This window comes from Amycolatopsis sp. cmx-4-61, from assembly GCF_046548775.1.
In the GTDB taxonomy this organism is placed as follows: domain Bacteria; phylum Actinomycetota; class Actinomycetes; order Mycobacteriales; family Pseudonocardiaceae; genus Amycolatopsis.
In genome coordinates this window covers 220242-275682 of record NZ_JAEBEI010000012.1, presented here as the reverse complement: position 1 = coordinate 275682, position 55441 = coordinate 220242, and the positions used below count along the sequence as shown (strand labels likewise).

General features: G+C 71.9%; 56 protein-coding genes and 1 tRNA gene (2 of these 57 only partly in view). 29 read left to right on the top strand and 28 right to left on the bottom strand.

The window, feature by feature from the left end:
• On the bottom strand, positions 1 to 483 hold the 5' portion of the coding sequence (locus ACLJOU_RS30185; protein ID WP_410571999.1) for an acyl-CoA dehydrogenase family protein. It extends 654 nt beyond the left edge of the window; the window shows 483 of its 1137 coding nt (coding positions 1-483); its start codon is at positions 481 to 483; the stop codon falls past the left edge of the window.
• Between the two features lie 66 nt (positions 484 to 549).
• Between ACLJOU_RS30185 and ACLJOU_RS30180 the strand changes: the two genes are divergently transcribed.
• The gene (locus tag ACLJOU_RS30180; protein ID WP_410571997.1) at positions 550 to 966 is read left to right on the top strand and encodes a cupin domain-containing protein; all 417 of its coding nucleotides are present in this window, start codon (positions 550 to 552) and stop codon (positions 964 to 966) included.
• A gap of 135 nt (positions 967 to 1101) precedes the next feature.
• Here ACLJOU_RS30180 and ACLJOU_RS30175 read toward each other — a convergent pair whose 3' ends face one another.
• Complete coding sequence (locus ACLJOU_RS30175) at positions 1102 to 1566, bottom strand: MarR family winged helix-turn-helix transcriptional regulator (protein ID WP_410571995.1); 465 nt, start codon at positions 1564 to 1566, stop codon at positions 1102 to 1104.
• Positions 1567 to 1700: 134 nt separating this feature from the next.
• Between ACLJOU_RS30175 and ACLJOU_RS30170 the strand changes: the two genes are divergently transcribed.
• The gene (locus ACLJOU_RS30170) at positions 1701 to 2195 is read left to right on the top strand and encodes a carboxymuconolactone decarboxylase family protein (protein ID WP_410572042.1); all 495 of its coding nucleotides are present in this window, start codon (positions 1701 to 1703) and stop codon (positions 2193 to 2195) included.
• Between the two features lie 40 nt (positions 2196 to 2235).
• On the opposite strand, the gene ACLJOU_RS30165 is transcribed toward ACLJOU_RS30170, so the two are convergent.
• Both ACLJOU_RS30165 and ACLJOU_RS30160 read right to left on the bottom strand, forming a co-directional pair.
• Positions 2236 to 3105: a hypothetical protein gene (locus tag ACLJOU_RS30165; RefSeq protein WP_410571993.1), complete on the bottom strand. Its 870-nt coding sequence runs from the start codon at positions 3103 to 3105 to the stop codon at positions 2236 to 2238.
• A 156-nt stretch (positions 3106 to 3261) separates the two neighbouring features.
• Complete coding sequence (locus ACLJOU_RS30160) at positions 3262 to 3843, bottom strand: short chain dehydrogenase (RefSeq protein WP_410571991.1); 582 nt, start codon at positions 3841 to 3843, stop codon at positions 3262 to 3264.
• 163 nt (positions 3844 to 4006) lie between these two features.
• Here ACLJOU_RS30160 and ACLJOU_RS30155 point away from each other — a divergent pair, with 163 nt between their 5' ends.
• Both ACLJOU_RS30155 and ACLJOU_RS30150 read left to right on the top strand, forming a co-directional pair.
• A complete protein-coding gene (locus ACLJOU_RS30155) occupies positions 4007 to 5452 on the top strand; it encodes an MFS transporter (RefSeq protein WP_410571989.1) in 1446 nt (481 codons plus the stop codon).
• Between the two features lie 149 nt (positions 5453 to 5601).
• Entirely contained in the window at positions 5602 to 7128 is a 1527-nt protein-coding gene (locus tag ACLJOU_RS30150; protein ID WP_410571988.1) for a GMC oxidoreductase, read from the top strand.
• 61 nt (positions 7129 to 7189) lie between these two features.
• On the opposite strand, the gene ACLJOU_RS30145 is transcribed toward ACLJOU_RS30150, so the two are convergent.
• The 3 genes from ACLJOU_RS30145 to ACLJOU_RS30135 form a co-directional block, all read right to left on the bottom strand.
• Positions 7190 to 7264, bottom strand: a tRNA-Val gene (locus ACLJOU_RS30145).
• A 37-nt stretch (positions 7265 to 7301) separates the two neighbouring features.
• On the bottom strand, positions 7302 to 7766 hold the full coding sequence (locus tag ACLJOU_RS30140) for a peroxiredoxin (protein ID WP_410571986.1): 465 nt from the start codon (positions 7764 to 7766) through the stop codon (positions 7302 to 7304).
• A gap of 72 nt (positions 7767 to 7838) precedes the next feature.
• The gene (locus ACLJOU_RS30135) at positions 7839 to 8270 is read right to left on the bottom strand and encodes a DUF3052 domain-containing protein (protein WP_003084504.1); all 432 of its coding nucleotides are present in this window, start codon (positions 8268 to 8270) and stop codon (positions 7839 to 7841) included.
• 415 nt (positions 8271 to 8685) lie between these two features.
• Between ACLJOU_RS30135 and aceE the strand changes: the two genes are divergently transcribed.
• Together aceE and ACLJOU_RS30125 are read left to right on the top strand one after the other, a co-directional pair.
• Positions 8686 to 11481: a pyruvate dehydrogenase (acetyl-transferring), homodimeric type gene (gene aceE, locus ACLJOU_RS30130; RefSeq protein WP_410571984.1), complete on the top strand. Its 2796-nt coding sequence runs from the start codon at positions 8686 to 8688 to the stop codon at positions 11479 to 11481.
• Between the two features lie 75 nt (positions 11482 to 11556).
• Entirely contained in the window at positions 11557 to 12768 is a 1212-nt protein-coding gene (locus tag ACLJOU_RS30125) for an alpha-hydroxy-acid oxidizing protein (RefSeq protein WP_410571982.1), read from the top strand.
• On the opposite strand, the gene ACLJOU_RS30120 is transcribed toward ACLJOU_RS30125, so the two are convergent.
• Positions 12765 to 13511 (bottom strand): SDR family NAD(P)-dependent oxidoreductase, encoded by a 747-nt coding sequence (locus tag ACLJOU_RS30120; protein ID WP_410572040.1) that lies wholly within the window; start codon positions 13509 to 13511, stop codon positions 12765 to 12767. The two genes, ACLJOU_RS30125 and ACLJOU_RS30120, sit on opposite strands and share 4 nt — an antisense overlap.
• Before the next feature lie 79 nt (positions 13512 to 13590).
• On the opposite strand from ACLJOU_RS30120, the gene ACLJOU_RS30115 reads away from it, so the two are divergent.
• Together ACLJOU_RS30115 and ACLJOU_RS30110 are read left to right on the top strand one after the other, a co-directional pair.
• Positions 13591 to 14181, top strand: coding sequence for a TetR/AcrR family transcriptional regulator (locus ACLJOU_RS30115; protein ID WP_410571980.1), 591 nt, complete (start codon positions 13591 to 13593; stop codon positions 14179 to 14181).
• Between the two features lie 142 nt (positions 14182 to 14323).
• Complete coding sequence (locus tag ACLJOU_RS30110) at positions 14324 to 15934, top strand: L-lactate permease (RefSeq protein ID WP_410571978.1); 1611 nt, start codon at positions 14324 to 14326, stop codon at positions 15932 to 15934.
• Here the strand turns inward: ACLJOU_RS30110 and ACLJOU_RS30105 are convergent.
• The 5 genes from ACLJOU_RS30105 to ACLJOU_RS30085 form a co-directional block, all read right to left on the bottom strand.
• The gene (locus ACLJOU_RS30105) at positions 15915 to 16553 is read right to left on the bottom strand and encodes a nicotinamide riboside transporter PnuC (protein ID WP_410571976.1); all 639 of its coding nucleotides are present in this window, start codon (positions 16551 to 16553) and stop codon (positions 15915 to 15917) included. The two genes, ACLJOU_RS30110 and ACLJOU_RS30105, sit on opposite strands and share 20 nt — an antisense overlap.
• A gap of 54 nt (positions 16554 to 16607) precedes the next feature.
• Complete coding sequence (locus ACLJOU_RS30100) at positions 16608 to 17327, bottom strand: MOSC domain-containing protein (protein WP_410571974.1); 720 nt, start codon at positions 17325 to 17327, stop codon at positions 16608 to 16610.
• A gap of 183 nt (positions 17328 to 17510) precedes the next feature.
• Positions 17511 to 18284, bottom strand: coding sequence for a mechanosensitive ion channel family protein (locus ACLJOU_RS30095; protein WP_410571973.1), 774 nt, complete (start codon positions 18282 to 18284; stop codon positions 17511 to 17513).
• Positions 18285 to 18536: 252 nt separating this feature from the next.
• Positions 18537 to 19757 (bottom strand): ABC transporter permease, encoded by a 1221-nt coding sequence (locus ACLJOU_RS30090; protein ID WP_410571971.1) that lies wholly within the window; start codon positions 19755 to 19757, stop codon positions 18537 to 18539.
• On the bottom strand, positions 19754 to 20659 hold the full coding sequence (locus ACLJOU_RS30085) for an ABC transporter ATP-binding protein (RefSeq protein ID WP_410571969.1): 906 nt from the start codon (positions 20657 to 20659) through the stop codon (positions 19754 to 19756). The genes ACLJOU_RS30090 and ACLJOU_RS30085 overlap by 4 nt, the downstream gene beginning before the upstream one ends.
• A gap of 116 nt (positions 20660 to 20775) precedes the next feature.
• Here ACLJOU_RS30085 and ACLJOU_RS30080 point away from each other — a divergent pair, with 116 nt between their 5' ends.
• The 7 genes from ACLJOU_RS30080 (at position 20776) to ACLJOU_RS30050 (ending at position 26534) form a co-directional block, all read left to right on the top strand.
• Positions 20776 to 21990 (top strand): PucR family transcriptional regulator, encoded by a 1215-nt coding sequence (locus ACLJOU_RS30080; RefSeq protein ID WP_410571967.1) that lies wholly within the window; start codon positions 20776 to 20778, stop codon positions 21988 to 21990.
• A 72-nt stretch (positions 21991 to 22062) separates the two neighbouring features.
• Entirely contained in the window at positions 22063 to 22371 is a 309-nt protein-coding gene (locus ACLJOU_RS30075) for a VOC family protein (protein WP_410571966.1), read from the top strand.
• A gap of 27 nt (positions 22372 to 22398) precedes the next feature.
• On the top strand, positions 22399 to 22854 hold the full coding sequence (locus ACLJOU_RS30070; RefSeq protein ID WP_410571964.1) for a nitroreductase family deazaflavin-dependent oxidoreductase: 456 nt from the start codon (positions 22399 to 22401) through the stop codon (positions 22852 to 22854).
• Positions 22855 to 23031: 177 nt separating this feature from the next.
• A complete protein-coding gene (locus ACLJOU_RS30065; RefSeq protein WP_410571962.1) occupies positions 23032 to 23955 on the top strand; it encodes an ACP S-malonyltransferase in 924 nt (307 codons plus the stop codon).
• Positions 23952 to 24935: a beta-ketoacyl-ACP synthase III gene (locus tag ACLJOU_RS30060; RefSeq protein WP_410571960.1), complete on the top strand. Its 984-nt coding sequence runs from the start codon at positions 23952 to 23954 to the stop codon at positions 24933 to 24935. The genes ACLJOU_RS30065 and ACLJOU_RS30060 overlap by 4 nt, the downstream gene beginning before the upstream one ends.
• A 74-nt stretch (positions 24936 to 25009) precedes the next feature.
• Positions 25010 to 25255 (top strand): acyl carrier protein, encoded by a 246-nt coding sequence (locus ACLJOU_RS30055; protein WP_004559006.1) that lies wholly within the window; start codon positions 25010 to 25012, stop codon positions 25253 to 25255.
• 28 nt (positions 25256 to 25283) lie between these two features.
• Complete coding sequence (locus ACLJOU_RS30050) at positions 25284 to 26534, top strand: beta-ketoacyl-[acyl-carrier-protein] synthase family protein (RefSeq protein WP_410571958.1); 1251 nt, start codon at positions 25284 to 25286, stop codon at positions 26532 to 26534.
• 55 nt (positions 26535 to 26589) lie between these two features.
• On the opposite strand, the gene ACLJOU_RS30045 is transcribed toward ACLJOU_RS30050, so the two are convergent.
• Entirely contained in the window at positions 26590 to 27183 is a 594-nt protein-coding gene (locus tag ACLJOU_RS30045; RefSeq protein ID WP_410571956.1) for a hypothetical protein, read from the bottom strand.
• A 32-nt stretch (positions 27184 to 27215) separates the two neighbouring features.
• Positions 27216 to 27719 (bottom strand): DUF3145 domain-containing protein, encoded by a 504-nt coding sequence (locus tag ACLJOU_RS30040; protein ID WP_360265473.1) that lies wholly within the window; start codon positions 27717 to 27719, stop codon positions 27216 to 27218.
• Positions 27720 to 27990: 271 nt separating this feature from the next.
• Here ACLJOU_RS30040 and ACLJOU_RS30035 point away from each other — a divergent pair, with 271 nt between their 5' ends.
• Positions 27991 to 30342: a hypothetical protein gene (locus ACLJOU_RS30035; protein WP_410571953.1), complete on the top strand. Its 2352-nt coding sequence runs from the start codon at positions 27991 to 27993 to the stop codon at positions 30340 to 30342.
• A 4-nt stretch (positions 30343 to 30346) separates the two neighbouring features.
• Here ACLJOU_RS30035 and ACLJOU_RS30030 read toward each other — a convergent pair whose 3' ends face one another.
• Positions 30347 to 31735: a dihydrolipoyl dehydrogenase family protein gene (locus tag ACLJOU_RS30030; protein ID WP_410571951.1), complete on the bottom strand. Its 1389-nt coding sequence runs from the start codon at positions 31733 to 31735 to the stop codon at positions 30347 to 30349.
• A 142-nt stretch (positions 31736 to 31877) separates the two neighbouring features.
• Between ACLJOU_RS30030 and ACLJOU_RS30025 the strand changes: the two genes are divergently transcribed.
• Entirely contained in the window at positions 31878 to 32390 is a 513-nt protein-coding gene (locus ACLJOU_RS30025) for a histone-like nucleoid-structuring protein Lsr2 (protein WP_410571949.1), read from the top strand.
• A 15-nt stretch (positions 32391 to 32405) separates the two neighbouring features.
• Here ACLJOU_RS30025 and ACLJOU_RS30020 read toward each other — a convergent pair whose 3' ends face one another.
• The 5 genes from ACLJOU_RS30020 to ACLJOU_RS30000 all read right to left on the bottom strand — a co-directional run bounded on the left by ACLJOU_RS30020 (position 32406) and on the right by ACLJOU_RS30000 (position 36724).
• On the bottom strand, positions 32406 to 33137 hold the full coding sequence (locus ACLJOU_RS30020) for a lipoate--protein ligase family protein (RefSeq protein WP_410571947.1): 732 nt from the start codon (positions 33135 to 33137) through the stop codon (positions 32406 to 32408).
• On the bottom strand, positions 33134 to 34522 hold the full coding sequence (locus ACLJOU_RS30015) for an NAD(P)(+) transhydrogenase (Re/Si-specific) subunit beta (protein WP_410571945.1): 1389 nt from the start codon (positions 34520 to 34522) through the stop codon (positions 33134 to 33136). Before ACLJOU_RS30015 ends, ACLJOU_RS30020 begins: the two co-directional genes overlap by 4 nt.
• Positions 34519 to 34824, bottom strand: a complete 306-nt coding sequence (locus tag ACLJOU_RS30010) for an NAD(P) transhydrogenase subunit alpha (protein WP_033261827.1) — start codon at positions 34822 to 34824, stop codon at positions 34519 to 34521. Before ACLJOU_RS30010 ends, ACLJOU_RS30015 begins: the two co-directional genes overlap by 4 nt.
• Before the next feature lie 5 nt (positions 34825 to 34829).
• The gene (locus ACLJOU_RS30005; RefSeq protein ID WP_410571943.1) at positions 34830 to 35942 is read right to left on the bottom strand and encodes a Re/Si-specific NAD(P)(+) transhydrogenase subunit alpha; all 1113 of its coding nucleotides are present in this window, start codon (positions 35940 to 35942) and stop codon (positions 34830 to 34832) included.
• A 122-nt stretch (positions 35943 to 36064) separates the two neighbouring features.
• Entirely contained in the window at positions 36065 to 36724 is a 660-nt protein-coding gene (locus tag ACLJOU_RS30000; protein WP_410571942.1) for a TetR family transcriptional regulator, read from the bottom strand.
• A 94-nt stretch (positions 36725 to 36818) separates the two neighbouring features.
• Here ACLJOU_RS30000 and ACLJOU_RS29995 point away from each other — a divergent pair, with 94 nt between their 5' ends.
• From ACLJOU_RS29995 to ACLJOU_RS29970, 6 genes are all read left to right on the top strand, one after another.
• Positions 36819 to 37886, top strand: coding sequence for a ferredoxin reductase (locus tag ACLJOU_RS29995; RefSeq protein ID WP_410571940.1), 1068 nt, complete (start codon positions 36819 to 36821; stop codon positions 37884 to 37886).
• A gap of 19 nt (positions 37887 to 37905) precedes the next feature.
• Complete coding sequence (locus ACLJOU_RS29990) at positions 37906 to 39012, top strand: fatty acid desaturase family protein (RefSeq protein WP_410571938.1); 1107 nt, start codon at positions 37906 to 37908, stop codon at positions 39010 to 39012.
• A gap of 7 nt (positions 39013 to 39019) precedes the next feature.
• Positions 39020 to 39220 (top strand): hypothetical protein, encoded by a 201-nt coding sequence (locus tag ACLJOU_RS29985; protein WP_410571936.1) that lies wholly within the window; start codon positions 39020 to 39022, stop codon positions 39218 to 39220.
• Positions 39221 to 39405: 185 nt separating this feature from the next.
• Positions 39406 to 40701 carry a sensor histidine kinase gene (locus ACLJOU_RS29980; protein WP_410571934.1) on the top strand — a complete coding sequence of 432 codons (1296 nt, stop codon included), beginning with the start codon at positions 39406 to 39408 and terminating at the stop codon, positions 40699 to 40701.
• Positions 40702 to 40710: 9 nt separating this feature from the next.
• Entirely contained in the window at positions 40711 to 41355 is a 645-nt protein-coding gene (locus tag ACLJOU_RS29975; RefSeq protein WP_410571932.1) for a response regulator transcription factor, read from the top strand.
• Between the two features lie 147 nt (positions 41356 to 41502).
• A complete protein-coding gene (locus ACLJOU_RS29970; RefSeq protein ID WP_410571930.1) occupies positions 41503 to 41913 on the top strand; it encodes a secondary thiamine-phosphate synthase enzyme YjbQ in 411 nt (136 codons plus the stop codon).
• Here ACLJOU_RS29970 and ACLJOU_RS29965 read toward each other — a convergent pair.
• Positions 41851 to 42843 (bottom strand): ABC transporter permease, encoded by a 993-nt coding sequence (locus tag ACLJOU_RS29965; protein ID WP_410571928.1) that lies wholly within the window; start codon positions 42841 to 42843, stop codon positions 41851 to 41853. The genes ACLJOU_RS29970 and ACLJOU_RS29965 overlap by 63 nt on opposite strands.
• 104 nt (positions 42844 to 42947) lie before the next feature.
• Between ACLJOU_RS29965 and ACLJOU_RS29960 the strand changes: the two genes are divergently transcribed.
• Both ACLJOU_RS29960 and ACLJOU_RS29955 read left to right on the top strand, forming a co-directional pair.
• A complete protein-coding gene (locus ACLJOU_RS29960; protein ID WP_410571926.1) occupies positions 42948 to 43643 on the top strand; it encodes an HAD family hydrolase in 696 nt (231 codons plus the stop codon).
• A 110-nt stretch (positions 43644 to 43753) separates the two neighbouring features.
• Positions 43754 to 45880 (top strand): bifunctional lysylphosphatidylglycerol flippase/synthetase MprF, encoded by a 2127-nt coding sequence (locus ACLJOU_RS29955; RefSeq protein ID WP_410571924.1) that lies wholly within the window; start codon positions 43754 to 43756, stop codon positions 45878 to 45880.
• 32 nt (positions 45881 to 45912) lie between these two features.
• On the opposite strand, the gene ACLJOU_RS29950 is transcribed toward ACLJOU_RS29955, so the two are convergent.
• Complete coding sequence (locus ACLJOU_RS29950; protein ID WP_410571923.1) at positions 45913 to 46713, bottom strand: hypothetical protein; 801 nt, start codon at positions 46711 to 46713, stop codon at positions 45913 to 45915.
• Positions 46713 to 48461, bottom strand: coding sequence for a proline--tRNA ligase (locus ACLJOU_RS29945; protein ID WP_410571922.1), 1749 nt, complete (start codon positions 48459 to 48461; stop codon positions 46713 to 46715). Before ACLJOU_RS29945 ends, ACLJOU_RS29950 begins: the two co-directional genes overlap by 1 nt.
• A 122-nt stretch (positions 48462 to 48583) precedes the next feature.
• On the opposite strand from ACLJOU_RS29945, the gene ACLJOU_RS29940 reads away from it, so the two are divergent.
• The 3 genes from ACLJOU_RS29940 (at position 48584) to ACLJOU_RS29930 (ending at position 52049) form a co-directional block, all read left to right on the top strand.
• Complete coding sequence (locus ACLJOU_RS29940) at positions 48584 to 48937, top strand: VOC family protein (RefSeq protein ID WP_410571920.1); 354 nt, start codon at positions 48584 to 48586, stop codon at positions 48935 to 48937.
• Between the two features lie 372 nt (positions 48938 to 49309).
• On the top strand, positions 49310 to 51130 hold the full coding sequence (locus ACLJOU_RS29935) for a S1 family peptidase (protein WP_410571919.1): 1821 nt from the start codon (positions 49310 to 49312) through the stop codon (positions 51128 to 51130).
• A gap of 16 nt (positions 51131 to 51146) precedes the next feature.
• Complete coding sequence (locus ACLJOU_RS29930) at positions 51147 to 52049, top strand: 2-hydroxyacid dehydrogenase (RefSeq protein ID WP_410571918.1); 903 nt, start codon at positions 51147 to 51149, stop codon at positions 52047 to 52049.
• Here the strand turns inward: ACLJOU_RS29930 and ACLJOU_RS29925 are convergent.
• From ACLJOU_RS29925 to ACLJOU_RS29915, 3 genes are read right to left on the bottom strand one after another with little or no spacing between them, the layout of a single operon-like run.
• Positions 52030 to 52194: a DUF397 domain-containing protein gene (locus ACLJOU_RS29925; protein WP_410571916.1), complete on the bottom strand. Its 165-nt coding sequence runs from the start codon at positions 52192 to 52194 to the stop codon at positions 52030 to 52032. The two genes, ACLJOU_RS29930 and ACLJOU_RS29925, sit on opposite strands and share 20 nt — an antisense overlap.
• 16 nt (positions 52195 to 52210) lie before the next feature.
• The gene (locus ACLJOU_RS29920) at positions 52211 to 53044 is read right to left on the bottom strand and encodes a helix-turn-helix domain-containing protein (RefSeq protein WP_410571914.1); all 834 of its coding nucleotides are present in this window, start codon (positions 53042 to 53044) and stop codon (positions 52211 to 52213) included.
• Positions 53045 to 53099: 55 nt separating this feature from the next.
• On the bottom strand, positions 53100 to 54053 hold the full coding sequence (locus ACLJOU_RS29915) for a GNAT family N-acetyltransferase (RefSeq protein ID WP_410571912.1): 954 nt from the start codon (positions 54051 to 54053) through the stop codon (positions 53100 to 53102).
• Between the two features lie 55 nt (positions 54054 to 54108).
• On the opposite strand from ACLJOU_RS29915, the gene yaaA reads away from it, so the two are divergent.
• Positions 54109 to 54855, top strand: a complete 747-nt coding sequence (yaaA, locus tag ACLJOU_RS29910) for a peroxide stress protein YaaA (RefSeq protein WP_410571910.1) — start codon at positions 54109 to 54111, stop codon at positions 54853 to 54855.
• A 101-nt stretch (positions 54856 to 54956) separates the two neighbouring features.
• On the opposite strand, the gene ACLJOU_RS29905 is transcribed toward yaaA, so the two are convergent.
• Positions 54957 to 55441: the 3' end of an NAD(P)/FAD-dependent oxidoreductase gene (locus tag ACLJOU_RS29905; protein WP_410571909.1), read on the bottom strand. It continues 586 nt past the right edge of the window; only the last 485 of its 1071 coding nucleotides appear in the window; the start codon falls outside the window, past its right edge — the gene reads right to left on this strand; its stop codon occupies positions 54957 to 54959.

The window sequence follows — 55441 nt, the reverse complement described above, 5'->3', positions numbered from 1 at the left end:
TTCGGCGAGCGGCGCGTTCGTGATGAACCGCTTGGTGCCCGACAGCCGGTACCGGTCGCCGTCGCGGACCGCGCGGCTGGTCAGCCCGCCCGGGTCCGAGCCCGCTTCGGCTTCGGTGAGCGCGAACGACGCGATCGCCTGGCCCGCGGCCAGCCGCGGCAGCCAGCGGGTGCGCTGGTCCGGCGTCCCGTGGTGCACGATCGCCTGGCCGGCGATGCCGTTGTTGGTGCCGAACAGGGACCGGAAGGCGGGCGTCGTCCAGCCGAGCTCGATCGCCAGCCGGACGTCTTCGGCCATGCCGAGGCCGAGCCCGCCGTACTCCTCCGGCAGCGCCCAGCCGAACAGGCCGAGCTCGGCGGCCTTCTCCCGGATCTCGCCGGGGATCTCGTCGCGTGCGTCGATCTCCGCCTCGCGCGGCACGACCTCCTTGCGCACGAACTCCCGCACCGCGCCGAGGACCTGCCCGAATACGTCCGCGTCCATGGGGCGCACGCTACCCGCCCGGATCACGGCCTCCACGGGCACGACCGGACGCGGTAGCTTGGGCCGATGCGCAAGCCGCTCACCGTCGTCACGGCCGCCCTCGCCGCGGCCCTCGTGCTCCCCTCGACCGCGTCCGCAACGCCCGGCAGCGGCGTCGCCGGCACGATCCTGGCCCAGCACACCATCGGGCACACGGACTACACGCTGCGGGAGATCACCATCCAGCCCGGCGGCTACACGGGCTGGCACTTCCACGACGGCACGCTCTACGCGTACGTGAAGGCCGGCACGCTCACGCACAACCTGGCCGACTGCAGCGTCGACGGCGTCTTCGCGACCGGGCGCGCGTTCACGGAGAAGCCGGACCAGGTGCACATCGGCCGCAACCTCGGGTCGACGCCGCTGGTGCTGGACGTCCTGTACGTGCTCCCGGCGGGCAGCCCGCTGTCGGAGGACGCCCCGGACCCCGGCTGCGGTTTCTAGCGTCGCAGGTTCGACGCTCACCGAGTAAGGCGCGGGTCCCGAGCGCCCCAATGTGGCCTTCGGTGCGTGAGACGCAACCAAGGCGGCCTTGGGCGCTTCGGGCCGCCGCGGTCGACGAACCTCGGACGCGCGGCACTAGCTCGACAGCCAGCCGGCGGCGTCGAGGCGGTAAGCCGCCGGACCGACGATCGCGCGCAGGTCGTTCTCGAGCGCGGTGATCCGCTCGGCGCCGACCGTGCGCGCCCAGTCCGCGCGCAGCTCGTCGAAGATCTCCGCCGACTTCCGGAGTGCGTCGACGCCGTGCGCGGTCAGCCGGACGATCTTGCGGCGGGCATCGGCCGGGTCGTCGGCGCGCTCGGCGTACCCCAGCGCTTCGAGGCGCTCGACCGTCTTGCCCGCCGCCTGCTTGGACACCCCCAGGCGGCGGCCGATTTCCGACGCCGTCGCCCCCCGGACGCCGACGGCCTGCATCGCGAAGCCGTACGACGGCCGGATGCCGGGGTGACCGCGGTGGGCGAGTTCGGCGTGCAGGCGGTCGATGAGCGTGCGGAAGCCGCCGAAGAGCAGGAAGGGCAGCTCGTAACCCGGGGCGTCGGTCATGCGCCCTTGCCAAATTCGACAACCAGGTTTACGGTTTCGACAACCACGTTGTCGATCCTACCGCGCCCACCTTGGGAGACGCCTTGTTCGCCGATCACACCCCGGAGTCTGCACCCTCCGCCGCCCGCCCCGCGATGGCGGCCACCGCCAAGAAGTTCGGCCGCGTGCCGTCCGCCGTCGCCCGGCTGGCGACCTCACCCGAACTGCTGAACGGGTTCCTGAAGCTGAACGCGATCTTCGAGTCCACGACCCTGACGGCACTGGAACGCGAGGTGCTGGTCATGACGGTGGCGGCCCGCAACGAGTGCCACCTCTGCGTCGCGATGCACACGGCCGCGCTGGGGCGCCTGTCCGCCGCGCCGGAACTGGTGGCGGCGCTGCGAGCGGAGTCGCCGCTGCCGGAGCCGCGGCTGGAGGCGCTGCGCGGCTTCGTCCACGCGGTCATGGACACGCGGGGCGAGGCGTCCGCCGAAGCGCTGGAGGCGTTCACCGGCGCCGGCTACACGCCGCGCAACGCCTTGGAAGTGGTGCTGGGGATCGGGACCTACACACTGTCGACGTACGCGAACCGGCTCACCCGGGCTCCGCTCGACGACGTCTTCGCCGAGCACGCCTGGCACGCGGCGTGAAGCCGTGGGGCCGCCTTCGCGGCGGCCCCACGGCGGGAACTCAGCCCTTCACCAGGGTGATGACCGTCGTGTCGTCGACCGAGACGTTGGTGTTGTAGTTCGGGTCGAGCGCGGTCGCCTGGGTGACGACCTCGGCCTTGCCCTTCTGGAACGGCGTGGTGCCCGCGGGCACCACGGTCGCCTTCCACGCCACCGGCGCGCCCGGCGTGCACGCGACCTGCGTCGAGTAGGTGCCGCGGACGATGACGTTGTGCTTGACCTGCGTCGCCGCCCCGCTCAAGGTGACCGTGGCCGGGGCGGTGCACTGCACGGTGCCGTGCAGGTAGGCGTTGCCGTTGAGCGTGCTCGCGGTGCCGTCCGTGGCCACCTTGAGCCCGATCGCGAGCTCCGGCGGGGCCGGCGGGTTGGCGATGTGGACCTCGCCGCGCGCGGCCGACGTGCCGCCTTCGCAGTGCTGCTCGAAGGTGGCGTCGAGCGTCTGGACGTAGCCGTGCGGCCCGAAGACGACGTTCTGGACGGTGAACGTCCCGGTCGAGGTGTTGCAGCCCCGGCCGTTGCCGCCCAGGTCCAGCCCCGGCGCGTTGGCGCCCTGGAACGGGTACCGGGTGGCCCCTTCGTAGGTGCCGGCGGTCAGGCCCGTGCCGCTGGGTGCGGCCAGGTCGAGCGACCACCAGTCGCTGTTGAAGCCGCTGACGCTCACGGCGACGTGGTTGTGGTCCTCGGTCGCGTTGACCGTGAGCCGGTCCTTGGTGTCGGTGGAGTAGGCGTAGGAGCCTCCCCCGCTGATCCAGTCGCCCGGGTCACCGCTGAACGACAGCGAGCCGGAGGCGACCGCCTGCGCCTGCGCCGGCACAGTCCCCACGAGCAAGGCGAGCACGGGCACCGCGACAACGGCGGCGGCTCGCTTCAAAAACCCTGAACCCTTCACAGGTTCCCCCTCGGGTGAGTTGGTCACTTGCCGAACTGCCTGTCGGTCACCGGCGATCACCCGTTACGGGAACGGGATTTTTTGTGCCATCGCGCTAAAAATCGCGGATCCGTGCGCCGATCGCGACAAAGTTACCGATCACCGGGGCACGACGGTCGTGCCGTTCGCGTCGCCCTCGACGAGGGCGCGGTAGGCCTCGGCGACGACGGCCACCGGTGTCCCGCGCGAGCCGTCCTCCCCCATCGCTTCGAGGGTTTCGGCGATCCAGCCGGGGCTGACGACGTTGATCCGCGGCCCGTGCGGCGCTTCGGCGGCGGCCGACCGCACGAACCCCTCGAGACCGGCATTGACGAGCGCGCCGAGCCCGCTGCCCGGGATCGGCTCGGTGAACGTCCCGCCGGTGAGCGTGATCGAGCCCGCGGCGGGCAAATGCCGCACCGCGCGCCGGGCCAGCGCGACCTGCCCGAGCAGCTTGGCGCGCAAGTCGTCGAGCACCTGCCCGTCGGTCAGTTCGGCGAGCGGGCGCAGCGGCACGTTCGCGGCGCAGCACACGACGGCGTCCGCGGTGGTCCCGAACAGCGCGTCCAGCGACGCGGGCTCGTCCAGATCCGCGGCGAGCGGGGACGTCCGCGAGACGGGCACGACGTCGTGACGCGGTTCGAGGGCGGCGGCGACGGCTCGTCCGACGAGCCCGGTGGCGCCCAGCAGGAGGATCTTCACGTCCTCGACGGTAGCGGGGCGGCGTTGTCCCTCTCCCCGGACGGCGGCCCGACGCCGGGCGTCGCCCCGGCCGAAAAATTCCCGGAGAAATCTTCGCCACCCGTGTCCGGTCCCCCGGCGCGGCTCCGACCCCCGGCAAACCGACCACGGAGAAGGAGCGGACATGGAGAAGCCGGCCGGACGGCGGGAGTGGCTGGGACTGGCGGTGCTCGTGCTGCCCACCCTGCTCGTCGCGATGGACATGACCTCGCTGTTCCTCGCGCTGCCGCAGCTGAGCGCGGATCTCGGCGCGAGCAGCACCGAACAGCTGTGGATCACCGACAGCTACGGCTTCGTCGTCGCCGGGTTCGTCATCACCATGGGCACGCTCGGCGACCGGATCGGGCGACGGCGGCTGCTGCTTGCCGGCGGCGGGGCCTTCGGGCTGCTGTCGGTCGTCGCGGCGTTCTCGACCGGGCCGGTGATGCTCATCGTCGTCCGCGCGGCGCTGGGTGTCGCCGGGGCGACGCTGATGCCGTCGACGCTCGCCCTGATCACGAACATGTTCCGCGACGCGCAGCAGCGCGGGAAGGCCATCTCGATCTGGGCCACCTGCCAGTTCGCGGGCGGCGCGGCCGGTCCGGTGTTCGCCGGCTTCCTGCTCCAGCACTTCTCGTGGGGCTCGGTGTTCCTGGTCGCGGTGCCGGCCGTGGCCGTGCTGCTGGTCGCGGGCCCGTTCCTGCTGCCCGAGTTCCGCGCCCCGGCGGCCGGACGGCTCGACCTGCCCGGGGTGGCGCTCTCGCTGGCCGCGGTGCTGCTGATCGTGTTCGGCCTCAAGCAGCTGGCCACCGGCTCGCTGCTCCTGCCGGTGGCGGCGATCGCCGCCGGGACGCTGCTGGGCGCGGTGTTCGCCCGCCGCCAGCTGACGACGGCGTCGCCGCTGCTGGACCTGCGGCTGTTCCGGAACCGCCCGTTCACCGCGGTGCTGGTGGCGCTGGTGTTCGCCGGGGTCGCGATGGCGGGCGTGGGCCTGCTGGTGACGCAGTACCTCCAGAGCGTCCTGGGGTACTCCCCGCTCGTCTCGGCCCTGTTGTTCGCCCCGATGGGCCTCGGCGTGGCGGCGGGCACGATGACGGCGCCGGCACTGACCCGCCGCCTGGCCCCGGCCACGGCGATCGCGGGCGGCCTGGCGGTGTCGGCGGCGGGCAGCCTCCTGCTGGCGTTCACCGACGGCCTGGTGCCCGTCGTGGTGGGCATCACCGTGCTGACGCTGGGCACGGGTCCACTGTTCGCGCTGGGCATCGGCCTGGTGGTGGGTTCGGTCCCGCCGGAGCGCGCGGGCTCGGCGGCCTCGATGGCGGACACGGGCAACTACCTCGGCGGCTCCTTGGGCATGGCCCTGATCGGCCTGACGGCAGCGGCGGTGTACCACGGGGTGTTCCCGGCCGGGACGACCCTCGCGGTCGACGTCACCCGGCCGGCGCTGGCGGAGCACGCGAAGGAGGCGTTCACGGACGCGCTGAACGTGACGGGCGTGATCGCGGCGGTGCTGTTCGCGGGCCTGGCGCTGCTGGTGACGTCGATGCGGCGGACCGAGGCGGCCGCGCCGGAACCGGTCATGGCCGAGTGAAGCGCGAGCCGCCCCGGGCGAACCGGGTCGCCGGCCACTGCTGCGACGGTAACCTGCGGTCGAATTCGAGGGCTTAGGCGGAGACTGCCGGGGCAAAACCCGCCGGGTCGTCCACGCGGCGCAGGCACAGTGAGCGGAGGGCTTCCGAGATGACTGCAACTCCTGACGTCGACGTCCTCATCGTGGGCAGTGGCCCGGCGGGCGCGACCTACGCACGGACGATCGGCGACGCGGTGCCGGGTGCCCGGATCCTGATGGCCGAGGTCGGTCCGCGGCTGCCGGGACGGCGTGGCGAGCACACCCACAACCTGCCGCGCGCCGACCGGCGGGCCGCGGAGCTGCTCACCCAGGGACCGGACGCCGGGATCGAGCGGGCGACGGCGCTGGCCGACATCGCCGAGGGCGCCGACCCGTCGATGGAGTTCCGGCAGGTCGTGCTGCCCGGCCTGTTCTTCGCAGACCCCCGGCCCGTGCTCGCCGACGGCGAGGTGGGGTTGCCGGCGGCCAGCATGGCGAGCGGTGTCGGCGGGATGGGGGTCCACTGGGCCGGGGGGTGCCCGCGCCCGCAGCAGTCCGAGCGCGTCCCCTTCATCGCGGCCGGAGAACTCGACGCCGCGCTCGACCACGCGGAAGCCCTGCTCGGCGTGACGGTTTTCGGAGGCGACCAGGGCGTTGCCGGTGCCCTGCGCAAGACGATGGCCGAGGCGTTCGAGGGGCCGGGCCTGCCGCCGGTGGGCTTCATGCCGATCGCCGCCCGGTGGGACGGCGCCGAGCTGCGCTTCTCGGGCACCGGCGTGATCCTCGGCGACATCGAGGAGACCGCACCCGGCTTCGAGCTGCGCGCGGAGACGCTGGCGCGCCGGGTCGTCGTCGAGGACGGTGTCGCCACCGGGGCCGAGCTCGAGGACCGGCGGACGGGCGAGGTGTCGGTGGTCCGGGCCCGGCACGTCGTCGTCTGCGCCGACGGTCTGCGCACCCCGCAGGTCCTGTTCGCCTCGGGCGTGCGCCCGCCGGCGCTGGGCCGCTACCTCAACGACCACCTGCAGATGGTGTCCTTCGTCCGCCTCGACGACGCTTTCGTGGCCGGCGAGGCGTCCGGCATCGAGGGCGTCGGCTACGTCCTGATCCCCTTCTCGGACCACCGGCCCATCCAGGGTGGCGTGATGTCGATCGCGAACTCGCCGTACGGGTTCGGCCTCGGCGGGCGCATCGACGACCGCCTCGGCGTCGTCAGCTGGTACGGCGCCAAGGACCTGCAGCGCGGCGACGCCGTCGAGTTCAGCGAAACCGAGACCGATCACTACGGCATGCCGCGCATGTCGATCCGCTACTCGCACACCGCCCGCGACCGCGAAACGATCGAGGCCATGCGCCGCCTCTCCCACCGCAGCGCGGAGCTGGTCGGCACCCTCGCCGAAGAGCCCGCCCTGGCGGCCGGCGGCGCGTCACTGCACTACCAGGGTGCGGTCCGCATGGGAGCGACCGACGACGGGCACTCGGTGTGCGACCCCGACCTGCGGGTCTGGGGCGTGCGGAACCTGTACGTCGGCGGCAACGGCGTCATCCCGACCTCGACCGCGTCGAACCCCACGCTCACCACGGTGGCCCTGGCCTGGCGGGCCGCGACGCGCATCGCGGCCGAGCTGGGAGCCAAGACCGGCGCGCTGCGTCGCTGAGCCACCGGGTGAGGCGGACGGGCCAGCGGGCCCTCGATGATCTCGGGGCCCCCGTTTTCGCTGGTGGGCGCAGCAGGGTTCGAACCTGCGACCGCTCGGGTGTAAGCCGAGTGCTCTTCCGCTGAGCTATGCGCCCCGGTGGCGGCGGTCCCGCGGGACCGCCGCCCGGAAACTCAAGCCGTCAGTTCGGCCACGGCCTTCTTCCAGCCCTGCTGGTCGCGGGCCTCGCCCGGGGCGTTGACCTCGGCGAACCGGACCACACCGGAGGTGTCGATCAGGAACGTGCCCCGGACCGCCAGGCCGGCGTCGGAGTTGAACACCCCGTACGCCTGCGCCACCTCGCCGTGGGGCCAGAAGTCGGACAGCAGCGGGAACTGGTAGCCCTCCTTCTCGGCCCACGCCTTGAGCGAGAACGGCGTGTCGACCGAGACGCCCAGGACCTGGACGCCCTTGTTGTCGTAGTCGGCGAACTCGTCGCGGAGCTGGCAGAGCTCGCCCGTGCAGATGCCGCTGAAGGCGAACGGGTAGAACACCAGCAGCACCGGCTTGTCACCGCGGAACGACGACAGCTGGACGGGCTGCTTGTTGTAGTCGTTGAGCGTGAAGTCAGGGGCCTCAGAACCGACCTCGACGGTCATACCGGCGTTTCCTCTCCCGAACGGACACGTGCCTGCGAGGACAACCCTATCGTGTCCGTCCGGCGGGACGGCTCAGCGCTGCTTCGACTTCGACTTCGGCGACACCAGGCGGGTGCCGATCCAGTTCGGGCCGACACTGATGTTGGCGGTCTGGGCCAGGCCGACGGCGGGCACCGCTTCGGCGATTTCGCTCGGCTCGACGTGCCCTGGCTGTCCCGTCTTGGGGGTGAGCACCCAGATCACGCCGGTCTCCTCCAGAGGGCCCCGGGCGTCGATGAGCGCGTCGCCCAGGTCGCCGTCGTCCTCGCGCCACCAGAGCAGCACCACGTCGATGACCTCGTCGGCGTCCTCGTCGAGGATGTCCCCGCCGATCTGCTCCTCGATCGCCGCGCGGACGTCGTCGTCGACGTCCTCGTCCCAGCCGATCTCCTGGACCACCATCTCGGGCTTGATGCCGAGCCTCTCGGCGACGCTGCTCTGATCAGCGTCTCCCGCGGCGACCACTGCTTTCACTCCTCCAACTACGACGGAGTGCGGCATCGGCGCACCCTCTGTCGAGGGTACGGCGGCGCCACACTCGGCGACCCGGTTGCCGATAGCGAACACTGGTGAGGCTCCGCGCGCAACCGTCCACACCGGATCTTTGACAACTCGTGTCGCAGGATACGGCCCGGCGCAGGCCCCCGCGACGGTGTTCCGGGTGCCTGGCGCCCCCGGTCTGCCACCCCGTCGGGGGTCGTCCCCTAGGGTGGAGGAGAAGAAAACGCGCGCGCGATACACCGCGCGCAGGGAGTGGCTCGACCGGGCCGGTCCATGTTACCGCCAAGTAGCGGTGCGGAAGCCGGGACGGAAGACGACGATGGAGAGTCGTACACCCCCGCGTACGAGCACCGGCTACAACTTTTCGCAAGGAGACCCCTTGGCCCCGCAGAACGACGGCGCCTCCGGCAAGGAGACCCCGGCACGCGTACGCGTCATCCGTGACGGACTGGCGGCGCACCTGCCCGACATCGACCCGGAGGAGACCGCCGAGTGGCTGGACTCCTTCGACGAGGCCCTCGCGAGGGGCGGGCAGCAGCGGGCCCGGTACCTGATGCTGCGCATCCTCGAGCGCGCCCGGGAGCGGAACGTCGGCGTCCCCGCCCTGACCTCGACGGACTACGTCAACACCATCCCCACCGAGAACGAGCCGTGGTTCCCCGGTGACGAGGAGATCGAGCGCCGCTACCGCGCGTGGATCCGCTGGAACGCGGCGATCATGGTGCACCGCGCGCAGCGCCCCGGCGTCGGCGTCGGCGGCCACATCTCGACCTACGCCTCCTCGGCCGCGTTGTACGAGGTGGGCTTCAACCACTTCTTCCGCGGCAAGGACCACTCCGGCGGCGGCGACCAGATCTACATCCAGGGTCACGCCTCCCCCGGCATCTACGCCCGTGCGTTCCTCGAGGGCCGGCTGACCGAGTCGCAGCTCGACGGCTTCCGCCAGGAGTACTCGCACGCCGGCGAGGGCGGCGGCCTGCCGTCGTACCCGCACCCGCGGCTGATGCCGGACTTCTGGGAGAACCCGACGGTGTCGATGGGCCTCGGCCCGATGAACGCGATCTACCAGGCCCGGTTCAACCGGTACCTGCGCGACCGCGGCATCAAGAACACCGACGACCAGCACGTCTGGGCGTTCCTCGGCGACGGCGAAATGGACGAGGCCGAGTCCCGCGGCCTGATCCACGTCGCGGCCGGCGAGGGCCTCGACAACCTGACCTTCGTGATCAACTGCAACCTGCAGCGGCTCGACGGCCCGGTGCGCGGCAACGGCAAGATCATCCAGGAGCTGGAGTCGTACTTCCGCGGCGCCGGCTGGAACGTCATCAAGGTGATCTGGGGCCGCGAGTGGGACTCGCTGCTGCACGCCGACCGCGACGGCGCACTGGTCAACCTGATGAACGTCACCCCCGACGGTGACTACCAGACGTACAAGGCCAACGACGGCGCCTTCGTCCGCGAGCACTTCTTCGGCCGCGACCCGCGGACGAAGGACCTGGTCAAGGACCTGTCCGACGCCGACATCTGGAACCTCAAGCGCGGCGGCCACGACTACCGCAAGGTGTACGCGGCGTACAAGTCGGCGCTGGAGCACAACGGCCAGCCGACGGTGATCCTGGCCCACACGATCAAGGGCTACGGCCTGGGCCCGGCGTTCGAGGGCCGCAACGCCACGCACCAGATGAAGAAGCTCACCCTCGACGACCTGAAGCTGTTCCGCGACTCGCAGCGCATCCCGATCAGCGACGAGGAGCTGGAGCGCAACCCGAAGCTGCCGCCGTACTACCACCCGGGCGCGAACTCGCCCGAGATCGAGTACATGATCGGCCGCCGCAAGGCGCTCGGCGGGTTCCTGCCGGAACGCCGCCCGAAGGCCGCCAAGGCGCTGGTGCTGCCCGGCGACAAGGTCTACGAGGGCATCCGGAAGGGCTCCGGCAAGCAGGAGGTCGCCACGACGATGGCGTTCGTCCGGCTGGTCCGCGAGCTGGCGAAGGACTCCGAGATCGGCAAGCGCGTCGTCCCGATCATCCCGGACGAAGCCCGCACCTTCGGCCTCGACTCGATGTTCCCGACGGCGAAGATCTACAACCCGCACGGCCAGACGTACACGTCGGTCGACGCGAGCCTGATGCTGGCCTACAAGGAGTCCGAGAAGGGCCAGCTGCTGCACGAGGGCATCAACGAGGCGGGCTCGACCGCGTCGTTCACCGCCGTCGGCACGTCGTACGCGACGCACGGCGAGCCGATGATCCCGATCTACATCTTCTACTCGATGTTCGGGTTCCAGCGGACCGGTGACGGCCTGTACGCCGCCGCCGACCAGATGGCCCGCGGGTTCGTGCTCGGCGCCACCGCCGGCCGGACCACCCTGACGGGTGAGGGTCTGCAGCACGCGGACGGGCACTCGCTGCTGCTGGCGGCGACCAACCCGGCCGCGGTGGCCTACGACCCGGCGTGGTCGTTCGAGATCGCGCACATCGTGAAGGACGGCCTCCGCCGGATGTACGGCGAAACGGGCCCGGACGGCAACGGCGAGAACGTCTTCTACTACATGACGATCTACAACGAGCCGTACCAGCAGCCCGCCGAGCCGGAGAACCTCGACGTCGACGGCCTGCTCAAGGGTCTGTACAAGTACGCCGACGCCCCCGAGGGCGACGGTCCCGAGGTGCAGATCCTGGTCTCGGGCGTCACGATGCCGGACGCGCTCAAGGCGCAGAAGATGCTGGCCGAGGAGTGGGGCGTGCGGGCCGCGGTGTGGTCGGCGACGTCGTGGACCGAGCTGCGGCGCGAGGCCGTCGAGATCGACCACGACAACCTGCTCTACCCGGGCAGCGAACCGCGCGTGCCGTACGTCACCGAGGCGCTCAAGGGCGCGAACGGGCCGGTCGTGGCGGTGTCGGACTGGATGCGCGCGGTGCCGGACCTGATCCGCCCGTACGTCCCGACCGACATGCTGACGCTGGGCACCGACGGGTTCGGCTTCTCCGACACCCGGCCGGCGGCGCGGCGGAAGTTCCTGGTCGACGCCGAGTCGATCACCACCGGAGCGCTGTCGATCCTGGCCAAGCGCGGCGAGGTCGATCAGGCGAAGGTCCTCGAAGCGGCCACGAAGTACCGGCTCGACGACATCACGGCCGCCGGGCCGCAGACGTCGGAATCCGGGAACGCGTGACCTGCTGCTAGGTTCGGGACCCGGCAGACATCCGATGTCTGCCGGGTCCCGCGTGCGTTAGGGGAGTTGATCAAGGTGACGAAGCGCCGACTGCCGAAGCCGGACGAGCTCAAGCAGATCCTGCGACCCAAGCCGATCGTGCTGAACCCGACGGACCGGCGGCTGGCGAACGCGCACACCGTCGCCGACCTGCGGACGATCGCCCGCAGGCGCACGCCGCGGGCGGCGTTCGACTACACCGACGGGGCGGCCGAGCTCGAGGACAGCCTGCTGCGCGCCCGACAGGCGTACCGCCGCGTCGAGTTCCACCCGAACGTGCTGCGCGGGGTGTCCGATGTGGACACCACTCGCGAGATCCTCGGCAAGACGTCCGCGCTCCCGTTCGCCTTCGCGCCCACCGGTTTCACCCGCATGATGCAGCACGAAGGCGAGCGCGCGGTGGCCCGCGTCGCCGAGCGCAACGGCATCCCGGTCGGTCTTTCGACGATGGCGACGACGTCGATCGAGGACCTCGCCGAGGCCGCGCCGGGCGCGCGCAAGTGGTTCCAGCTCTACGTCTGGCGCGATCACGGCGCCGGCGAAGATCTGATGAATCGGGCGTGGGCCGCGGGGTACGACACGCTCATGCTGACCGTGGACACCCCGGTCGCGGGCGCCCGGCTGCGGGACGTCCGCAACGGCCTGACCATCCCGCCGGCGCTCACCCTCAAGACGTTCCTCGACGGCGCGACGCACCCGGCGTGGTGGTTCAACCTGCTCACCACCGAGCCGCTGACGTTCGCGTCGCTGAACCAGTTCGGCGGCACGGTGGCCGAGCTGCTGAACAAGCTGTTCGACCCGACGCTGAACTACGACGACCTCGACTGGGTGCGCCGCACCTGGCCGGGCAAGCTGGTGGTCAAGGGCGTCCAGAACGTCGACGACGCCCGCGACGTCGTGAAGCACGGCGCCGACGCGGTGCTGCTGTCCAACCACGGCGGCCGCCAGCTCGACCGCGCGCCCACCCCGCTCGAACTGCTCCCCGCGGTCCTGGACGAGCTCCAGGGCGGCGCGGAGGTCTGGATCGACACGGGCATCCTGTCCGGCGGCGACATCGTGGCGGCGATCGCCCGCGGCGCGGACGCGGTGCTGATCGGCCGCGCGTTCCTCTACGGCCTGATGGCCGGCGGCGAGCGCGGCGTCCAGCGGTGCGTGGACATCCTGCAGACGGAGCTGGTCCGCACGATGCAGCTGCTCGGCGTCCGGACGCTGAAGGACCTGACGCCGAGCCACGCCACCCTGCGTTAGACCTGCGCGAGGCCGCCGTCGACGAAGAACTCGACGCCGTTGACGAAACTCGACTCCTCCGACGCCAGGAACAGCGCCGCGGCCGCGATTTCGGCGGGTTCCCCGACCCGGCCGAGCGGGACCTGCGCCGCGAGGTTGTCGACCAGGCCCTGCTGCTCGTCCTCGGCGACGAGGCCGAGCAGGCCGGGGGTGCGCGTGGGGCCCGGGGCCAGGACGTTGACCCGCGTCCCGGTCCCCTTCAGGTCGACCGCCCAGCCGCGGGCGAAGTTGCGCACCGCCGCCTTCGTCGCCCCGTAGACACTGAAGGCCGGGTCGACCCGCGTCGACGCCGTCGAGCCGGTGAGGATGATCGACGCGTTGGCGTTCAGCAGCGGCAGCGCCTTCTGGACGGCGAAGACGACGCCCTTGACGTTCGTGGCGAAGGTCGTGTCGAACTGCTCCTCGGTGATCTCGCCGAGCGGGGCGAAGCTGCCGCCGCCGGAGTTGGCCACCAGGACGTCCAGGCCGCGGCCGCGCTCGCCCACCGCGCGGTAGAGCTCGTCCAGGTCGGCCAGGTTCGCGGAGTCCGCCCGCACCGCCGTCACGTCGCCCCCGATCTCGGCGACCGCGTCGTCGAGGGCCTCCTTCCGGCGGCCCGTGATGAACACGTGCGCGCCTTCGGCCGCGAAGCGCTTCGCGATGGCGAGCCCGATGCCGGTGCTGCCGCCGGTCACGACCGCGGTCTTGTTCTCCAGGTTCACGATGCCCTCCGAGTTCTTGACTATCTCGTCCAGAACGTACGCCGTTCTGGACGAGATAGTCAAGAATGGGTAGCCTGATCTCATGGCGCGACCCCGGAGCTTCGACGAGACAGCGGTCCTGCGCGCGGCCAGGGACCAGTTCTGGGAACACGGGTACGCCGGCACGAAGGTCGACGACATCGCCGCCGCGACCGGCCTCGGCAAGGGCAGCCTGTATGGCGCCTTCGGCGACAAGCACGCGCTCTACCTGCGCGTCTTCGATTACTACTGCACCGAATCGACCGACGGCGTGCGGCACCAGCTCGACGGCCCCGACGACACGGCCCACCGACGGCTCGGCGACCACGTGCGAGCCATCGCCGAGTCGGTCGTCGCCGACCAGGAGCGCCGCGGCTGCCTGATCGCGAAGGGCGCCGCCGAATGCGCGGAGCACGACGAGGCCGTCGCCGCGCGGACCGGGCGGGCGTTCCGCGACCTGCACGGCTACTTGACGGCGTGCATCGCGGGCGCGCAGCGCGCGGGCGACATCGCCGCCGACGCCGACCCCGCCCACCTGGGCGGGCTCGTGCTGGCGGTGCTGCGTGGCCTCGAAGCACTGGGCAAGGGCGGCGTCGAGCCGGCGGAGATCCGGGCGATCGCCGAGACCGCGCTCGACGTGCTGCCGAAGCCGTGAAGCAGGCCGTTGAACCGAGCGGTTGAACACTGACCCGTTGGGCCAACCGGTCTCAACTTCTTGACGGACCGCCGGGTTTGTGACGAAGATCTCGGACACTCGCCGAAAGGCCGTTTTCGCATCGTGGAAACGGAGGTCGCCCGTGTTCGTGCAGGATCTGACTCCGCTCGGCTCGCTGGGCCTGTCCGCCCTGGTCGCCGTGCTGCCGCTCGCCACCGTCCTCGTCCTGCTCGGCGTGGTCCGGATGCGGGCGCACCACGCCGCGCTCATCGGGCTGCTCGTCGCGCTCGTCGTCGGCGTCGCCGCGTACGGGATGCCGGTGGTGCAGGCCGTCTCCGGGGCGCTGCAGGGCGCCGCGTTCGGGTTGTGGCCGATCATGTGGATCGTCGTCAACGCGCTGTGGATCTACCGGCTCACCGTGCGGACCGGGCACTTCGACGTCCTGCGCCGCTCGTTCGGCCGGATCTCCGACGACCCGCGCATCCAGGCGCTGATCATCGCCTTCTGCTTCGGCGCGCTGATGGAGGCCCTCGCCGGGTTCGGCGCGCCGGTCGCCATCAGCGCCGTGATGCTGGTGGCCGTCGGGTTCCACCCGGTGAAGGCGGCCGTCGTCGCGCTGGTCGCCAACACCGCGCCGGTCGCGTTCGGGGCCATGGGCACCCCGGTCGTCACCCTGGCCCAGGTCACCGGCCTGCCGCTGCAGGAGGTGTCCTCGATCGTCGGGCGCCAGACGCCGCTGATCGCGCTAATCGTGCCGCTGCTGCTGGTGATCATCGTCGACGGCAAGCGCGGACTGAAGGACACCTGGCTGCCCGCGCTCGTCTGCGGGGTCGCGTTCGGGCTCGTGCAGTTCCTCGCCTCGAACTTCGTGTCACCGCAGCTGGCCGACATCGGCGCGGCGCTCGCCGGCGCGGCCGCGCTGGTGGCGCTGCCCCGGACCCGGCGCCCGGTGCCCGAAGCCGTCCGGATCGGCACCGGCGGGACGGCGACCGCCGAGACGCCGCCGGCGGACTCGCGGGACGACGTCGTCAAGGCCTACCTGCCGTACCTGCTCATCATCGTGATCTTCTCGATCGCCGTGCTGCCCCCGGTCAAGAAGCTGCTGGACAAGGCGACGTGGAAGTTCCACTGGCCCGGGCTGCACGTCGCCGGGCCGAACGGGAAACCCGTCTCCGGCAACACGTTCTCGCTGCCGTTTCTCAACACCGGCGGCACGCTGGTGCTCCTGGCCGGCGTCATCACCGCGGCGCTGCTGGCGGTGAAGGCGGGCGGCGCCGCGAGCGAGTGGCTGGCGACGGTCAAGGAGCTGCGGTTCGCGATCCTCACCGTGACCGGGGTGCTCGCCCTGGCCTACGTGATGAACCTGTCCGGCCAGACCAGCACCATCGGCACGTTCATCGCGGCCGCGGGCGCGGGCCTGGCGTTCCTGTCCCCGGTGCTGGGCTGGTTCGGCGTCGCCGTCTCCGGGTCCGACACCTCGGCGAACGCGCTGTTCGGCGCGTTGCAGGTGACCGCGGCGCACCAGACGGGCCTGCCGGCGGACCTGCTGGCCGCGGCGAACAGCTCCGGCGGCGTCCTCGGCAAGATGGTGTCGCCGCAGAACCTGACCATCGCGTGCGTGGCCGCGAACCTGCCCGGCGGAGAGGGCAAGCTGCTGCGGAAGGTGCTGCCGTGGAGCCTCGGCCTGCTGCTCGCGATGTGCCTGATCGTCTGGGGTCAGAGCACCGCGGCGCTCAGCTGGATGCTGCCGTGACCCCGGGCCGCGCGGCGACGCGCTGGGCGGAGCGGTTCCAGCTCCACCAGCCGTGCACGACGAGCCCGGCGAAGACGATGTAGATCGCGGCGGAGAAGTACAGCCCCGACGAGATCTGCAGCGGCACGCCGATCGCGTCGACGGCCAGCCAGACCAGCCAGAACTCGACGAGTCCCAGTCCCTGGGCCCCGAAGGCGACGAGGGTGCCGACGAAGATGGCGGCGTCCGGCCAGGGCGCCCAGGACGCGTGCAGCGCGTCGAGCACCAGGGCCATCACGGTGGTGCCGACGACGAACGCGCCGAGCATGGCCAGCCGTTCGGCGAGCCGGCCCTTGCGGACGACGACGCCGAACACCGGGTCCTGGCGGCGGGTCCAGGCCCACCAGCCGTAGACGGAGATGGCGAGGATCGCGACCTGCCGCGCGGCGAGGCCGCCGAGGTGCGCGGAAACGTAGACGGCGAACAGCAGCACGGTGGCGCCGACCTGCACGGGCCACGTCCACAGGGTGCGACGCTGCGCGAGGAACACGACGGCGAGCGCGAACACCTGCCCGGCGAGCTCCGCGATCGAAATCCACTGGCCGAGTACCGTGATCCCGTGGTGCAACAGGAAGTCCACGTCACGCCCCTTTCGTCCTACCGCTCCCAACATGCTCCGGACGGGGTGAATTCCCTAGGGACTGTGAGGGGCGGAACATCCCACGGTTTGGACGTCCCCGACGCGCAGCGTGCCGCCGCGGACGACCCGGGCCTGCACCCCGAAGGTCAGGCCGGCGGTGTCGGCGATCGTCTTCAGCAGCCCGGGCGCGGCCGGCAGCCCCTCGCCCGGCAAGCCGACCATCACGCAGCGGACGGCCTTGCGCAGAATTTCCAGTTCGACCTCGCCGATCCGGACGCGCGTGCCCACCCACGCCTCCTCCGCGAGCTCGGGCGCGGGCCCGGTGTCGAGCAGGACGTTGGCCCGGAACCGCTGCTCGTCGAGCGCGACGCCGGGAGCGCGCTCGGCCAGCCAGGCCAGCGACGACGTCGTGACCAGGTGGACGGGTGCTTCGTCGTGGTGCGGCACGCCGGCTTCCCTCGCCAGCTCGACGCCCGGGAAGGTGAGCGCGGCGGCCAGTTCGGCGTGCACCTGCGGGTCGCCGCCGCGGAGCACGCGCCCGTCCGGGAAGGTGACCACCGGGACGTCACCGTCGTAGCGCGCGGCGAAGGCGTGGAGGCCGGGCATCCGGCGGAACCGGGTGGAGTTCTTGCCGCTGCCGAACTTGCCGTCGGGGTCCCGGACCGCGTACAGGCGGTCGCCGTCGAGGCCGCGCTCGCCGAGCACCGCCTCGGTCAGCCGTTCCCCGGCCATCGACTTCACGGGATAGCGCCACAGCGCCGCCACGACCCCCACCGGCCCAGGGTAACGCGCGAACCGGGCCCGGCGGCTCCCCCGAACGCCGGGATCGCGGTGCTCGGATGGCGGGCCGGCGAGGTGCCGGCCGGCGGCCCGATCCCGCCGTCGAAGCCCCTCGGCGCGAAAAAGGCGGGCCCGGCGGCTTCCCCGACCGCCGGGCCCGCGCGACTCCCCTCCGGCTCAGTCCTGCGGGCGCGGGGTGCCGGCCGGCGGGGTCGGGGTGTTGTCCGCTCCCACCGTCGTGCGCGGCCGGGCGGCCGTGGGCATCTCCCCGGTCCGCTGCGCCGGCGTCTCCAGCTGGTGTTCCACGTTCGCCAGCCAGCCGCGCCAGCGGTCCTGGGCCGGCTTGATCAGGCCGCCGCCGAAGCCGACCACGATCACGCCGCCGACCGTCGCCAGTACCGCGATCAGGACCGGGCCGGTGATCGCCGTCGCGATGTTCACCTGCCCCAGCGCCGCGATGATGCCGAACGCCATGATCAGCCAGTACGCCCCCAGCGAAAGCGGGCGCGCCGCACCGCGGCCGGACAGCGCGGACGCCACGACGTCCCGCACCACCTTCGCGATCGCCGCGGCCACCACCACGAGCACCAGTGCCACCACGATCCGCGGCAGGAACGCGATGATGTCGTTGAGCAACTGGCTGACCGGGTTCGTCGGCCCGAACACGCCGAACGCCAGCTGCAGCGCGATCAGCAGAATGAAGTAATACACCAATTTGACGAGGATCCCCGTGGCGTCGATCTTCTGCTGGCCGATCTTTCCGCTCAGCCCGGTCCGCTCGACGAGTTTCCCGAATCCGGCTTTCCCGAGCACGAGCGCCAGCCCTTTCGAGACGGCCTTCGCGATCAACCAGCCGATCAGCAGGATGATCAGGAATCCCACGAGCTTCGGGACGAACGTGGCCACCAAACTCCACGCCTGCCCGAGTCCGTCCTTCAGTTGCTGGCCCATACCGACTCCCTCCACGGATTTGCACCGGATCGTCGATCAAGTACCCGTGGGCGGCAACTCGTGCGCCCCACGATCGAGTGAGACGACTGGCGCGCGAAGATCACTCGTGGCCATACTGGTTCTACCGGTGGGGACCGGGGAGACGAGGCCGTCCGGCGCAGCGTAAACCGCAAGCGCCGGGCGGCCTCGAGCATTTACCGGACGAATCCGGCCCCCGGGGGCGCCGGGGGCCGGATGAACAGCGGAACAACGTCAGGCGGCGCGCAGGGCGTCGCGGAGCTTCACTTTCGCGCCGGTGCGCATGACGGCGTTCCGGTAGATCCGCGCGGCGAGCCAGATCAGCCCCGGAATCAGCAGCACCACGAGTCCCACCGACACCACGGCTTCCCACACGGGCACCCCGCCCATCGCCAGGCGCATCGGCATCAGCGTCGGCGAAAACACCGGGATCACCGAAAGCACTTCGACGAACGTGTTGCCCGGGTCCGACGGCAGCACGGAAATGCCGATCACGTACCCGGCGATCACGAACATCAGGGCGGGCATCGTCGCGCCGCCGACGTCTTCCTGGCGCGAAACCAGCGCCCCGAGCGCGGCGAACACGATCGAGTACATGAAGAACCCGAGCAGGTACCACACGATCAGCCAGACGACCGTGCCCACCGCGGCCGAGACGGAAATGGTGAGCACGCCGGTGGCCAGCCCGGCGACCACCCCGCCGATCCCGATGGCGAGCATCTGGATCAGCCCGACCACGCCGATGCCGAGCACCTTCCCGGCCATCAGCTGCCACGGCCTGATCGTCGAGAGCAGCAGCTCCACCACCCGCGACGTCTTCTCCTCGACGACGCCCTGGGCCACGCTCTGCCCGTTCAGCATCAGCGACAGGTAGATGAGGACACCGGCGACGATGCCCAGCACCAGCTGCTGGCCGTCGTAGTCGTACGGCTGCTCCAGCGGCGGGTCCTCGACGAACTTCGCGGTCGCGATCGCCGCCTGGAACTGCGCCGGGTTGCCGCCCAGCGCCGTCACCTGCCGGTCGACCGCCACCTGCTGGGACAGCAGCTGCAGGACGTTCGCGAGCTTGCCGTCGAGGTCCTTCTTCACCTGGACGTGGACGCTCTTGCCGTCGCCGGTCAGCAGGGCGTCGAGCGAGCCGTCGGCCAGCTTCGCGCGGCCGGCCGCCTCGTCGGCGACCTGGGTCGTCTCGATCTTCTCGTCGACCGTCTGCCCGGCCGCCTTCAGCGGCGCCGAGAAGCCGGCGGTCGCCGCGGTGAACCCGACCTTCGCGTCGGCCCCGCCGCCGCCGGCGATCAGCTTGATCAGCACGATGCCGACCACGATCAGCAGCAGCATGATCACCGTGCTGACGCGGAAGGCTTTCGACCGCACCCGCGTGCCGATCTCGCGGGAGGCGACCAGGCCGACCGCGGCCGTGGGGCTCATCCGGACGTCCGGGACCGGGGTGCTCATGCCTGGACCTCCTGGGTGACGACGGAACGGAACAGCTCGGTCAGCGACGGCTGTTCGCGGGCGAACTCGCGGACCGGCCCGGTGGCCAGGGCCGCCTTGAGCACGGCCTGGTCGTCGGCGTCCTCGCCCAGCTCGAGCTCGGTCACCGAGCCCGTCCGGCCGAGCACCTTCACCCCGGGCACGCCGTCGGCCCAGCCTTCGGCGGCCTCCGGGACGTCGACGCGCAGCCGGACGGCACCACCGGACCGCAGCTGGGCGACGGTCCCCTTCGCCACCATCTGTCCACTCCGGACGATGCCGACGCGGTCGCACAGCCGTTCCACCAGATCGAGCTGGTGGCTGGAGAACACGACCGGCACACCCTCGGCCGCCTTCTCCTTCAGCACCTCGCTCATCACGTCGACCGCGACCGGGTCGAGGCCGGAGAACGGCTCGTCCAGCACCAGGATCCGCGGCTCGTGCACCAGCGCCGCGGCCAGCTGGACGCGCTGCTGGTTGCCCAGCGACAGCTTCTGCACCTCGTCGTCGCGGCGGGCGGCGACACCGAGCCGTTCGGTCCACTTCTCCGCCGACGCCCGCGCGGCGGCGGCGGGCATGCCGTGCAGCCGCGCGAGGTACGTCAGCTGCTCGGCGACCTTCATCTTCGGGTAAAGGCCGCGCTCCTCGGGCATGTAGCCGATGTGACGGCGGGTTTCGTGCGTCACCGGCGCGCCGTCGTAGCGCACTTCACCGCCGTCGGCGGACAGCACCCCGAGCGCGATCCGCATGGTCGTGGTCTTGCCGGCGCCGTTGCTGCCGACGAAGCCGAACAGCTCCCCCGGCCGGACGTCGAACGTCATCTCCCGCAGGGCGACCACGTCACCGTAGCGTTTGGACACCCCATCGATCTCTAAACCGGTCATTCCGGTTCCCCCGTTCTGTGTGGCCCGATCCTAGGCAGTGCGTAGACGCCCCGCCTACCCTCGCGCGTTGCCGCGCGGGGATACCGAAGTTGCGGGCACGTAGGATCGCGGGCGCCATGGATGGAACCACCGCCCCGCGCCGGGTGCCGAAGCACCACGGACTGTCCGCGAAGACGCTCCGGCGGCTGGAGCACGCGTCCGGCAGCCTGGCGAGCGCGAGCATCGCGGTGATGGAGCGGCGGCTGCCGTGGTTCGCCCGGCTGCCCGCCGACCAACGCGCGAGCGTCCTGCTGATCACCCAGGCCGGGGCCGCCGGCTTCGTTTCGTGGCTGCGCGACTCCAAGGAGGCGCTGAAGCTCACGACCGAGGCGTTCCGCGACGCGCCGGCCGAGCTGTCGCGGTGGATCAGCCTGCGGCAGGCGGTCGGGATGGTCCGGCTGGCCATCGAGGTCTTCGAGGAGCAGCTGCCGGACTTCGCGGCGAACGAGGCCGAGCGGGCCGCGTTGATCGAAGGGATCCTGCGCTACGGCCGGGAAATCGCTTTCGCGGCGGCGAATTCCTACGCCGCGGCGGCGGAGGCGCGCGGCGCGTGGGACGCCCGGCTGGAGGCGCTGGTCGTCGACGGCATCGTCCGTGGCGACGCCGAGGAGTCGGTGCTTTCGCGGGCCACGGCGCTGGGCTGGGACCCCACTGCCGCCGCCACGGTGCTCGTCGGCAACCCGCCGTCGGAGGACCCGCCGACGGTGGTGTTCGAGGTCCGCAGCCGCGCGGCCCGCGTCGGCCGTCCGGTGCTGCTGTCGGTGCAGGGTTCGCGGCTGGTGGTCGTGGTCGGCGGCCCGACCGACGGCGGGGTGAAGGAGCGGGAGACGCTGGCCCGGATGTCGGTGGCGTTCGCCGACGGCCCGGTGGTGGCCGGCCCGACGGTGCCGACGCTGGCGGAGGCCCACCACAGCGCGACGGAGGCGTTGTCGGGGCTGCGGGCGGTGGTCGGCTGGCCGGGCGCGCCCCGCCCGGTGCGCTCGGCGGACCTGCTGCCCGAGCGCGCGCTGTCGGGCGACGCCGAGGCCGAACGCCTGCTGGTGGACACGATCGCCCGCCCGCTCGAGGAGGCGGGCCCCACCCTGCAGCGCACGGTGGAGGCGTACCTGGAGAGCGGCGGCGTGCTGGAGACGTGCGCGAAGACGCTGTTCGTCCACCCGAACACGGTCCGGTACCGGCTGCGGAAGGCGGCGGAGCTCACGGGCTGCCAGGCCACGGACCCGCGGGACGCGTTGGTGCTGCGGATCGCGCTGACCGTGGGACGGCTGGCGAGGGCCCGCGGCCTCTGGTGATCGCCGGTGTCGAGAACCCGGCGACGGCTCCGTCCCCGGGGTACGAGCAGCCGCCCGACCCCGGGAGAGAGCATGACCATCCGGCGCATGGACAACATCGGCATCGTCGTCGACGATCCGGACGGCCACGGGCGCCTCGAGCTGATGAAGTTCCACGCGCCCGCGGCGCCCGGGCCCGCCCAGGCGGACGCTCCGGTCAACGCCTTCGGCCTGCGCCGCATCATGTTCGCCGTCGAGGACATCGAGGCGGTCGTGGCCCGGGTGCGCCCGCGCGGCGGCGAACCCCTGGGCGAGCTGGTGCAGTACGGGACCAGCCACCGGCTCCACTACCTGCGCGGCCCCGAAGGCATCATCGTCGCGCTCGCCGAACAGCTCCGCTGAACCCCCCTCCGAGGAAAGGACGTCACCATGGCCGTCGCCGACGACCTCGACCGCGCCACCGACACCACCGACCCGCAGTGGGGCTGGGTCGCCGAGCAGACCCGCACGTACCTGGCCTCGGGTGGCACGGTGGGACACGAGTCGAACGGGGTGCGCACCCTCGTCCTGGCCACCACCGGCCGCCGGACCGGCCTGCCCCGGCGGACCTGCCTGATCTACGGCACCGCCGGGGACGACTTCGTGGTCGTCGCGTCCAAGGGCGGCGCCGACGACGACCCGGCGTGGTACAGGAACCTCCTGGACGAGCCGAGCGTCGGCGTCCAGGTCGGCACCCGCCGGTTCACCGCCCGCGCCCGGGTCGCGTCGCCGGACGAGCGCGGCGCCCTCTGGGCGGAGATGGCGGCGATCTTCCCCCTCTACGACGAGTACGCGCGGAAGACCGACCGCGTGATCCCCGTCGTCGTGCTCACCCCGCAAGCCTGATCCGAGACGGGCGTCACGTGATGGACTTAACAGCGAAAGGTGATTGAACCCGACAAGGCTTCCGGGTTACGCGCGAGCTTCTGCGGCGCATCTTTGGAGGGTTCCGACAAAGACGCCGCACAGACACTGTGAACGTCGGCATCCCGGAAAACACCCTCCGCCGTGTTGTCTTGAAGGGTGACAGCAGCAGTCCTCGCTCCCGGCCAGGGGTCCCAGACCCCCGGCATGTTCACGCCCTGGCTCGACCTCGACGGCGCGCGCGAGCGCGTCGCGCAGTGGTCCGACCGCGCCGGGCTCGACCTGCTCCGCCTCGGCACCGAGTCGGACGCCGACGAGATCCAGGACACCGCGATCGCCCAGCCGCTGATCGTGGCGCTGTCGCTGCTCACCTTCGAGCACCTCCAGGCCACCGCGCCGGTGCCCGCCGACGCGCCGGTCGCCGGCCACTCCGTCGGCGAGCTCGCGGCCGCCGCGATCGCCGGGGTGCTGAAGCCGGAAGACGCCGTCGCGCTCGCCGCCGTCCGCGGGGCCGAGATGGCGAAGGCGTGCGCGCTGGAACCGACGTCGATGGCCGCGGTCATGCTCGGGGACCCCGAGCAGGTCGTCGCGTGGCTCGGAGAGCAGGGTCTGACCGCCGCGAACCGCAACGGTGCCGGCCAGATCGTCGCCTCCGGCGCCGCGGACGCGATCGCCAAGATCGTCGCCGAGCCCCTCGAAGGCACGAAGATCCGCGCCCTCAAGGTCGCCGGCGCGTTCCACACGCAGTACATGGCGCCCGCCGAAGAGGCGATGCGCGCCCACGCCGCCGAGCTGACCCCGGCCGACCCCACCCGGCCGCTGCTGTCCAACGCGGACGGCACGGTCGTCACCAGCGGTGCCGAGTACCTGGCGCGGCTGGTCTCCCAGGTCACCCGCCCGGTCCGCTGGGACCTGACGATGGACGGCCTGGCCTCGCTCGGCGTCACCCGCACGATCGAACTGGCGCCCGCGGGCACCCTGACCGGCCTGGTCAAGCGGCAGCTCAAGGGCGTCGTCACCACTATCACCGCGCTGAAGACGCCGGCCGAACTGGCGGCGCTGCGCCAGGAGGACGCCTCGTGACCGACCGACCCGCCCTGAGCCTGCGCACCGGCTCCCGCGGCAGCCGCGTGCTGGGTGTCGGCAGCTACCAGCCCGCGAAGATCGTCACCAACGACGACCTGTCGCAGGTCATGGAGACCAACGACGAGTGGATCCAGACCCGCGTCGGGATCGTCGAGCGCCGGTTCGCCGAGAAGGACGAGCTGCTCACCGACATGGCCGTCGCCGCCGGCACCGCCGCGCTCGCCGACGCCGGGGTCGACCCGTCCGAAGTGGACACGGTGATCCTGCCGAACTGCACCATGCCGACGCTGATCCCGAACGCCGCCGCCCAGGTCGCGGCCCGGATCGGCATCCCCAGCCCCGGTGCGTTCGACCTCAACGCGGCGTGCGCCGGGTTCTGCTACGGCCTCGGCGTCGCCTCCGACCTCGTCCGGGCCGGTTCGGCGAAGAAGGTCCTGGTCATCGGCGCGGAAAAGCTCACCGACTCGGTCGACCCGGTCGACCGGGCCAACGCGATCATCTTCGCCGACGGCGCGGGCGCCGCGGTCGTCGGCCCGTCCGACGAGCCGGAGATCGGCCCGGTGTCGTGGGGCAGCGCGGGCGACCTGGTCGACCTGATCTACATGCGCGACGAGAAGTACATCTACCAGGAGGGCCAGTCGGTCTTCCGGTGGGCGACCACGAAGATCGCACCGATCGCCATGCAGGCGCTGGACGCCGCCGGGCTGAAGCCGTCCGATGTGGACGTGCTGATCCCGCACCAGGCGAACCTGCGGATCGTCGAGGCGATCGCGAAGAAGCTGCGGGCCAACGGCGCCCGCGACGACATGGTCGTCGCCGACGACATCAGGTTCTCCGGCAACACCTCGTCGGCCTCCATCCCCCTCGCGCTGGACCACATGCGCAAGGCCGGGACGGCCAAGACCGGTGACGTGGTGCTGGCGGTCGGGTTCGGCGCGGGCCTGTCCTACGCCGGGCAGGCGTTCGTCTGCCCCTGATCACCGTTACGCTCCCCGCGGGCATTCGCCCGAGGGCAACAGACCCCCAGAAAGACCGAGAAGGGAACTACCCCATGGCTGACAACGCTGAGATCCTCGCCGGCCTCGCCGAGATCGTCGAAGAGGTCGCCGGTGTGGCTCAGGACGACGTCACCGCCGAGAAGTCGTTCGTGGACGATCTGGACATCGACTCGCTGTCGATGGTCGAGATCGCCGTGCAGGCCGAGGACAAGTTCGGCGTCAAGATCCCGGACGACGAGCTCGCCAACCTGAAGACCGTGGGCGACGCGGTGAACTACGTGTCGGCCAACTCGAAGTAAGTCCTCTTCCCTCCTTGAGGAGACTCCCATGAGCAACATCGACGTCGTGATCACCGGTCTCGGCGCCACCACACCGCTCGGCGGGGACGTCACGTCCACCTGGGACGGTCTGCTGGCCGGACGGAGCGGGATCCGGACGATCGAGGCCGACTGGGTCGAGGAGCTGCAGCTGCCGGTCAAGATCGGCGGCCAGCTGGCCGTCGAACCGACCGAAGTCCTGCCGCGGGTCCAGGCCCGCCGGATGGACCGCTGCGAGCAGGTCGCGCTGATCGCGGCCCGGCAGGCGTGGGCCGACGCCGGGTACACCGAGCCGACCGACGAGCACACCGATGTGGACCCCGATCGCCTCGGCGTGTCGATCGGCACCGGCGTCGGCGGTCCCGTCACCCTGCTCACCCAGAACGACCTGTTGCACCAGCAGGGTCTCCGCAAGGTGTCGCCGCTGACCGTGCCGATGCTGATGCCGAACGGCCCGGCCGCGCACGTGGGCATCGACCTCAAGGCGCGGGCCGGGGTGCACTCCCCGGCCTCGGCCTGTGCCTCGGGCGCCGAGGGCATCGCCAGCGGCGTGGAGATGATCCGGTCCGGGCGCGCCGACGTCGTGATCGCGGGAGGCGCCGAAGCGTGCATCCACCCGATCACGCTGGCCGGGTTCGCCCAGGCCCGCACGGTCTCCACCCGCAACGACGACCCGGCGAGCGCGTCGCGGCCGTTCGACGCCAACCGCGACGGCTTCGTCCTCGGCGAGGGCGCCGGCGTGGTCATCCTGGAGCGCGCGGACCTGGCGAAGGCCCGCGGCGCGCGGGTCTACGCGACGATCGCCGGGCACGGCATCACCTCGGACGCCTACCACATCACCGGCAACCACCCCGAGGGCATCGGCCAGATCGCCGCGATGCGCGCGGCGATGAAGATGGCCGGCGTCACCCCGGCGGACATCGGGCACGTGAACGCGCACGCGACGTCCACTGTGGTCGGTGACATCGGCGAGGCGGCGGCGATCCGCAACGCGGTCGGCGAACACCCGGTCGTGACGGCCCCGAAGGGCTCGCTCGGCCACCTGGTCGGCGGCGCGGGCGCGGTCGAGGGGATCATCACGATCCTGTCGCTGTACCACGGCATCGTGCCGGCGACGCTCAACCTGACCGACCTGGACCCGCGGGTGCAGCTGGACGTCGTCGCGGGCGAGCCGCGCAAGGTCGAGCTGACCGCGGCGATCAGCAACTCGTTCGGCTTCGGCGGCCACAACACCGCGCTGCTGTTCACCCCGGCGGCCTGAGTTCCCCGGAACTGAAGAAGGGGCCCGGCTTCGGCCGGGCCCCTTCTTCGCGTCTTCAGCACTTTTCGTGTTCGGGTGGTGGCCCCCCGTCGACGGCGGCGACCTTCAGGACTCCTTTGTCCACCACCATCGGCATCACGAGCCGCCACTTGATGCAGGCCTCGCGGAAGAACGGCGGGGCGTCGTCGAGCTCCTGCCGGCTGGTGAACCCGACCAGCACGCGCAGCGAGTTCCCCGACGCGCGCTCGATCCGGTAGACGAGGGCGTTGCTGTCCTTTGTGGTGCGCACGCCCTTCTTCCAGTCGCCCTGCGACTGGCCGGCGGCCCGCTCGTCGGTGACCACGGCCGTCCACTGCTGGTACTGCTTGGTGTTGATGGCCGCGAAGTACTTCTTCAGGACCTTGCGGACGGCGTCGGCCTGCGGGTGGGCCTTCGCGTCGTCGGTCATCGCGACGTCGTCCACCGCGGCCGGCGCGCCGCTGCCCGCCGTGGACGGCGTCGCCGCCGCGACGGAGGTGTCGTCGGCCGGCTGGTCGGGCCGACGGTAGAGCTCGCGCGCGAGCAGGCCGCCGCCCACGGTCACGGACAGCACCACGACCACGACGGGCACCAGCCAGCGCTGGCGAGAGCTGGGGGCGGGGGTGGTCACGCCGGAAAGCGTACCGGCCCCCGTCCCGCGGCTCAGCCGACCTGGTGCAGCCAGGTCACCGGCGCGCCGTCGCCGGCGTGGCGGAAGGGCTCGAGCGCCTCGTCCCAGCTCGCGGCCAGGAGCTCGTCCAGCTTGTGCGCGAGGGACTCGCCGCCGCGGGTCATGCTGACGAGCGCGCGCAGCTGGTCCTCGCCCACCACGATGTCGCCGTTGGCGCTGGTCCGGCCGTGCCACAGGCCGAGGCCGGGCGCGAAGCAGAACCGTTCGCCGTCGACGCCCGCGCTGGGCTCTTCGGTGACTTCGAACCGGAGCATCGGCCACGCCTTGAGCGCGGCCGCCAGTTTGGCGCCGGTGCCCGCGGGCGCGCGCCAGCCGCACTCGGCGCGAAGCTGACCCGGACTGGCCGGCTGCGCCGTCCACTTCAGGTCAACGCGGGCACCCAGGGTGCCCGAAATGGCCCACTCGACGTGCGGACACACCGCAGACGGCGACGAGTGGACGTACACCACACCTCGGGTGCTGCCACGGGTGCTCACTGCTACCTCCGCATGTTGCTCGACGAGGGACGTCTTCCCCTACGCCCTGTCTCGAGCTGCGGAACGGCTTCAGCGCGGCTCCCGAATGCCGCCTCCGATGCGTTGTAGCACATTCTGCACCCCAACCGTGCCGTTTGGCCACATGAACACCACAAGTCACCCGCCGCCCCACTTTCGGAGGGCAAGCGCCGCGGCGCGCCCGTGTCGCGCGGCTGATTGCGCTGGGCGCGCTAGCGTGTTGACCCGGAACGACGAGCAGGGAGGGACAGCGGTGCGACTGGTGCGCCTGGAGCGGCAGCAGTCCCGGGTGGCGGACGACATCCGGGCGGCACTGGCGTCCCTGGGCCGCGGCGGCACCGTGATCGGCGGCATCGCGCTGGTGGGTGTCGACCTCGTGGGTGTCGACGGCGTGGGTGTCGACGGCGTGGGTGTCGACGGCGTGGGTGTCGACGGCGTGGCGGACCGCCCGATCGAGGCGGTGGTCCTGCTCCCCCACGGCGTGATCATCGTGATCGGCGTGGACCTGCCGGACCCGGCCCTGCGCCTGGAGGCACCCCTGGGCGGCCCCTGGAAGGCGGACGGCTGGCCCCTGGTCGCGGACGACGACTCGGTGAACCCGGCCACGGAGGCCCTGGACCGGTCGCAGGCGTGCGAAAAGCGGATCGCGGCACTGGTGCCGGGAGCGGCCCCGGTGGGCACGATCATCGCGGTGGGACCGTACGTCGAGACGGTCGACCAGCCGGCGGCGGACCTGGCGGGCCCGGTCCGCGTCCTGCACCCGACCCCGACGACGATGCTGGCGGCCACGGTGTCGTTGGCGACGGCCCACCGGCCGAGGTCGGTGGACCAGGTCCGGGCCCTGATCCGCGGACTGGCGCCGTCGGCCCCGGAGCTGTCGGACGAGGTGCTGCTGGGCGAAGGGTTCAGCAGGCTGACCGATGACGCGCCCCCGGAGTCCCGTTGGGACGATCCCCCGGCCCCGGCCCCGGCGGCGGCCCCGGCCTCGGCTGCTGCGGCGGCGGCGGCGGCCCCGGCTGCGGCGGCCCCGGCTGCGGCGGCCTCGATCCCGGCGGCGGCGGCCTCGGGCCCGGCTGCGGAGGCGGCCTCGGGCCCGGCGGCGGCCTCGGTCCCGGCGGCGGCCTCGGTCCCGGCTGCGACCGACTGGCGAACCGAACCCCCGGTGGAAGCCGAGCCGGAGCCCACTGGCGGCTCGGCGGCGGAGGCTGCTTCCGCAACCGGACGCACCGAGGTGCTCTCGTCTCCCGCGCCGGAGGTCCCCGCAGTTCCCTCGGCGCGGCCGGTGTTCCCGGGCACCGAGATTCCCGAAGGCGGCGCGCCCGAGGTACCAGCTGCCGAGAAACCGGCCGACTCCGCCGATTCTTCACCGCACCCGGTCGGCGCACCCGCGGAGGGGGAAGCAGACCGCACCGAGGTGCTTCCCGCGCCCGCCTCGGAGCAGGCGGCCCCCGCAGACACCCCGGTGTTCTCCGGCCCCGAGACCGCGGAACCGTCCGAATCTTCCGCCGCCGAGGCCGAGCGGACCGAGAACCTTCGCCTTCCCTCGCCGAGCAGCGAGCCGGTCGAGGCCTCGGCCGCCGAAGCCGAGCCAGCCCCCGAACCCAGCGCATCGCAGGCCGCCGAAGCCGAGCGAGCCTCCGAACTCACCGCATCGCAGGTCACCGCCGAAGCCGAGCCAGCCCCCGAACCCAGCGCATCGCAGGTCACCGAAACCGAGCGAGCCTCCGAACTCACCGCATCGCAGGTCGCCGAAACCCAGCCAGCCCCCGAACCCACCGCATCGCAGGTCACCGAAACCCAGCCAGCCCCCGAACCCACCGCAACGCCGACCACCGAAACCCAGCCCGAGCGTCCCCGCCCACACCCCGCCGAACCCGGACCGCCCCGAGCCGTGCCCCTGCCGCGGCCCTCGGCCGGTCCGAAACCCGCCTCACCCGAAGCGCCCTCGAACCGCCCGCAGCCCTTCCCGCGCCCGCGGCCCGAGGCCGAGCCCGCCACCACCTCACGGACCGTCCGCTGGCTCCCCCTGGCCGCCATCGGGGCGCTCGCCCTGCTCGTCGTCGCCGCCATTGCCGTGGCCACCACCGGGGGGCGGACCGCCGCCGCGCCGGCTCCGGCGCCGCCGCCCGCGACCACCTCGAAGGCCGCGCCGCCGCCCAGCACTCCCGTGCGGAGCCTGCAGTTCGCTCTGCGCGCCGCCGCCGGGGATCAGCGGTGTGCCTCGCACGCCTTCGGCGACGCCCAGGCCAGCCTGCAGCGAACCAGCTGCTCAGGCGTGCAACGCGCCAGCTACGCCGCCACCATCGACGGGCGCGCCGGGGCCGTCACCGTCGGGATCGTCGCCTTCCCCGACGCCGGGCAGGCCGCCGCCTTCAAGGCCGCCGCCGACACGCCCGGCGGGGGCGGCATCCTCGATCTCGCGAGCGAGACCGGCCAGTGGGGCGCCACCCCCGCCCCGCGGTTCGAGAACGCCGCCTACGCCAGCAAGCTCGACGGCTCCTCCGTCCGGCTCGTGCAGGCCGTGTGGGCGCCGGGACCGTCCACTGCGGACGATCCCGGCCTGGTCAGGGCCGCGAAGGCCGCCCTCGACCTGCCCGCCCACTGACCCCTCAGAGCCCGTACGCCTCCAGCAGCCGCAGCCACACCTCGCTGATCGTCGGGAACGACGGCACCGCGTGCCAGAGCCGGTCCAGCGGCACCTCGCCGACGATCGCGATCGTCGCCGAATGCAGCAGCTCCGAGACGTCCTGGCCGACGAACGTCACACCCAGGAGCACGTTCCGTTCCGTGTCGACGACCATCCGGGCCTTGCCCGTGTAGCCGTCCGCGTGCAGGGACGAGCCCGCCACCGCGATGTCGATGTCGACGACCCGGTCGGCCGAGCCCGGCCGCGCGTCCGCCAGGCCGACCGCCGCCACCTCCGGGTCGGTGAACACGACCTGCGGGACCGCGTGGTGGTCGGCGGTGGCCGTGAACGGACTCCACGCCTCGGAGGACACCGGTTTGCCCGCGGCCAGCGCCGCCACCGTGTCGCCCGCCGCGCGGGCGCCGTACTTGCCCTGGTGGGTCAGCGGCGCCCGGCCGGTGACGTCGCCGGCCGCGAACAGCCAGTCACCGTCCACTGCGGACACCCGGCCGGTGTCGTCCACCTCCAGCGGCTGCCCGGGCTCGATGCCGAAGCGCTCGAGCCCGGCGGTCGCGGGACGGCGGCCGGTCGCGACCAGGAACTCGTCGACGACGACCGTCGAACCGTCCTTCAGCGTCAGCGACGTCCCGGAGTCCCCGGTGGCGACCTGGGAAACACCCGAGTCCGTGTGCACCTCGACACCGGCGTCGCGCAGCCCCTGCAGCACGAGGTCGCCCGCGAACGACGCGTTGCGCGGCAGCGGACGCGGGCCGCTGATGACCAGGTGGACCTCCGAGCCGAGCGACGCGAACGCCTGCGCCATCTCGACGCCGACCACGCCGCCGCCGAGGACGCCGAGCCGCGGCGGCACCGAAGAGGCCGACGTCGCTTCCCGCGAACCCCACGGCCGGATCGTGTCGAGCCCCGGGATCGACGGGGTGCTCGGCACGCTGCCGGTGCAGACGATCACCGCGTGCCGCGCGGTCAGCACGCGGTCGCCGCCGACCGTCACCTCCCGCTCACCGGTGATCTCGCCGTGCCCGCGGATCGGCTCGATGCCGGCGCCGCGCGCCCAGTCGACCTGTCCCGAATCGTCACCCTTGCCGGTGAACCAGTCACGGCGCTCGAACACCGCCGCCGGGTCGATCCGGTCGCCGACCGGCACGCCGGGCACCCGCTTCGCGGCGGCGAGGAGATTTCCGGGCCGCAGCAACGCCTTGCTCGGGATGCAGGCCCAGTAGGAGCACTCACCACCGAAGCGTTCGTGCTCGACGAGGGCGACCTTCAGGCCTCCGCGGGCCGCCCGTTCGGCGGCCACCTCCCCCACCGGACCGGCACCGATCACCACTACGTCAAAAGTCTGTGCAGCCATGGCTTCAGCGCACACCACTACGCGGGATCACGCAAGCCAGCGGCTATCCTCCGTCAGGAAGCTGCAAGTTTTCGGCGGCACCGGGTGCCGTCGGTCCCGGTGCGCACGAACACATCACACGTTCGAGCACGGGAGGTTTGTCGTGGCCAAGAACACGGCTGTGCAGGTGCTGGATGATCTGACCGGTGAGCCCGCGGCGGAGACCGTCGGGTTCGGCCTGGACGGCATCGACTACGACATCGACCTCTCCTTCGCCAACGCCGAGGCCCTGCGCGTGCTGCTGCAGCGCTACGCCGACGCCGGGCGCCGCACCGGCGGCCGCAAGAACCGCCCGCGGCTCGTCCCCGGCGCGAAGAAGACGCCCGCCAAGACCGCGAGAGCCGCCTCGGACAAGACCGCCGCCACCAAGACCGCGCCGGCCAAGTCTGCGCCAGCCAAGGCTGCGCCCACCAAGACCGCGTCCGCCAAGACCGCGTCCGCCCAAGCGAAGGCCACCTCGACGAAGGCCACCGCGACGAAGGCCACCACGGCCAAGACGACCGGAGCGAAGGCCGAGTCCCCGAAGCCCGCCCGCGCCAAGAAGGCCGCGGAACCCAAGAGCACCCGGGCGGCCGCGCGCAAGGTGCCGACCGTCACGTTCTCGGCGGCCGAGTAAGTCCATATAGGACAGTCAAGCGGCGCGCTGGGCGCCGTCGGTGTGCCAGGAGGGGTAGCGGTAGCGGGTGTGCAGCAACGCCCGCTGCCGCGCCAGCTCGGCCGCGGACGGCGGGCGGGGCACGAGCGTCCCGAGCAGCTGCGACGCCGCCGCCCGCACGGCCGCCTCGACCGCCGGGAACCCGGGCCGCAGGCCGTGCTCGGCCAGGGACGCCACCGGGCTGCGGTGCGAGTCGAGGGGCCGCGGGTCCGGCGGCGCGCTGGTCAGGTAGCGGCCGACGAGCCCGGCCGACGTCTCGACCAGCAGCGTCGAATGCGCCAGCAGGCCGGTCTTGGTGCGGAAGACGGCGAACCCGCACAACTTCGCGTCGTCGACGAACAGCCCGCGGTCGCCGATCCGCGGTACCAGCCCCAGCTGGTCGACGGCGGCGCTCATCACCTGGCCGAGCGCCTCCAGGGGCCGGTCCGCCGGGCCCGGCAGGACCAGGGTGACGTTCAGGTTGCCCGGGTCGTGGAACACCGTGCCGCCGCCACTGGCCCGCCGCAGCACCGGGACACCGTCGCGGACGCACTCGTCGATCCGCACTTCGCGCGCGACCCGCTGCCCGCGCCCCACCACGACGCAAACCGGGTTGCGCCAGAGCCACAGCACCGGTGACTCGGGCGCAACCCGGAGGAGCGCTTCGTCGAACGCGAGATTCTCGGCCGGATCCGTGAACGCCGCACGAACATCCGACCCGGTCGTCATAGCGCCTTGAGTTCCTCCACGATTTCGCCCACCGACGACTTGGCGTCCCCGAAGAGCATGCTGGTCTTCGGATCGTAGAACAGGTCGTTGTCGATCCCGGCGAAGCCGGAGCTCATCCCGCGTTTCAGGACGATCACGGACCGGCTCTCGTTGACCTTGAGGATCGGCATCCCGTAGATCGGCGAACTCGGGTCGGTCTGCGCGGCCGGGTTCGTGACGTCGTTCGCGCCGATCACCAGCGCGACGTCGGTCTGGGCGAACTCGGAGTTGATCTCGTCCATTTCCTTGAGCTGCTCGTACGGCACGTCGGCCTCGGCGAGCAGCACGTTCATGTGCCCCGGCATCCGGCCGGCGACCGGGTGGATCGCGTAGGCGACCGTGATGCCCTTCTTCTCGAGCAGTTTCGCCATCTCGCGGACGGTGTGCTGGGCCTGGGCCACAGCCATGCCGTACCCGGGGACCACGACGACCTTGCTGGCGTACGCCATCTGGATCGCGGTGTCGGCCGCGCTGGTCGAGCGCACCGGCCGGGCTTCCTTCGTCCCGCCGCCGGCCGCCACCGCCGGGCCACCGCCGAAACCGCCCGCGACGATCGCCGGGATGGACCGGTTCATCGCCTTGGCCATCAGGTTGGTCAGGATCGAACCGGACGCGCCGACGATCATGCCGGCCACGATCAGGGCCGTGTTGTCCAGCGCGAGACCCATCGCCGCGGCCGACAGGCCGGTGAACGCGTTGAGCAGGGAGATCACGACCGGCATGTCCGCGCCGCCGATCGGCAGCACCACGGTGAGCCCGAGGACACCCGCCGCGACCAGCAGCCCGATGATCAGCAGCTCGTTGTCGTTGCCGGCGATGATGAGCACCGCGCAGACGACCGCGATCGCCAGGAGCAGCAGGTTGACCGGCTGCTGCAGCTTGCCGAGCGTGATCGGCCGCCCGCTGATCAGCTCCTGGAGCTTGCCGAACGCGACGTTCGAGCCCCAGAAGGAGATCGAGCCGATGATCGCGGCGAACAGCGACGCGATCGCGATGTACACCGGTTCGTGCGCGTAGCCGTCGGTGGAGTTGAACTCGACCCAGGCGATGAGCGCGACCGCGCCGCCGCCGACGCCGTTGAACAGGGCCACCATCTGCGGCATCGCGGTCATCTTGACCTTGCGCGCCGACGGGACGCCGACGACGACGCCGATCCCGACGCCGAGGGCGATGAGCAGCCAGTTGCTCATCCCGGGGGTGAGCAGGGTGGCGACGACGGCGATGCCCATGCCGACCGCGGCGATCCAGTTGCCGCGGACCGCGGTGCGCGGGCCGGTGAGGCCCATCAGGCCGTAGATGAAGAGGGCGAACGCGATGATGTAGAGGATCGCGATGAAGTCGGTCACTTCGTCTCCTCTTCATCGGCCGGTGCGGGCTTCTTCGCCTTGAACATCGACAGCATCCGGTCGGTGACGAGGAAGCCGCCGACGACGTTGATCGTGCCGAAGGCGATGGCGATCACCAGCAGGATCTTGTTGAACACGCCGTCGACACCGAGACCGAGCACGACCAGGCCGCCCAGCAGCACGATGCCGTGGATGGCGTTGGTGCCGGACATCAGCGGCGTGTGCAGGGTGTTGGGCACCTTCGAGATGACGGCGAAGCCGACGAACCCGGCGAGCACCAGCACGGCCAGGTTCTGCACCAACGGACTCACGACGCGCTCCCTTCGCGCCCGGCCACGCAGGCACCGGCGACGATCTCGTCCTCGAAGTTCAGCTCGAGCGCGCCTTCCTTCGTCACGAGCAGTTCCAGCAGCTCGACGACGTTGCGCGCGTACAGCTCGCTGGCGTGCGAAGGCATTTCGGCGGGCAGGTTGAGCGGGGACGAGATGGTGACGTCGTGCTCCACGACGTCCTCGCCCGGCTTGGTCAGCTCGCAGTTGCCGCCGGTCTCGCCGGCGAGGTCGACCACGACCGACCCGGCCGGCATGCCCTTGACGGCGTCCGCGGTGACCAGCGTCGGCGCCTTGCGGCCCGGGACCAGGGCGGTGGTGATCACGACGTCGAACTTCGTGATGGCTTCGGTGAGCCGCCGCTGCTGCTCCTCGCGCTCCTCCGGCGTCAGCTCGCGGGCGTACCCCCCTTCGCCGACCGCTTCGATGCCCAGGTCGAGGAACTGCGCGCCCAGCGACTTGACCTGCTCGGCGACCTCGGGCCGGACGTCGTAGCCGGTGGTCTGCGCGCCGAGCCGCTTCGCCGTGGCGAGCGCCTGCAGGCCGGCGACGCCGGCGCCGAGCACCAGCACCTTGGCCGGTGGGACGGTGCCGGCGGCGGTGGTGAGCATCGGGAAGAACCGCGGGAGCTTCTGCGCGGCGAGCAGCACCGCCCGGTACCCGCCGATGCTGGCCTGCGACGACAACGCGTCCATCGCCTGTGCCCGGGAAATCCGCGGGATCGCCTCCATCGCGAAAGCGCGTACGCCCGCTTCTTCGAGCTTCGCGAGGCCGTCCGGATTGCCGCGCGGATCGAGGAAACCGACGAGGACGGCACCCCGGCCCAGTTTCGCGACTTCCCCCGGCGATGGCGGGTTGACCTTCACGACGATCGGGGCACCCCACGCGTCGCCGAGTTCGGCGCCGGCTCGGGTGTACGCGTCGTCACTCAGGTGCGCACCGGATCCGGCGCCCGGCTCGACGACGACGCGCAGCCCGCGCTGCACGAGCCGTCCGACGAGCTTGGGCACCACGGCCACCCGCCGCTCCCCGGGGCGTGATTCGGCCACCACACCCACGGTGAGCTGCTGACTCTGTTCGCTGTCCGTCACACGACCTCCTCATCGGCGAGGCACGATCCGAGGGTTGTACCACGTCGGACCGACAGTCCCCAGTGACGTGAGTCGCAAGTCTCGCGGTTGTGCCAGAAGATACGAGTGCGGGCAGGAACCGTTCAGCTGCTTTTCCAGTGCGGGACGCCGAGCAGCACCAGACGCAGCCGTTTTTCCGCCGTTCCGGTGATTTTCGCGTCGTCACCCGGGCGGGCTTCCAGCAGTTCGACAATGGTCGTCAGCATCACGGAGACGATCAAGTCGGCCAGCATGTGCAGGTCTTCGGTGCTCCATTCGCGCAGCTTCGGGAACCGGGCGAGGTCGATCGCGAGATCGCCGGAGAACAGGCGCAGTTCGACGCCGATCGCCTCGGCGAGCGAACCGCCGGCGTACCGCTCGCGGGTCAGGAACCGGAAGTGGTCCTCGTGCGCCCGGACGAAGTGGTGCAACGTCGTCACCGATGCGCTGATCATCCCCTGGTAGCTGTCCCGGTCCGTGCGGGCGGAGCGGATCATCCCGCGCAGCGTGCGCGTGGTCTCTTCGACGAGCGCGACGCCGAGTTCCTCCATCGAGGCGAAGTGCCGGTAGAACGCCGTGGGGACGAGACCGGCCCCCTTCGCGACCTCGCGCAGGGAGAGCGTGGCGAACGGGCGGTCGGCCAGCAGGTCCAGGGCGGTGTCCAGCAGTGCCTGGCGCGTGCGCAATTTGCGCTCTTGGCGGCTCACCGGCGTCAGGGGTTCGGACACGGACTCCAGCGTACGGGTGTCCACCGCGTTGCTCACGTCACATCCTCCGCGTCTCGCGTTGACAGCGTGTCCACTCCTGCAGTGCACTATTGAGTGCACAGTCGTTCACTGTAACCGAGGAGGTTCGGAGATGACGGCGCTCATCCCCCGGCGGGTGCGCGGCCTCGCCTCGCTGGCCGAGGCGCTGCTGACGCCGCACGGGATGGACCGGTACCTGGAGCTCGTCGACCCGATGCTCGTCCGCCGCGAGATCCGCGGGCTGGTCACGGCGGTGCGCAAGCAGACGCCCGGCACCGTCACCCTCACCGTCAAGCCCAGCCGCGCGTGGCCCGGCTTCACCGCCGGCCAGTACGTCCGCATGCAAGTCGAGATCGACGGCGTCCGGCGCACGCGCTGCTATTCGCCCTGCGGTTCGCAGTACGACGGCGAACTGGAGTTCACGGTCAAGGAGCAGGGCCTGGTCTCCGGCCACCTGAACCGCGCGATCGGCGTCGGCTCGGTCGTGAATCTGTCCACTCCGGACGGCACGTTCACGCTGCCCGCGGCGCGCCCGGACCGCCTCCTGCTGATCGCGGGCGGCAGCGGCATCACCCCGGTGCTCGCCATGGCCCGCACCCTGGTCGCGGAGGGCCACCCGGGCGAGATCGTGTTCGTGCAGTACTCGAACGGCCCGGCCGACGCGCTGTACCGCACCGAACTGGCCGAACTCGCCGCCCGGCACCCCGGCCTGCGGGTCGTGCACGCCTACACCGGTTCGACGGGTGGCGACCTGACCGGGTTCTTCGCGCCGGAGCACCTGGAGCGGGTCGCACCGTGGTTCCGCGACGCGGAGGCGTTCGTCTGCGGCCCGAAGCCGCTGATGGACGCGGTTCGCGCGGAACTGGGTGAACGCGTGCACACCGAAGAGTTCACGCCGCCGGCGTTGACCTTCGACACGGCGGACGCGGAAGGCCGGGTGCGATTCAAGCGCAGCGGTCGCGAATGCGCCAATTCGGGGAAGCCGTTGCTGGAGCAGGCCGAGGAAGCCGGGCTCTCGCCCGAGCACGGCTGCCGGATGGGCATCTGCTTCTCCTGCACGCAGCTGAAGACCGCCGGGCGCGTCCGCAACGCGCGCACCGGCGAGGTTTCCGGCGACGAAGACGAAGAAATCCAGCTCTGCATCTCCGTCCCGGTCGGGGACGTCGAGATCGACGCTTAGTGAGTCAGAGGAGATTGTCATGACCGGTCTGCAGGACCGACTGACCCCGGCACAGGTCGAGGAGTTCGGCCGCGAGCTCGACGCGCTGCGGCAGCGGATCGTCGACGACCTGGGCCAGGAGGACGTCGACTACATCCACGACATCATCAAGACCCAGCGCGGCCTGGAGGTCGCCGGGCGGGCGCTGCTGTTCGCCGGGTTCTTCCCGCCGGCGTGGCTGGCCGGCGTCGGCGCGCTGTCGCTGGCCAAGATCCTCGACAACATGGAGATCGGCCACAACGTCATGCACGGCCAGTACGACTGGACGCGCGACCCGGCGCTGAGTTCGCAGCGCTTCGAGTGGGACACGGTGGCGCCGGCGGAGAACTGGCGGCACTCGCACAACTACATCCACCACACGTACACGAACATCGTCGACAAGGACCGCGACGTCGGCTACGGCATCCTGCGGATGGACACGGCCCAGAAGTGGCACCCGTACTACCTGGGCAACCCGGTGTACGCGACGCTGCTGGCGATCTTCTTCCAGTGGGGCGTGATGCTGCACGACCTCGAGGTCGAGAACGTCGTCAAGGGTTCGCGGAGCTGGGCCGACAACGTCCCGGTGCTGAAGAAGATCGTCCGGAAGGCCTCCCGGCAGGTCGGCAAGGACTACGTGCTGTTCCCGCTGCTGACCGGCCCGCTGGCGCCGCTGACGTTCCTCGGCAACGCGACGGCGAACCTGACCCGCAACCTGTGGGCGTTCGCGATCATCTTCTGCGGCCACTTCCCGGCGGACGTCGAAAGCTTCACCGAGGAGGAGACCTCGGAGGAGTCGCGGGGGCAGTGGTACCTGCGCCAGATCCTGGGTTCGGCGAACATCACGGGCGGCCCGCTGTTCCACATCCTGAGCGGCAACCTGTCCCACCAGATCGAGCACCACCTGTTCCCGGACATCCCGGCGCGCCGGTACCCGCAGATCGCGGACGAGGTGCGGGCGATCTGCGAGAAGTACGGCCTGCCGTACCACACGGGCCCGCTGCGCAAGCAGCTGTGGTCGGTGGCGAAGAAGATCGTGAAGCTGGCCCTGCCCGTCCCGCAGTCCCCGGCTACCGTGGAACCCGACCGGCAGCTCCGAGCAGCGTGAGGGTGACATGGTGGGCCAGTTCGAGCGCGAGAAGGACACCCTGCAGGTGATCACCGAATCAGCGGCGACGCACGTCGGCAACATAGCGTCGATCATCACGGGCGCGGTCCGCGACATCGCCCGCGAGACGGGTGAGTGGCTCACCGACGTGATCGAGATGCGGGAAGCGGCCCAGCGGGCCCGGGAGGACGACCCGGACACGCTGTGAGCGGTGCGTCGGGCGAGCCATCCCCACCCTCCCGGGGTTGTGGATGACTCGTCCGGCACGGCCGGGGCGACCTCCAGCGCCGCCCCCGCGGACTTCCCCACGGGAGCGTTCCCCAGCCCGAACCCGAAAACCCCGCAGACTTCACCCCTTGGGGTCTTCCCGGGCCGAACCCGGGGGAAAACCGGATGGGCGCACCACCCGCCCCCGGCGAAACTGAACCCGTGACCACCCTCGACCCACCGCACCCCCTGCACCGCGTCTTCGGCCCCCTCGCCTCGCGGGACTTCCGGGCCGAGTACCTCTGGCTCTGGCTCGCCGGCCCGCTCACCGTCTTCTCCCTGTTCAGCTTCCTCGCGCTGCTCGCGCTCGGGCTCTGGCTCACCCCCGTCCTGCTGGGGTTCCTCGTCCTCGCCGGCGCCCTCCTCTACGCCCGCGGTCTCGGCGCCGCCCACCGCGCGCTCGCGAAACACCTGCTCGGCGTCAGCGTGCCCGCCCCGCGGCGGCCCGAGCTCAAACCCGGGCTCTGGAGCTGGGTCAAGGCCCGCGTCGGCGACGCCGCGGGCTGGCGCGCCGCCGGGTACCTGCTGCTGCGCCTCCCCCTCACCGTCGCCGGTCTCTTCACCGTCTTCACCGCGACCTTCTACGGCCTCGCCGCCACCACCTACTCCTTCCTCTGGTTCCCGCTGGGCGAACGCCGGATGCCCTTCGGCATCCACGCCGTCGGCTGGGCCGGTGCGCTGGCCTGGTCGGCGTCCGGGCTGCTGGTGCTGGTGGTGCTTCCGTGGGTGACGCACGCCTTCGTCGCCCTCGACCGGCTGCTGGTCGTCGGGTTGCTCGGCGAACGCGAGCTCTCCGAACGGGTGCGGGACCTCGAGGCGAGCCGGGCGACGGCGGTCGAGGACGCCGCCCTGCGGCTGCGGCGGATCGAACGCGATCTGCACGACGGTGCGCAGGCCCAGCTCGTCGCACTGGCCATGAAGCTCGGGCTGGCCAAGGACGAACTCGCCGAGGTCGACCTCCCGCAGGTCAAGGAGCTGGTCACCTCGGCGCACGCCAACGCCAAGCAGGCGCTGACCGAGCTGCGCGACCTCGCCCGCGGCATCCACCCGGCCGCACTGGACGCGGGACTGGACGTCGCCCTCGCCACGCTCGTCGCGACGTCCGGGATCGACGCGCGGGTCGGGGTGGACCTGCCGCGCCGGCCGCCGCCGTCGCTGGAAACCATCGTCTACTTCAGCGCCGCCGAGCTGCTCACGAACGCCGCCAAGCACGGCGGGACGACGCTGGTCGAAGTCACCGAGGAACAGAACGTCCTGCGGCTGCGCGTGCGCGACAGCGGCCCCGGCGGCGCCCGGATCGTGCCGGGTGGCGGGCTGGCCGGCGTCGCCGAACGGCTGCGGACGGTCGACGGCGAACTGCTCGTCAGCAGTCCGCCGGGCGGTCCGACCGAAGTGACCGCGCGGGTGCCGCTGCCCCGCTAGGGTCGCGGGATGCGGATCGTCATCGCGGAGGACTCCACCATCCTGCGGCACGGGCTCGTGGAGCTGCTGACCTTCCGCGGCCACGAGGTCGTCGCCGCGGTGAAGGACGCCGACGCGCTGCGCGAAGCGGTCGACGGCCACCGGCCGGACGTGTCCATTGTGGACATCAGGATGCCGCCGACGCACACCGACGAAGGCCTCCGGGCGGCGATCGCGCTGCGCCGGGAGGTCCCGGCCTGCGCGATCCTGCTGTTCTCCCAGTACGTGGAGACGAAGTACGCCGCCCAGCTGCTGGCCGACCGCGCGGGCGGGGTCGGCTACCTGCTCAAGGACCGCGTCGCCGAGGTTTCGGACTTCCTCGACGCGCTGCGCCGGGTCGCGGACGGCGAAACGGTCCTCGACCCCGAAGTCGTGAGCCAGCTGTTCTCGGCCACCCGCCGGACCGACGCTCTCGGCGGGCTCACCCCGCGGGAACGCGAAGTGCTGGGCCTGATGGCCGAGGGCCGCTCGAACTCCGCGATCGCGGCGGAACTGTTCCTCTCGCCCGGCTCGGTGGAGAAGTACGTGACGTCGATCTTCGGCAAGCTCGGCCTACCACCGTCCGAAGGGGACAATCGCCGCGTGCTCGCGGTGCTGCGCTACCTGGATTCGTGAGCCCGGTGGATTCAACGCACCGAAGGCCGCCTTGGGTGCGTCTGACGCACCGAAGGCCGCCTTGGGGCGCTCGGGACCCGCTCGCGCCCGGCTCGATGAGCGTCAACGAACCCGCGAAGGAGCCCGCGATTCCTTAGGCTGGGGCTCATGTACTCCACCGAGATCGAGGTCCGCACCGGCTCCGGAGCCGTCGTCCACGACCTCACCCACGAAGCCGAAGCCTTCCTGCGCGACGCCGACGCGGCCGACGGGCTGCTGCACGTCTGGGTCCCGCACGCCACCGCCGGGCTGGCCGTCCTCGAGACCGGCGCCGGCAGCGACGAGGACCTGCTGACCGCGCTCGACGAGCTGCTGCCCCGCGACGGCCGCTGGCGGCACCGGCACGGGAGCCCGGGTCACGGCCGTGACCACGTGCTGCCCGCGCTGGTGCCGCCCTACGCGACGATCCCGGTGCTCGGCGGGGTGCTGGCCCTGGGCACCTGGCAGTCGATCTGCCTAGTGGACACCAACCTCGACAACCCCGTCCGCAAGGTGCGGTTCAGCCTCCTGGCGGGCTGAGCGGGCCGGCCACAGGGTCACCACCAGGCCCGCGGCCAGCAGGACGCCGAGCACCCACAGCGCGGTCGTCACGTCGGGCGCGTCCGGCGCGCCCTGCAGCAGGCTGCGCAGGCCTTCGGTGGAGAAACGGAACGGCGTCCACGACCACAGCAGCGCGCGGTACGCCGGGTTCAGCAGCTCCGGCACCTGCCCGGCCACCGCGGGCGCGACCAGGTACAGCGGCGCGAGGACGGCCATCGCGCGCAGGCCCAGCAGGCGCAGCAGCCCGGCCTGCAGGGCCGCGAAGGCCGTCGCGGCGAGGAAGACCAAGCCGAGGACGCCCGCGGTCAGCGGCAGCGTCGAGTCCCACAGGGCGAAGAACCCGGCCACGACCGCCGTGATGAGCACACCGGCCCCGGTGACCTGCAGCAACCGCGCGCCGGCCCCGAGCGTGCGGCCGGTCCGCTTCGCGAGCTGGGTCAGCGCGAGGCCCGCGACGAGCGCGCCGATCCACGCGAGCGCGCTCGCGGCCAGCGGCGCGACCCGGCCCGCGAGCCCCACCGGGTGCAGGACCTCCTGCTTCGGCGGCCCGGCCAGCGCGGTCGCGGCGCCGGTCAGCGCCTGCTGCGCGACCTGGGTGCCCGCCGGGTTGACCGCGCCCGACGTCACCACGGTCACGGCCGGTCCGGGCGCGAGTTCGAGCACGCCGTAGACCTTCTTGTCCTCCAGCAGCTGCCGCGCTTCGGCCGGGGTGGCGACGGTCCAGGCGAGCTGGCCGCCGCCGTGGGCGGCGATGCGCTGGGCGATCTCCGGCGGGCCGGCAACGGCGACCGGGACGCCGTCGGGCGCGACGGTGGCCTGGGCGCCGAAGGTGAGGAATCCGAGCACCACCGCCACCAGCGCGCCGGCCACGGCGGCGACCAGGGCGAGGGCCCCTGCGGGACGGGTCATCACTGCCTCCACTTATTCGTCACTCGTTGAATTACGCCTCAAGGTACGACCCGGCCGCCGGGAAGTCAACGCTTGTTGAATAGTGCGCCGGTAACCTCGGACCCGTGACGAAGAAGCGGCTGGTGCTCTGGGACATCGACCACACGCTCGTGGACTTCACCGAACTGGGCTCGACCTGGTACGGCACCGCCTTCACGGCCGCCACGGGAGCGACGCTGCAGGTCCGGCCGGTGTTCGGCGGGCGCACGGAACGCGCGACGACGACCGACCTGCTCACCGCGAACGGCTTCGAGGCCGCCGAGGAGACGATCGAGGCGCTGTTCCGGGCCCTGGTGGCGGAGTCCGCACGCCATCGGCACACCTTCCCGGAGACCGCCCGCGCGCTGCCGGGCGCGGCCGAAGCACTGAGCTCCTTCGCCGCCGACGGCGACGTCGTCCAGACGCTCGTCACCGGCAACCTGCCGGAAATCTCCCGGCACAAGCTCGCCGCGTTCGGCCTCGACGAGCACCTCGACCTGGAGATCGGCGGCTACGGCACGCTGTCGGTGCACCGTCCGGACCTGGTCCCGCACGCGGTGAAGCTGGCGGGGGCCAAGCACGGCACCGAGTTCGGCGCCGACGCGGTGGTCGTCATCGGCGACACGCCGAACGACGTCCGGGCGGCCGTGGCCAACAGCGTGGTGTCCGTCGCCGTGGCCACCGGGCACTACTCCGCCGAGGAGCTCGCGGCCGAAGGCGCGCACACCGTGCTGCCCGACCTGACCGACACCGACGCGGTCCGCCGGGCCGTCCTCGGCTGAAAGTCGTCCTTCGGAGGGGGCCTGCACTCAGCCGAAAGGAGGATACCCCTAGGGGAAAAGTCGTTCCCTTGCCCGATGTCCGCGGCGCGGGAACTCGACAGACTCTTCCCATGACTGACGCAGGGGCGGCGGCCGGGCCCGCCGGAGGGGGCCGCATCCGGAACACGGTTGCGGTGTTGAGACGGCGGCTGCCGTTCACCAGCGGTATCACGCTCGCGATGCTGGTGCTGGCCGTCGCGACCGGGGCGCTGTGGAACGCCGCCGAGGACCGCGCGGCCTACCCGTTCGTCGCCTACGGGCTGCCGTCGCTGGAGGCGGGCCGGTGGTGGACAATGCTGACCGGGCCGTTCTTCGCCGTCATCCCGTGGTACTACCTCCCGATGGTCGGCAGCTTCGCGCTCTTCGCCGGCTTCGCCGAGTGGAAGCTGGGGACGCGGCGCGCGATGGCCGTGACGATCGGCGGCCAGCTGGTCTCGGTGCTCGTGGCGACCCAGTTCCTCGCGCTGTCCCGCAACTCCGGCTGGCTGTGGGCCGAGCGGGTCGCGGGCAGCTTGGACGTCGGCTTCTCCGGCGGCGCGCTCGCCGCGGTGGCGATCGCCAGCGCGACGCTGCGGCCGCCGTGGGCGCTGCGGCTGCGGGCCGGGCTGTGCGTGTACGCCGGTGTCGCGATCGTCTACGTCGGCACGCTGGCCGACCTCGTGCACTTCTTCGCGCTGCTGCTGGCGCTCCCGCTCGGCAAGCGCCTGGTGGGCACGCGCCGGGTGGGGGCGCAGGCGGCCCCGAACCTGCGCGAGTGGCGCGTGCTGGCGGTGGCCGGCCTGCTGCTGCTCACCATCGCCGAAATCGTGATGTTCCTGGTGCCCGGCGACGGCCCGTTCGGTTCCGACGACGGCGTTTCGCTGTCGGCCCCGGAGCTCGGCGTGCTGGTCCTGCTGGTCGTGCCGATGCTCAACGGGCTGCGCAAGGGCAGCCGTGTCGCGTGGCGCTGGTCCGTCGCGCTCTCGGCGTTCGTGACGGTCCAGGGGCTCGCCGTCGCGACGCTGCTCGGGGTGGCCGACATCTTCGGCGGCGACTACGACACCGCCGGCCTGCCGCTGTTCTTCGTGGACAATCTCCTGTGGACGGTCGAGCTGGGCGTCCTGATCGCCGCGCGGCACGCCTTCCGCGTGCCTTCGCGACGCCGCCTGCGGCGCCACGCGCAGGGTCCCGGGCCGGCGCTGGCCCGCAGCCTGCTGGGGCGCCACGGCGGCAGCACGCTGTCGTGGATGACGACCTGGCCGCGCAACACCTACTTCGTCCGCGCGGACGGCCGTTCCTACCTCGCCTACCGCCGGCACGCCGGGGTCGCGGTCGCGCTCGGCGACCCGATCGCCCCGGACGGCACCGCGGCGGCCACGGTCACCGAATTCGCCGCGATGTGCGAGAACTCCGGCCTGGTGCCGTGCGTGTTCTCGGCGACCGAAGCCACCGTCGCGGCGACGCGCGAGCTGGGCTGGCAGCACGTCCAGGTGGCCGAGGACAACGTCCTGGACCTCGACGGCCTCGAGTTCCGCGGCAAGGCGTGGCAGGACGTCCGCTCGGCGCTGAACAAGGCGGCGAAGCAGGACATCGAGTTCCGGCTCGTCCGGCTGGCCGACCAGCCGGAACCGATCCTGGCCCAGGTCCGGGCGCTGTCGGAGGAGTGGATGTCCGGCAAGGCGATGCCGGAGATGGGCTTCACCCTCGGCGGCCTCGACGAGGCGATGGACCCGGCGACCCGGGTCGGCCTGGCGGTCGACGCGGAGGGCACGGTCCACGGCGTGACGTCGTGGCTGCCGGTCCACACGGGCGCGGGCACGATCGGCGGCTGGACGCTGGACATCATGCGCCGCAGCGCCCACGGCTTCCGCCCGGTGATGGAGTTCCTCATCGCGTCGGCCTGCCTGGCGTTCCGCGAGGAGGGCGCGCGGTTCGTCTCGCTGTCGGGTGCGCCGCTGGCCCGCAGCGGCACCGGCTTCTCCGCGCGGCCGGTCGACCGGGCGCTGGAGTCGCTGGGCCGCGTGATGGAGCCGTACTACGGATTCCGTTCCCTGCACGCGTTCAAGGCGAAGTTCCAGCCGCGGCACGTCCCGCTGTACCTGGCCTTCCGCGACGAAGCCGACCTCCCGCGCATCGGGCTGGCGCTGAGCCGGGCGTACCTGCCGGACGTGCGGCTGCGGCAGCTGGCGAAGCTGGTCAGCAGCTCCCGGACGCGCTGATCCGCCGGCCGGCGCGGTCCGCTCCCGGTGGGTCAGCGGTACGTCGTCGGCGGCGGAGTCGTCGTCCCCCGGTCCGCCGCCGGGACGAACCGGTAGCTGCGCACGATCCGCTCCAGGTCCTCCCGCACCGAAGGGCCCGCCCGGTCGGTGTCCGCGTACGCCACCACGACACCCGACGCTCCCGAGCCGTCGCCGAAGGCCATCGCCGCCACGAGCGCGTGCTTCGCCGCGCACTCCCCGGTGGGTGCCGAGGTCACCGAAGCGACCACGACCCGGGCCGGGACGGCCGTGCCGTCGGCCTTCGTGACCTGCGCGCTCGTGCCCGGGGGCACGTCGGGTGTCCCGCCGTACGCGCCCGTTGCCACGTCCGTGGCCGCCTTGCGCGCGGCCGCGTCGAGGTCGGCCAGCGGCTCGGTCGCGACGCCCGCCCCGGCCGGCGGCGTCCGGCCGCAGTCGCCCAGGAACGCGCTCGTGACCAGGGTGATCCCGGCCCAGCGCTGCTGCGCCTCGGGCGACGGCCGCCAGTTCGGCGGGACGTCGTAGGCGTACGAGCCGTCGCGGCCCGCCACGGCCTGCCAGCCCGCGACCGCCGCGGGGACCACCGCGCGCGGCGACGGCGTCACCACCAGCGGCGACGCCGGCGAGGACGACGCCGGGTGCTGTTTGCCGGCGCCGAGCGCGTTCAGCACGCCGGCGACCAGGGCGATGAACACCAGGCCGAACCACGGCGCCCGCCGCCACTTCAGCTGCTTCGCCCTCGGCCGGATCCGCTTCGGCCGCGCGCGCGGCGCGTCCTCGTACTCCGGCGTCACGTCTTCGGAACGCCGGCTCATCAGCCTCGGACGAGCTTGCCCAGGTGCTCGACGACGGCGTCGACCGCGATCTCCTCGCGCTCGCCCGACCGCCGGTCCTTGACCTCGACGACGCCGTTGGCCAGGCCGCGCCCGACGACCAGGATGGTCGGCACGCCGACCAGCTCGGCGTCGGCGAACTTGACCCCGGGGGTCGCCTTGCGGTCGTCGAGGATGACCTCGATGCCCGCCGCGTCGAGGTCGGCGGCGATCTTCTCGGCGCCGGCCGCGATCGTCTCGTCCTTGCCCGCGATGACGATGTGCACGTCGAACGGCGAGACCACCCGCGGCCAGATCAGGCCGAGGTCGTCGTGGTTCTGCTCGGCGAGCACGCCGACCAGCCGCGAGACGCCGACGCCGTAGGAGCCCATCGTGATCCGGATCGGCTTCGAGTCCGGGCCGAGCGCGTCGACCTCGAAGGCGTCGGTGTACTTGCGGCCGAGCTGGAAGATGTGCCCGATCTCGATGCCGCGCGCCGCGACGAGAGTGCCGTGCCCGTCCGGCGACGCGTCGCCCTCGCGGACCTCGGCGGCCTCGATGGTGCCGTCCGGGGTGAAGTCGCGGCCGGCGAGCAGGTCGATGACGTGGTGGTCGACCTTGTCGGCCCCGGTGACCCAGGCGGTGCCGGGCACGATCCGCGGGTCGGCGAGGTAGCGCACGCCGTTGTCCTGCAGCGCCTTCGGGCCGATGTAGCCCTTGACCAGGAACGGGTTCTTCGCGAAGTCGGCCTCGTCGAGCAGCGCGACCTCGGCCGGCTCCAGCGATGCCTCGAGGCGCTTCATGTCCACTTCGCGGTCGCCCGGGACCGCGACGCAGACCAGCTCCCACTCGGCCGAGCCGGGCCGGCGCGTCTTGAGCATGACGTTCTTCAGCGTGTCCGCGGCGGTGAACGTGCGGCCCAGGTTCGCGTCGTTGAGGAAGTTGACCAGCGACTCGATGGTCGGCGTGTTCGGCGTGTGGTGCACCTGCGCCTCGGGGCGGCCTTCGATCGGCTGCGCGGGCGGCGCGGGCGTGACGACGGCTTCGACGTTCGCCGCGTACCCGGACTCGGTGCTGCGGACGTAGGTGTCCTCGCCGGTTTCGGCGACCGCGAGGAACTCCTCGGACGCCGAGCCGCCCATGGCGCCCGACGTCGCCTTGACGACGACGTACTCGAGGCCGAGGCGGTCGAACAGCTTCACGTAGGCGTCGCGGTGGGCCTGGTAGGAGCGCGCGAGGCCCTCGTCGTCGAGGTCGAAGGAGTAGGAGTCCTTCATGACGAACTCGCGGCCGCGCAGGATGCCGGCGCGCGGGCGGGCTTCGTCGCGGTACTTGGTCTGGATTTGGTACAGCGTGACCGGGTAGTCGCGGTACGAGCTGTACTCGCCCTTGACGGTGAGGGCGAAGAGCTCCTCGTGCGTGGGGCCGAGGAGGTAGTCGGCGCCCTTGCGGTCCTTGAGGCGGAAGAGGCCATCGCCGTACTCGGTCCAGCGGCCGGTGGCCTCGTAGGGCTCCTTGGGCAGCAGCGCGGGGAACTGGATCTCCTGCGCGCCGATGGCGTTCATTTCTTCGCGCACGACGGCCTCGATGCGCCGCAGGACGCGCAGGCCGAGCGGCAGCCAGGAGTACCCGCCCGGGGCGACCCGGCGGACATAGCCGGCGCGTACCAGGAGCCGGTGGCTCGGTACCTCGGCGTCCGCCGGATCCTCGCGCAACGTGCGAAGGAACAACGACGAAGTCCTGGTGATCACTGCGGGGCTCCCTGCTCCGGGCGGGTGTGAAAGTCCCGCTCAGGGTAGTCAACCCCCCGGCCGTGAATCCAACGGGTTACTCGCGGCCGGTTTTGTCGGTGGTGGCCGCTAGCTTGGCGGGCATGGCAATCCGGATGGGCATGATCACGATCGACTGCACGAACCCGCGGGAACTGGCGAAGTTCTGGACGGCGGCGCTGGGTACCGAGGTGACCCAGGACTACGAGGGCGAGTTCCTGATCCTGGCCCCGGCGGACGGCGGCTTGCCGCTGGCCCTGCAGCGGGTGCCGGAGCCGAGAGCGGGCAAGAACCGGGTCCACGTGGACTTCGGAAGCGACAACCGCGAGGCAGAGGTGAAGCGGCTGGTGGGGCTGGGCGCGAAGGAGGTGGAGGAGCACGAGGTGCCGGGCCTGGCGTGGACGGTGCTGGTGGACCCGGAGGGGAACGAGTTCTGCGTGTCGGCGAAGGCGCAGTGACGCGGTAGGTGCGGCCGGGCGGGGGTGGGGCGGGGAGGGAGACAGAGCAGCCGAGCGGGGAGTTCGTGTCGAGGTGCCCGCGTGCCCGGTGTACTCGCATGCCCCGGCACACCCGCGCGCGCCCCGGCGCGCCCGCGCGCCCGGACCGGCTGCGCCGCATCCGTTGCCCCGCAGCGATTCCGCCTGCCGTCATCCCCGCCCCTCCCCTTGATCGTCCGTTCGGCTCAACCCCTCCACACCGGGCTTCCGGCTACTGGCCACCCGTCAACGCAACCCGCTAGCATCGGCCCGACCAGGAACGGGGGGTCCTTGGTGCGGGGTGACCGTGGCTTTTCCCGTTCGCGCCCGAAAGTCCGATCCACAGGGGGATCCATGCCGCCCGTCAAGGGTGTCTTCACCGTGCCCGGAAAAGCCGTGGCGCTCGCCGCCGCCGTCTGCCTGATCGCCGCCGTTCCCGCGGCCGCCGTCACCGGGGGTGCTCCCGCCGCCGAGGGGGCCTACGCCTTCGCCACCAAGATCGAGGTCGGCGGCGTCCACGGCTGCAGCGGCGCCCTGGTCGCGCCGCAGTGGGTCGTCACCGCCGCCAGCTGCTTCCCCGAAAACGCCGCCCAGGCCGGTCCGCCGAAGCTCGCCACCAAGGCCATCGTCGGGCAGCGGGGCACCGCCGGCACCGAACGTGCCGTCGTCGACCTCCTCTTCCGCGCCGACCGCAACCTCGCCCTCGCCAAGCTCGCCGCGCCCGTCGCCGACGTCACGCCCGTCGCCATCGGCACCGCCGCGCCCGTCCAGAACGAGTCCCTGCGCATCGCCGGCTACGGCCGGACCGCCACCGAATGGGTGCCCGACAGGCTCCACACCGCCCCCGTCTCCGTGCAGGGCGTCACCGCCACCACCCTCGCCGTCCTCGGCGACCCGGCGACCGCCACCACCTGCCTGGGCGACGCCGGTGGTCCCCTCCTGCGCGAACACGACGGCGTCGTCGAGCTCGCCGGCCTCCACCACTCTTCGTGGCAGGCCGGCTGCCTCGGCTCGAACGAGACCCGCCAGGGCACCGTCGAGACCCGCGTCGACGACATCGCCGCCTGGATCGGCCTCCGCCTCCGCGGCGACGCCTACACCTCCCTGCCCACCGCGCAGCGCGTGCTCGACACCCGCACCGACACCGGCGGCCACAAGAAGCCCGTCGCCGCGGGCGAATCCGTCTCCCTCGCCGTCCCCGGCCTGCCGGTCAGCGCGAGCGCCGTCGCGGTCAGCCTGGTCGGCACCGGTGGCACCGCGAGCACGTTCCTGACCGCCTACGGCGACACCCTGCCCACGACGTCCAACGTGAACGTCAGCGCCGGCCGCACCGCCGCCGGCATGGCCGTGGTCCCGGTCGGCCCGGACGGCCGGATCAAGGTCCGCAACAACGCCGGCGACATCGACGTCATCGTCGACTACCTCGGCTACTACAGCGCCTCCGGCGAGTCGACCTACCAGCCGAAGGACCGGCCCGACCTGGTGCTCGACACCCGCTCCTCGCTCGGCGGGCACCCGGGCAGGCTGGCCCCGGGCGAGGTCGTGACGGTGCCGGTCCGCGGCGTGGCGGGCGTCCCCGCCGACGCCGTCGCCGTGGCCGTCAACCTCACCGGCACCGAAAGCGACTCCGACACGTTCTTCAGCGTCTTCGCGCAGGGCACCCCCGGACCGTCGACGCTGAACATCGTGCCGAACGAGCACCGCGCGGCCCAGTCGCTGGTGCGGATCGGCGACGACGGCGCCATCCGCATCTTCCTCCACCACGGCCAGAGCCACGCCCTGCTGTCGGTGGCGGGCTCGTTCGTCCCCGGCGACGCGGGCAGCCGGTACGCGGCGCTGAACACGCCCACCCGCCTGCTCGACACCCGCGACGGCACGCCCACGCCGCTCGGCCCGGGCGGGATCGTCACGGTGCCGGCCACCGGCCTGCCGTCCGGGGCGACTGCCGCGGCGCTGAACCTCACCGGCGTGCAGCCGAGCGCGTCGACGTTCCTGGCCGCCTGGTCGCACGACCTGCCCTACAACGACGTCCCTTCGGCCGTGAACATCATGGCGGGCGAGAACACCTCCAACGCCGCGACGGTCCGCCTCGGCTCGGGCGCGCAGTTCGACGTCCGCAACTCGGCGGGCTCGACGCACCTGGTCGTCGATCTGCAGGGCTACTACACGCGGTAGCGGGTAGAAAGGCGGCATGAGCGCTCGCGTACTGCTGCCGTGGACCGACATCGACGTGCCGGAGGGGCTCGGCGCCGCGTACTACGACGGCGACGGCGCCCCTCCGGCCGATCTCGGGGACGTCGAGTTCTACGTGCTGCCCTACGACCGCGGGCCGGAGCCGCCGAAGCTGATCAAGGAACTGCCGTCGCTTCGGGTGGTGCAGTCACTGTCGGCGGGTGTCGAGACGCTGGTGCCGCTCCTGCCCGACGGCGTCCGGCTGGCCAACGGGCGCGGGCTGCACGACCTGAGCGTCGCCGAGCACGCCCTGGCGCTGATCCACGCGGCGCAGCGCGACCTGCCGCGCTGGTTCGCGCAGCAGACGCGCGGTGAGTGGACGCGCGAGCACACGCGGTCGCTGGCCGACAGCCGGGTCCTCCTCGTCGGGTACGGCTCGATCGGGCGGGCCGTCGAACGTCAGCTCGTCGCCGCCGAGGCCGTGGTGACGCGGGTGGCGAGCCGCCCCCGTCCCGGCGAGGACGTCCACGGCGTAGCCGAACTGCCCGAGCTGTTGCCCGAGGCCGACATCGTCGTGCTGGTCCTGCCGGACACCCCGGCGACACGCGGCCTCATCGGCCCGGACGAACTCGCCGCGCTCCCCGACGACGCCCTGGTGATCAACGTCGGCCGCGGCACGGCGATCGACACCGAAGCGCTCCTGGCCGAGACCCGCACCGGGCGGCTGCGCGCCGGTCTCGACGTCGTGGAGCCGGAACCGCTGCCCGCGGACCATCCACTGTGGACGGTACCGGGCGTGGTCATCACCCCGCACATCGCGGGCGGGTCGGCATCGTTCTATCCGCGCGCGAAGAAGCTCGCGGCGGAGCAGCTGCGCCGGTACGTGCAGGGCGAGGAGCTGCTCAACCTCGTAGAGCGCTGAGGGCGGCGGCCCACGCGGCGCGGGAGACGGTCAGCTGGCCGCGCTCCCGGGCCTTCGTGTCCCGGATGCCGACCGAACGATCGAGCTTCACCTCGACGCAATCCGACTGGCCGCCGCTGTAGCTCGACTTACGCCAACCGTTCATCCCGTGGCCTCCCGGACTATCGCGCGACCTCCCGAAGCAGGGCTCGGGTGTCGTCTTCGCCCAACGCTTTCCTCGACAGGAGCTTAGCCTGCTTCACATAGTCGCCGACCACCTCGGCCTCGTGCAGGAATGCTGTCGCGTGCGAGTTTTCCAGGTGCACGATCGTCGGCAGGCCCGCGAATTCATAGAGGATGAACGAGCCGATCAACCCGGGGTGGTAGCCGATCTTCGCAGGTACGATCCGCAGCGAGATGTTCGGCAGCTTCATCATTTCCAGCAGGTGATCGGCCTGGTCCGACATGATGTCGGCACTGCCGATCTCGTCGCGGATGGCAATCTCGCCGATCAGTGCGGTCAGCCGGACGGGATCGGCCTTCGTGAGGATGCGCTGGCGGTTCAATCGCACGACGAGCATCGCATCGGCCTGCTCCAGGCTGATTTCCGAATTGCTCAGGATGGTGCGGGCGTAATCGGGCGTCTGCAGAAGTCCGGGCACGATCGCGTGGTACCAGTTCGTGATGCGGGTGGCGGTGCGCTCGTACTCGACGATCCCGCTCAGCGCGGGCGGCAAATCGGACGGGTGGGAATCGAGCCAGTTGTCGTCCCCGGCGCGCCTGGCCAGGCGCATCATGCGGTCGTACGTCACGTCGTCGACCCGCAGTGCGCCCAGCAGCCGCGCCACGTCCTCCGGTTGCGGTACGCGCTGTCCCTTTTCCCACGCCGACAACAACTGCGGCAGAATCCGCACCATCCGCGCGAGTTCGCGCAGGCCCTTTCCCCGCGCTACCCGCACTTCGCGCAGCGATGCGGCCAATGCCCTCGAACCGGGCGAGGTGGAAGTCGGCTTCATGTCGTGATGGTACGAATGCCGTCCATTCCCCGATCGGCGGTGGGGCGTCCCATTTTCAGGACAGCACGTACACGTGCCATTCGTCGTCGACGCGATATCCGCAGCGTTCGTAAACACCCAGCGCGCGGTGGGCGTTGTCGACGTCGACGTTGAGGGCCGACCGGTCGAATCCCGCGGCTTTCGCCGCCAGGAGCGTGTGCCCCAGCAACCCGGACGCGACGCCGCGGCCGCGCAGGGCGGCCCGGGTTCCCACCCAGGTGGCGTAGTGCTCGCGGAGGCCCGTCGCCGCGGTTTGGAACGCGTAGTGGTGGCTCAGGACGAACGCGAGCACCTTTTCGCCGTCCAGCACGAGGAACGACAGGTCCGGGCGGAAGTCCTTCGAGCCGGTGACCAGGTGGCGCCAGGCGTCGGGCTGGTAGACCGTGCTGCCCCAGTGGCCGGCGAAGGTGTCGTTGCGGGCGTCGAGGGCGGCGAGGTCGTGCTCGAAGTCGAAGGGCACCGCCTCGAAGCCGTCGGGCAGCGGCGGCTGCGGCGGCAGGTCGGCGAGGCCGACGCGCATGGTGACCATCGTCCGGTCGTGCGTGTACCCCGCGCGGGTGAGGACGCCGGCGATCCAGCGTTCGTTCTGGTGGCTGCCGTGGTGCAGTTCGAGCGGCGCGCCCGGGAAGGCGCGCTCGTGGACCTCGCGGCTCGTGCGCGCGAACCACTCGACCAGGTGACCGCCGACGGCGTCGCTGCGGTACGCCGGGTGCACGACGGACTGGAGCCGGATCATGTGCACGGGTTCGGCGGCGTCGCGGCGGCGGGCGAGACCGTAGCCGACGAGCTCGCCGCCCGCCCAGGCGCCGACGGTGGCGCGGGCCAGGTCCACGTTGGGGGCGTCGAGCTCTTCGCGCAGGTCGTCCGCGCTGAAGTGCTCCCCCGTCTGGTCGACGTCCTCGGCGGCCGCGTACAGCCGGGCGAGGGCGGGAGCGTCGTCCAGGGTCAACGGGCGCCAGGTCAGGTCCATGCCGGGAGGCTAGGCCGGACGGCGGCGTCCGTGCACGCCGATTTACGCTCGGTGGGTGCTGGTGCTCCTGCCCCCCTCCGAAACCAAGGCCGACGGCGGCCGCGGCGGTCCGCTCGACCTCGGCAAGCTGTCGTTCCCCGAGCTGAACCCGACGCGCGCGAAGCTCGCGGACGCGCTGACCGAACTGGCCGCGGACGTCCCGGCCAGCATCGCCGCGCTGGGCATCACCGAGCGGCAGGGCGGCGAGGTCGCGCGGAACGCGCAGCTGTGGACGTCCCCGACGATGCCGGCGCTGCGCCGCTACACCGGCGTGCTGTACGACGCGCTCGACGTGAAGAGCTTCACGAGGGCGGGTCTGGAGAAGGCGCACCGGCGGCTGGTGGTGACGTCATCGCTGTTCGGCGTGGTCTCGGCGACGGACCCGATCCCGGCGTACCGCCTCTCGGGCGGCAACTCCCTGCCGGCGCTGGGGACGGTCCGCGGCCTGTGGAAGCCGGTCCTCGAGCCGGTGCTGCAGGCGGTGGAGGGCCTGGTGGTGGACTTGCGCTCGGGCACGTACTCGGCGTTCGCCAAGCTGCGCCCGGACGCGGTGACGGTCCGCGTGGTGACGGAGAGCGCCCGCGGCGAGCGCGTGACGGTGAGCCACTTCAACAAGGCGTACAAGGGCCGCCTGGCCCGGGTGCTGGTGACCACCCGCGCGGAGCCGTCCACTGTGGACCAGCTGGTGAAGGTGATCACGAAGGGGGGCCTGGTCGTGGAGCGCACCGGCGACCACGCCCTGGACCTGGTCACCGAGGGCTGACACGCCCGAGGCGGGATCACCGCCGGGAGGCCGGCGCGAGCTCGCGCCGTCGAGGATCTGTGACAAATCGGCCTCGGTCGCCGCGCGGAGCCGGTACCCGCTCAAAACCGGTCCGGTGCGAAGGGGCTCAGGTCGAAGCCCGGGTCCTCCCCCAAGGCCACCGCCGCCACCAGCTTCCCCGCGAACGGCGCGTTCGTCAGCCCACCGGCCCCGAAGCCCGTCGACACCGTCAAGCCCGGGCGGATCGAGCCCAGGACCGGCAGGCCGTCCGGGGTGCCCGGGCGGAAGCCGACCCGGGTCTCCGCGAGCGTCGCGTCCGCGAGGCCCGGGGCCACCGCCAGGGCGTGCTCCAGCACTTCGCGCTGCCCGGCCGCCGTGACGCGGTAGTCGAAGCCCGATTCCGCCTCGCGGGTCGCGCCCGCCACCACCCGGCCGCCCGGGAACGCGAGCAGGTAGTGGCTGCTGCGGGGCAACACCACCGGCCACGCCGCCGTCTCCGTGCCCGGCAGGTCGAAGTGGCTGAGCTGGCCGCGGTGCGGGGTCACCGGCAGGTCGATCCCCAGCGGCGCCAGCAGTTCCCGGCTCC

Coding starts and splice junctions, on each gene's coding strand:
- ACLJOU_RS29915 (WP_410571912.1), bottom strand. CDS start 54,053: ATGGACCTGACCTGGCGCCCGTTGACCCTGGACGACGCTCCCGCCCTC.
- ACLJOU_RS29980 (WP_410571934.1), top strand. CDS start 39,406: ATGGGCGCACCACCCGCCCCCGGCGAAACTGAACCCGTGACCACCCTC.
- ACLJOU_RS29995 (WP_410571940.1), top strand. CDS start 36,819: ATGACGGCGCTCATCCCCCGGCGGGTGCGCGGCCTCGCCTCGCTGGCC.
- ACLJOU_RS30030 (WP_410571951.1), bottom strand. CDS start 31,735: ATGGCTGCACAGACTTTTGACGTAGTGGTGATCGGTGCCGGTCCGGTG.
- ACLJOU_RS30175 (WP_410571995.1), bottom strand. CDS start 1,566: ATGACCGACGCCCCGGGTTACGAGCTGCCCTTCCTGCTCTTCGGCGGC.
- ACLJOU_RS30050 (WP_410571958.1), top strand. CDS start 25,284: ATGAGCAACATCGACGTCGTGATCACCGGTCTCGGCGCCACCACACCG.
- ACLJOU_RS29940 (WP_410571920.1), top strand. CDS start 48,584: ATGGCAATCCGGATGGGCATGATCACGATCGACTGCACGAACCCGCGG.
- ACLJOU_RS29935 (WP_410571919.1), top strand. CDS start 49,310: ATGCCGCCCGTCAAGGGTGTCTTCACCGTGCCCGGAAAAGCCGTGGCG.
- ACLJOU_RS30020 (WP_410571947.1), bottom strand. CDS start 33,137: ATGACGACCGGGTCGGATGTTCGTGCGGCGTTCACGGATCCGGCCGAG.
- ACLJOU_RS30150 (WP_410571988.1), top strand. CDS start 5,602: ATGACTGCAACTCCTGACGTCGACGTCCTCATCGTGGGCAGTGGCCCG.
- ACLJOU_RS29990 (WP_410571938.1), top strand. CDS start 37,906: ATGACCGGTCTGCAGGACCGACTGACCCCGGCACAGGTCGAGGAGTTC.
- ACLJOU_RS30170 (WP_410572042.1), top strand. CDS start 1,701: ATGGCGGCCACCGCCAAGAAGTTCGGCCGCGTGCCGTCCGCCGTCGCC.
- ACLJOU_RS30085 (WP_410571969.1), bottom strand. CDS start 20,659: ATGACCGGTTTAGAGATCGATGGGGTGTCCAAACGCTACGGTGACGTG.
- ACLJOU_RS29985 (WP_410571936.1), top strand. CDS start 39,020: ATGGTGGGCCAGTTCGAGCGCGAGAAGGACACCCTGCAGGTGATCACC.
- ACLJOU_RS29970 (WP_410571930.1), top strand. CDS start 41,503: ATGTACTCCACCGAGATCGAGGTCCGCACCGGCTCCGGAGCCGTCGTC.
- ACLJOU_RS30070 (WP_410571964.1), top strand. CDS start 22,399: ATGGCCGTCGCCGACGACCTCGACCGCGCCACCGACACCACCGACCCG.
- ACLJOU_RS29955 (WP_410571924.1), top strand. CDS start 43,754: ATGACTGACGCAGGGGCGGCGGCCGGGCCCGCCGGAGGGGGCCGCATC.
- ACLJOU_RS29925 (WP_410571916.1), bottom strand. CDS start 52,194: ATGAACGGTTGGCGTAAGTCGAGCTACAGCGGCGGCCAGTCGGATTGC.
- ACLJOU_RS29965 (WP_410571928.1), bottom strand. CDS start 42,843: ATGACCCGTCCCGCAGGGGCCCTCGCCCTGGTCGCCGCCGTGGCCGGC.
- ACLJOU_RS30095 (WP_410571973.1), bottom strand. CDS start 18,284: ATGGGCCAGCAACTGAAGGACGGACTCGGGCAGGCGTGGAGTTTGGTG.
- ACLJOU_RS30140 (WP_410571986.1), bottom strand. CDS start 7,766: ATGACCGTCGAGGTCGGTTCTGAGGCCCCTGACTTCACGCTCAACGAC.
- ACLJOU_RS30075 (WP_410571966.1), top strand. CDS start 22,063: ATGACCATCCGGCGCATGGACAACATCGGCATCGTCGTCGACGATCCG.
- ACLJOU_RS30115 (WP_410571980.1), top strand. CDS start 13,591: ATGGCGCGACCCCGGAGCTTCGACGAGACAGCGGTCCTGCGCGCGGCC.
- ACLJOU_RS30080 (WP_410571967.1), top strand. CDS start 20,776: ATGGATGGAACCACCGCCCCGCGCCGGGTGCCGAAGCACCACGGACTG.
- ACLJOU_RS29975 (WP_410571932.1), top strand. CDS start 40,711: ATGCGGATCGTCATCGCGGAGGACTCCACCATCCTGCGGCACGGGCTC.
- ACLJOU_RS30180 (WP_410571997.1), top strand. CDS start 550: ATGCGCAAGCCGCTCACCGTCGTCACGGCCGCCCTCGCCGCGGCCCTC.
- ACLJOU_RS29950 (WP_410571923.1), bottom strand. CDS start 46,713: ATGAGCCGGCGTTCCGAAGACGTGACGCCGGAGTACGAGGACGCGCCG.
- ACLJOU_RS29920 (WP_410571914.1), bottom strand. CDS start 53,044: ATGAAGCCGACTTCCACCTCGCCCGGTTCGAGGGCATTGGCCGCATCG.
- ACLJOU_RS30090 (WP_410571971.1), bottom strand. CDS start 19,757: ATGAGCACCCCGGTCCCGGACGTCCGGATGAGCCCCACGGCCGCGGTC.
- ACLJOU_RS29930 (WP_410571918.1), top strand. CDS start 51,147: ATGAGCGCTCGCGTACTGCTGCCGTGGACCGACATCGACGTGCCGGAG.
- ACLJOU_RS30155 (WP_410571989.1), top strand. CDS start 4,007: ATGGAGAAGCCGGCCGGACGGCGGGAGTGGCTGGGACTGGCGGTGCTC.
- ACLJOU_RS30055 (WP_004559006.1), top strand. CDS start 25,010: ATGGCTGACAACGCTGAGATCCTCGCCGGCCTCGCCGAGATCGTCGAA.